This window comes from Pseudomonas sp. GD04015 (assembly GCF_029837675.1).
Taxonomy (GTDB): Bacteria; Pseudomonadota; Gammaproteobacteria; order Pseudomonadales; family Pseudomonadaceae; genus Aquipseudomonas; species Aquipseudomonas paralcaligenes.
The window spans coordinates 1-56,269 of the sequence record NZ_JAOEEE010000031.1 but is presented as its reverse complement, the minus strand read 5'-3'; the positions used below and the strand labels follow the sequence as shown (position 1 = coordinate 56,269).

Annotated in this window: 53 protein-coding genes, 1 other RNA gene and 1 pseudogene (1 of these 55 cut by a window edge); 38 read left to right on the top strand and 17 right to left on the bottom strand. The window is 66.7% G+C overall.

The features are described from left to right. The 4 genes from N7640_RS20595 to N7640_RS20580 all read left to right on the top strand — a co-directional run. Positions 1-392, top strand: the 3' end of a protein-coding gene (locus N7640_RS20595) for a cytochrome bc complex cytochrome b subunit (RefSeq protein ID WP_220813972.1). The gene continues 820 nt to the left of window position 1, outside the view; only the last 392 of its 1,212 coding nucleotides appear in the window; its start codon lies off the left edge, out of view; the stop codon is at positions 390-392. Then, positions 392-1,174 (top strand): cytochrome c1, encoded by a 783-nt coding sequence (locus tag N7640_RS20590; RefSeq protein ID WP_220813918.1) that lies wholly within the window; start codon positions 392-394, stop codon positions 1,172-1,174. The genes N7640_RS20595 and N7640_RS20590 overlap by 1 nt, the downstream gene beginning before the upstream one ends. 89 nt (positions 1,175-1,263) lie before the next feature. Beyond that, positions 1,264-1,881: a glutathione S-transferase N-terminal domain-containing protein gene (locus tag N7640_RS20585; protein ID WP_220813919.1), complete on the top strand. Its 618-nt coding sequence runs from the start codon at positions 1,264-1,266 to the stop codon at positions 1,879-1,881. Positions 1,882-1,897: 16 nt separating this feature from the next. Next, entirely contained in the window at positions 1,898-2,317 is a 420-nt protein-coding gene (locus tag N7640_RS20580; protein ID WP_220813920.1) for a ClpXP protease specificity-enhancing factor, read from the top strand. A gap of 246 nt (positions 2,318-2,563) precedes the next feature. On the opposite strand, the gene N7640_RS20575 is transcribed toward N7640_RS20580, so the two are convergent. From N7640_RS20575 to N7640_RS20560, 4 genes are all read right to left on the bottom strand, one after another. Beyond that, on the bottom strand, positions 2,564-3,097 hold the full coding sequence (locus N7640_RS20575; RefSeq protein WP_279904711.1) for a BON domain-containing protein: 534 nt from the start codon (positions 3,095-3,097) through the stop codon (positions 2,564-2,566). After that, a complete protein-coding gene (locus N7640_RS20570; RefSeq protein ID WP_220813922.1) occupies positions 3,094-3,687 on the bottom strand; it encodes a phosphoheptose isomerase in 594 nt (197 codons plus the stop codon). The genes N7640_RS20575 and N7640_RS20570 overlap by 4 nt, the downstream gene beginning before the upstream one ends. A gap of 124 nt (positions 3,688-3,811) precedes the next feature. Further along, positions 3,812-4,177, bottom strand: a complete 366-nt coding sequence (locus N7640_RS20565) for a YraN family protein (protein ID WP_279904750.1) — start codon at positions 4,175-4,177, stop codon at positions 3,812-3,814. After that, the gene (locus N7640_RS20560; RefSeq protein WP_220813923.1) at positions 4,164-5,975 is read right to left on the bottom strand and encodes a penicillin-binding protein activator; all 1,812 of its coding nucleotides are present in this window, start codon (positions 5,973-5,975) and stop codon (positions 4,164-4,166) included. The genes N7640_RS20565 and N7640_RS20560 overlap by 14 nt, the downstream gene beginning before the upstream one ends. Positions 5,976-6,067: 92 nt before the next feature. On the opposite strand from N7640_RS20560, the gene rsmI reads away from it, so the two are divergent. From rsmI to lpxC, 18 genes are all read left to right on the top strand, one after another. Further along, positions 6,068-6,964 carry a 16S rRNA (cytidine(1402)-2'-O)-methyltransferase gene (gene rsmI, locus N7640_RS20555; RefSeq protein WP_220813924.1) on the top strand — a complete coding sequence of 299 codons (897 nt, stop codon included), beginning with the start codon at positions 6,068-6,070 and terminating at the stop codon, positions 6,962-6,964. A 40-nt stretch (positions 6,965-7,004) separates the two neighbouring features. Next, positions 7,005-7,352: RNase P RNA component class A (gene rnpB, locus N7640_RS20550), an RNA gene on the top strand. A gap of 297 nt (positions 7,353-7,649) precedes the next feature. After that, positions 7,650-8,105 (top strand): division/cell wall cluster transcriptional repressor MraZ, encoded by a 456-nt coding sequence (gene mraZ / locus N7640_RS20545; protein WP_220813925.1) that lies wholly within the window; start codon positions 7,650-7,652, stop codon positions 8,103-8,105. A 2-nt stretch (positions 8,106-8,107) separates the two neighbouring features. Beyond that, positions 8,108-9,049: a 16S rRNA (cytosine(1402)-N(4))-methyltransferase RsmH gene (rsmH, locus tag N7640_RS20540; RefSeq protein ID WP_279904712.1), complete on the top strand. Its 942-nt coding sequence runs from the start codon at positions 8,108-8,110 to the stop codon at positions 9,047-9,049. Continuing rightward, complete coding sequence (gene ftsL, locus N7640_RS20535; protein WP_220813927.1) at positions 9,046-9,339, top strand: cell division protein FtsL; 294 nt, start codon at positions 9,046-9,048, stop codon at positions 9,337-9,339. Before rsmH ends, ftsL begins: the two co-directional genes overlap by 4 nt. Next, positions 9,336-11,093 (top strand): penicillin-binding transpeptidase domain-containing protein, encoded by a 1,758-nt coding sequence (locus N7640_RS20530; protein WP_279904713.1) that lies wholly within the window; start codon positions 9,336-9,338, stop codon positions 11,091-11,093. The genes ftsL and N7640_RS20530 overlap by 4 nt, the downstream gene beginning before the upstream one ends. Next, positions 11,093-12,556: a UDP-N-acetylmuramoyl-L-alanyl-D-glutamate--2,6-diaminopimelate ligase gene (murE, locus tag N7640_RS20525; RefSeq protein ID WP_279904714.1), complete on the top strand. Its 1,464-nt coding sequence runs from the start codon at positions 11,093-11,095 to the stop codon at positions 12,554-12,556. The genes N7640_RS20530 and murE overlap by 1 nt, the downstream gene beginning before the upstream one ends. Then, positions 12,549-13,922, top strand: coding sequence for a UDP-N-acetylmuramoyl-tripeptide--D-alanyl-D-alanine ligase (gene murF, locus N7640_RS20520; protein ID WP_279904717.1), 1,374 nt, complete (start codon positions 12,549-12,551; stop codon positions 13,920-13,922). Before murE ends, murF begins: the two co-directional genes overlap by 8 nt. 2 nt (positions 13,923-13,924) lie before the next feature. Further along, positions 13,925-15,007 (top strand): phospho-N-acetylmuramoyl-pentapeptide-transferase, encoded by a 1,083-nt coding sequence (gene mraY, locus N7640_RS20515; RefSeq protein WP_220813931.1) that lies wholly within the window; start codon positions 13,925-13,927, stop codon positions 15,005-15,007. A 6-nt stretch (positions 15,008-15,013) separates the two neighbouring features. Next, a complete protein-coding gene (gene murD / locus N7640_RS20510; protein ID WP_279904719.1) occupies positions 15,014-16,360 on the top strand; it encodes a UDP-N-acetylmuramoyl-L-alanine--D-glutamate ligase in 1,347 nt (448 codons plus the stop codon). 2 nt (positions 16,361-16,362) lie between these two features. Next, positions 16,363-17,580, top strand: coding sequence for a putative lipid II flippase FtsW (ftsW, locus tag N7640_RS20505; RefSeq protein WP_279904751.1), 1,218 nt, complete (start codon positions 16,363-16,365; stop codon positions 17,578-17,580). After that, a complete protein-coding gene (gene murG / locus N7640_RS20500) occupies positions 17,570-18,640 on the top strand; it encodes an undecaprenyldiphospho-muramoylpentapeptide beta-N-acetylglucosaminyltransferase (protein ID WP_279904720.1) in 1,071 nt (356 codons plus the stop codon). Before ftsW ends, murG begins: the two co-directional genes overlap by 11 nt. Before the next feature lie 34 nt (positions 18,641-18,674). Beyond that, positions 18,675-20,081, top strand: coding sequence for a UDP-N-acetylmuramate--L-alanine ligase (gene murC, locus N7640_RS20495; protein ID WP_279904752.1), 1,407 nt, complete (start codon positions 18,675-18,677; stop codon positions 20,079-20,081). After that, the gene (locus tag N7640_RS20490) at positions 20,078-21,019 is read left to right on the top strand and encodes a D-alanine--D-alanine ligase (protein WP_279904721.1); all 942 of its coding nucleotides are present in this window, start codon (positions 20,078-20,080) and stop codon (positions 21,017-21,019) included. The genes murC and N7640_RS20490 overlap by 4 nt, the downstream gene beginning before the upstream one ends. A gap of 36 nt (positions 21,020-21,055) precedes the next feature. After that, entirely contained in the window at positions 21,056-21,898 is an 843-nt protein-coding gene (locus N7640_RS20485) for a cell division protein FtsQ/DivIB (protein WP_279904753.1), read from the top strand. A 22-nt stretch (positions 21,899-21,920) separates the two neighbouring features. Continuing rightward, positions 21,921-23,165: a cell division protein FtsA gene (gene ftsA / locus N7640_RS20480; protein WP_220813936.1), complete on the top strand. Its 1,245-nt coding sequence runs from the start codon at positions 21,921-21,923 to the stop codon at positions 23,163-23,165. A 53-nt stretch (positions 23,166-23,218) separates the two neighbouring features. After that, positions 23,219-24,415, top strand: coding sequence for a cell division protein FtsZ (gene ftsZ / locus N7640_RS20475; protein WP_220813937.1), 1,197 nt, complete (start codon positions 23,219-23,221; stop codon positions 24,413-24,415). Positions 24,416-24,521: 106 nt separating this feature from the next. Continuing rightward, the gene (gene lpxC, locus N7640_RS20470) at positions 24,522-25,433 is read left to right on the top strand and encodes a UDP-3-O-acyl-N-acetylglucosamine deacetylase (RefSeq protein ID WP_220813938.1); all 912 of its coding nucleotides are present in this window, start codon (positions 24,522-24,524) and stop codon (positions 25,431-25,433) included. A 63-nt stretch (positions 25,434-25,496) separates the two neighbouring features. On the opposite strand, the gene N7640_RS20465 is transcribed toward lpxC, so the two are convergent. After that, on the bottom strand, positions 25,497-25,949 hold the full coding sequence (locus N7640_RS20465; protein WP_279904723.1) for a DciA family protein: 453 nt from the start codon (positions 25,947-25,949) through the stop codon (positions 25,497-25,499). A gap of 247 nt (positions 25,950-26,196) precedes the next feature. Here N7640_RS20465 and secA point away from each other — a divergent pair, with 247 nt between their 5' ends. The 4 genes from secA to N7640_RS20445 all read left to right on the top strand — a co-directional run bounded on the left by secA (position 26,197) and on the right by N7640_RS20445 (position 31,948). Beyond that, positions 26,197-28,938, top strand: a complete 2,742-nt coding sequence (gene secA / locus N7640_RS20460; protein WP_220813940.1) for a preprotein translocase subunit SecA — start codon at positions 26,197-26,199, stop codon at positions 28,936-28,938. 98 nt (positions 28,939-29,036) lie between these two features. Beyond that, positions 29,037-30,254: a bifunctional glutamate N-acetyltransferase/amino-acid acetyltransferase ArgJ gene (argJ, locus tag N7640_RS20455; RefSeq protein WP_220813941.1), complete on the top strand. Its 1,218-nt coding sequence runs from the start codon at positions 29,037-29,039 to the stop codon at positions 30,252-30,254. A 123-nt stretch (positions 30,255-30,377) separates the two neighbouring features. After that, positions 30,378-31,010: a glutathione S-transferase family protein gene (locus N7640_RS20450; RefSeq protein WP_279904725.1), complete on the top strand. Its 633-nt coding sequence runs from the start codon at positions 30,378-30,380 to the stop codon at positions 31,008-31,010. Further along, positions 31,007-31,948, top strand: coding sequence for a Nudix family hydrolase (locus N7640_RS20445; protein ID WP_279904726.1), 942 nt, complete (start codon positions 31,007-31,009; stop codon positions 31,946-31,948). The genes N7640_RS20450 and N7640_RS20445 overlap by 4 nt, the downstream gene beginning before the upstream one ends. Positions 31,949-32,004: 56 nt before the next feature. Here the strand turns inward: N7640_RS20445 and N7640_RS20440 are convergent, their stop codons facing one another. The 4 genes and pseudogenes from N7640_RS20440 to N7640_RS20425 form a co-directional block, all read right to left on the bottom strand. Beyond that, positions 32,005-32,586 carry a cob(I)yrinic acid a,c-diamide adenosyltransferase gene (locus N7640_RS20440; RefSeq protein ID WP_279904728.1) on the bottom strand — a complete coding sequence of 194 codons (582 nt, stop codon included), beginning with the start codon at positions 32,584-32,586 and terminating at the stop codon, positions 32,005-32,007. Beyond that, complete coding sequence (locus N7640_RS20435; protein ID WP_279904729.1) at positions 32,586-34,607, bottom strand: ATP-binding protein; 2,022 nt, start codon at positions 34,605-34,607, stop codon at positions 32,586-32,588. Before N7640_RS20435 ends, N7640_RS20440 begins: the two co-directional genes overlap by 1 nt. 43 nt (positions 34,608-34,650) lie before the next feature. Next, complete coding sequence (locus tag N7640_RS20430) at positions 34,651-35,562, bottom strand: putative 2-dehydropantoate 2-reductase (protein ID WP_279904730.1); 912 nt, start codon at positions 35,560-35,562, stop codon at positions 34,651-34,653. Further along, positions 35,559-36,536: pseudogene (locus N7640_RS20425) on the bottom strand (response regulator); the annotation flags it as partial. The gene N7640_RS20430 and the pseudogene N7640_RS20425, both read right to left, overlap by 4 nt. A gap of 139 nt (positions 36,537-36,675) precedes the next feature. Here N7640_RS20425 and N7640_RS20420 point away from each other — a divergent pair. Together N7640_RS20420 and N7640_RS20415 are read left to right on the top strand one after the other, a co-directional pair. Then, on the top strand, positions 36,676-37,155 hold the full coding sequence (locus N7640_RS20420) for a YajQ family cyclic di-GMP-binding protein (RefSeq protein ID WP_220813949.1): 480 nt from the start codon (positions 36,676-36,678) through the stop codon (positions 37,153-37,155). Positions 37,156-37,277: 122 nt separating this feature from the next. After that, entirely contained in the window at positions 37,278-38,123 is an 846-nt protein-coding gene (locus tag N7640_RS20415; RefSeq protein ID WP_220813950.1) for a mechanosensitive ion channel family protein, read from the top strand. Here the strand turns inward: N7640_RS20415 and N7640_RS20410 are convergent, their stop codons facing one another. Both N7640_RS20410 and N7640_RS20405 read right to left on the bottom strand, forming a co-directional pair. Next, the gene (locus N7640_RS20410; protein WP_220813951.1) at positions 38,124-39,740 is read right to left on the bottom strand and encodes an AmpG family muropeptide MFS transporter; all 1,617 of its coding nucleotides are present in this window, start codon (positions 39,738-39,740) and stop codon (positions 38,124-38,126) included. A gap of 140 nt (positions 39,741-39,880) precedes the next feature. Continuing rightward, entirely contained in the window at positions 39,881-40,252 is a 372-nt protein-coding gene (locus N7640_RS20405; protein ID WP_220813952.1) for an MGMT family protein, read from the bottom strand. A 196-nt stretch (positions 40,253-40,448) separates the two neighbouring features. Between N7640_RS20405 and N7640_RS20400 the strand changes: the two genes are divergently transcribed. Next, complete coding sequence (locus N7640_RS20400) at positions 40,449-41,456, top strand: DUF481 domain-containing protein (RefSeq protein WP_279904733.1); 1,008 nt, start codon at positions 40,449-40,451, stop codon at positions 41,454-41,456. Between the two features lie 491 nt (positions 41,457-41,947). Here the strand turns inward: N7640_RS20400 and N7640_RS20395 are convergent, their stop codons facing one another. The 5 genes from N7640_RS20395 to N7640_RS20375 all read right to left on the bottom strand — a co-directional run bounded on the left by N7640_RS20395 (position 41,948) and on the right by N7640_RS20375 (position 45,887). After that, on the bottom strand, positions 41,948-42,748 hold the full coding sequence (locus tag N7640_RS20395; protein WP_279904734.1) for a cyclic nucleotide-binding domain-containing protein: 801 nt from the start codon (positions 42,746-42,748) through the stop codon (positions 41,948-41,950). A 105-nt stretch (positions 42,749-42,853) separates the two neighbouring features. Beyond that, on the bottom strand, positions 42,854-43,126 hold the full coding sequence (locus N7640_RS20390) for a TfoX/Sxy family protein (protein WP_220813954.1): 273 nt from the start codon (positions 43,124-43,126) through the stop codon (positions 42,854-42,856). Positions 43,127-43,151: 25 nt separating this feature from the next. Then, positions 43,152-43,913 (bottom strand): class I SAM-dependent methyltransferase, encoded by a 762-nt coding sequence (locus N7640_RS20385; RefSeq protein WP_279904735.1) that lies wholly within the window; start codon positions 43,911-43,913, stop codon positions 43,152-43,154. An 11-nt stretch (positions 43,914-43,924) separates the two neighbouring features. Beyond that, entirely contained in the window at positions 43,925-44,269 is a 345-nt protein-coding gene (locus tag N7640_RS20380) for a pentapeptide repeat-containing protein (RefSeq protein WP_279904736.1), read from the bottom strand. A gap of 55 nt (positions 44,270-44,324) precedes the next feature. Next, on the bottom strand, positions 44,325-45,887 hold the full coding sequence (locus tag N7640_RS20375) for a bifunctional aminoglycoside phosphotransferase/ATP-binding protein (protein WP_279904737.1): 1,563 nt from the start codon (positions 45,885-45,887) through the stop codon (positions 44,325-44,327). Between the two features lie 118 nt (positions 45,888-46,005). Here N7640_RS20375 and mrcB point away from each other — a divergent pair, with 118 nt between their 5' ends. From mrcB to N7640_RS20360, 3 genes are read left to right on the top strand one after another with little or no spacing between them, the layout of a single operon-like run. After that, positions 46,006-48,324, top strand: coding sequence for a penicillin-binding protein 1B (gene mrcB, locus N7640_RS20370; RefSeq protein WP_279904738.1), 2,319 nt, complete (start codon positions 46,006-46,008; stop codon positions 48,322-48,324). Positions 48,325-48,346: 22 nt separating this feature from the next. Further along, complete coding sequence (locus tag N7640_RS20365; RefSeq protein ID WP_279904740.1) at positions 48,347-49,072, top strand: tetratricopeptide repeat protein; 726 nt, start codon at positions 48,347-48,349, stop codon at positions 49,070-49,072. Beyond that, entirely contained in the window at positions 49,072-49,401 is a 330-nt protein-coding gene (locus N7640_RS20360) for a YqcC family protein (protein ID WP_279904741.1), read from the top strand. Before N7640_RS20365 ends, N7640_RS20360 begins: the two co-directional genes overlap by 1 nt. Before the next feature lie 20 nt (positions 49,402-49,421). On the opposite strand, the gene N7640_RS20355 is transcribed toward N7640_RS20360, so the two are convergent. Further along, entirely contained in the window at positions 49,422-49,862 is a 441-nt protein-coding gene (locus N7640_RS20355) for a DUF4124 domain-containing protein (protein WP_279904742.1), read from the bottom strand. A gap of 409 nt (positions 49,863-50,271) precedes the next feature. Between N7640_RS20355 and N7640_RS20350 the strand changes: the two genes are divergently transcribed. The 6 genes from N7640_RS20350 to msrQ all read left to right on the top strand — a co-directional run bounded on the left by N7640_RS20350 (position 50,272) and on the right by msrQ (position 56,236). Then, a complete protein-coding gene (locus N7640_RS20350) occupies positions 50,272-52,002 on the top strand; it encodes an acetolactate synthase 3 large subunit (RefSeq protein ID WP_220813962.1) in 1,731 nt (576 codons plus the stop codon). Positions 52,003-52,004: 2 nt separating this feature from the next. Further along, positions 52,005-52,496, top strand: coding sequence for an acetolactate synthase small subunit (gene ilvN / locus N7640_RS20345; protein ID WP_220813963.1), 492 nt, complete (start codon positions 52,005-52,007; stop codon positions 52,494-52,496). A 48-nt stretch (positions 52,497-52,544) separates the two neighbouring features. Continuing rightward, positions 52,545-53,561 (top strand): ketol-acid reductoisomerase, encoded by a 1,017-nt coding sequence (gene ilvC, locus N7640_RS20340; protein WP_279904743.1) that lies wholly within the window; start codon positions 52,545-52,547, stop codon positions 53,559-53,561. A 159-nt stretch (positions 53,562-53,720) separates the two neighbouring features. After that, the gene (gene pssA, locus N7640_RS20335) at positions 53,721-54,536 is read left to right on the top strand and encodes a CDP-diacylglycerol--serine O-phosphatidyltransferase (protein WP_220813965.1); all 816 of its coding nucleotides are present in this window, start codon (positions 53,721-53,723) and stop codon (positions 54,534-54,536) included. A 63-nt stretch (positions 54,537-54,599) separates the two neighbouring features. Further along, entirely contained in the window at positions 54,600-55,601 is a 1,002-nt protein-coding gene (gene msrP, locus N7640_RS20330; RefSeq protein ID WP_279904744.1) for a protein-methionine-sulfoxide reductase catalytic subunit MsrP, read from the top strand. Then, positions 55,601-56,236, top strand: a complete 636-nt coding sequence (gene msrQ / locus N7640_RS20325; RefSeq protein ID WP_279906230.1) for a protein-methionine-sulfoxide reductase heme-binding subunit MsrQ — start codon at positions 55,601-55,603, stop codon at positions 56,234-56,236. The genes msrP and msrQ overlap by 1 nt, the downstream gene beginning before the upstream one ends. Positions 56,237-56,269: the final 33 nt, after the last annotated feature.

Below are 56,269 nucleotides of genomic sequence, written 5' to 3'. Positions count from 1 at the left end.
ACTTCGAGCAGGCGAACCCGTTCAAGACCCCCGAGCACATTGCTCCGGTGTGGTACTTCACCCCGTTCTACGCCATCCTGCGCGCCGTTCCGGACAAGCTGCTGGGCGTGATCGCCATGGGCGCCGCCATCGCCGTGCTGTTCGTCCTGCCGTGGCTCGACCGTAGCCCGGTCAAGTCCATGCGCTACAAGGGCTGGCTGAGCAAGATCTGGCTGCTGGTGTTCTGCGTGTCCTTCGTGATCCTCGGCGTGCTGGGCGTACTGGCACCGACTCCGGGCCGTACCCTGCTGTCGCAGATCTGCACCGCGCTGTATTTCGCCTACTTCATCCTGATGCCGTTCTACACCCGGATGGAGAAGACTAAACCGGTTCCGGAAAGGGTGACTGGCTGATGAAAAAGCTATTTGCTGCATTTGTTTTCGCTGTTCTGCCGGCCTTCTCCTTTGCTGCCGGCGGCCACGGCGTCGAGCTGGACAAGGTCGACATCGACCTGACCGACAAGGCCGCCCTGCAGGACGGCGCGCGTACCTTCGCCAACTACTGCATGGGCTGCCACAGCGCCAAGTTCCAGCGTTACGAGCGCGTTGCCGATGACATCGGCATCCCGCACGAGCTGATGCTGGAGAACCTGGTGTTCACCGGTGCCAAGATCGGCGACCACATGAAGATTGGCATGAAGCCGGAAGACGCCAAGGCCTGGTTCGGCGCCGCGCCGCCCGACCTGACCCTGGTCGCCCGCGTGCGTGGCACCGACTGGCTGTACACCTACCTGCGCACCTTCTACGAGGACCCGACCCGTCCGCTGGGCGCCAATAACAAGGTGTTCCCGAACGTCGGCATGCCCAACGTGCTGGTCGGCCTGCAGGGCCGCCAGGTGGTCGGTTGCAAGCAGGTGCAGGTGGTCGAGAACGGCAAGAAGCAGTACGACCCGCTGACCGGCGCGCCGATCACTCATGAAGCCTGCGACCAGCTGACCATCGTGCCGAACACCGGCAAGCTGACCGAGGCCGAGTTCGACGAGAAGGTGCACAACCTGGTGACCTTCCTGGCTTACTCCGCCAACCCGGTCAAGCTGGAGAGCCAGCGCATCGGTACCTACGTCCTGCTGTACCTGGCCTTCTTCTTCGTGTTCGCCTATCTGCTGAAGCGCGAATACTGGAAGGACGTGCACTGATACACTGCGTCACCGCTGTCAACGCACGCGCCCCTCAAGGGCGCGTGCGTTTTTCTGCTTCTGCCATTTCGAAAAACGAGGAGGGCGCTATGGCCGCGACCAATAAGCTGGCCTGTTATTCCGACCCTGCCGACCACTATTCCCATCGCGTGCGTCTCGTGCTGGCCGAGAAGGGCGTCAATGCCGAGATCATCGACGTTCAGGCCGGGCGCTGCCCGCCCAGGCTGGCCGAGGCCAACCCCTACGGCGGCGTGCCGACCCTGGTCGACCGTGACCTGGCCCTGTACGAGTCGACCGTGGTGATGGAGTATCTCGACGAGCGCTACCCCCATCCGCCGCTGCTGCCGGTGTATCCGGTCGACCGCGCCAAGAGCCGCCTGCTGATGCACCGCATCCAGCGCGACTGGTGCAAGCTGGTCGACCTGATCCTCGATCCGCGCACCAAGGAGGCGGACAAGGCCGTGGCGCGCAAGGAGCTGCGCGAGAGCCTGACCGGCGTGTCGCCGCTGTTCGCCGACAAGTCCTTTTTCCTCAGCGACGATATGAGCCTGGTGGATTGCTGCCTGCTGCCGATCCTCTGGCGCCTGCCGAAGCTGGGCATCGAACTGCCACGCCCGGCCAAGCCGCTGCTGGACTATATGGATAGGGCGTTCGCCCGCGAGGCCTTCCAGGCCAGTCTGTCCACCGTCGAGCGCGATATGCGCTGAGCCGAAGGAGGCCAAGATGAATTCCAGCCGTCCCTACTTGGTACGCGCCCTGTACGAGTGGATCGTCGACAACGACTGCACGCCGCACCTGCTGGTCAATGCCGAGTTCGCCGGTGTGCGCGTGCCGCCCGGCTACGCCAACGACGGGCAGATCGTCCTCAACGTCTCGCCCGGTGCCGTGCGCAACCTGCACATGGACAACGAGGCGGTGAGCTTCGAGGGCCGCTTCGGCGGGGTCGCCCACGTCCTGTACATCCCGACCGGCGCCATGCTGGCGATCTACGCCCGGGAGAACGGCCAGGGCATGGTCTTCGAGCTGGAGCCGCCGGTGGACGACGAAGAAGCCGATGCCGGCCCGGAAGACGATGGCCCAGATGGTGGTGGCGACGAGCCGCCGCGACCGAGCGGGCGGCCGAGCCTGAAGGTGGTCAAGTAGGACCAGCTATGGGCGGGCGGAGCGGCGGCTTACGCCCACTCCGCTCCCCGTCGTCCCCGCGAAGGCGGGGACCCAGGAATGCGATGTTCTGACCGGCTCATGGATTCCCGCCTGCGCGGGAATGACGGGTTTTCCCTATGGGGTCTTCACCCGATCGCCCCGGTCATGAGCGTCAGGTCACGAGTAACGGCAACAACAAAAACGGGCGCCCTTGGGCGCCCGTTTTTTCTTGCGGCTCGCGACGCTTCAGTTGGTGTACTGGTACAGCGTCACGATCTTCTGTACGCCGGACACGCTCGACACCAGGCTGGTGGCCGCGGCGCCCTCGGCGCGGCTGACCAGGCCCAGCAGGTAGACGATGCCGTTCTCCGTCACCACCTTGATCTTGGCGCTGGGCACATTGCTGTCGGCCAGCATCAGCGTCTTGATCTTGCTGGTGATCAGCGCGTCGTTGCTGCGCGCCAGGGCGCTGGTGGGTTTCATCACCTGGATTTCGTTGTGCAGCTTCTTCACGCCCTGCACGCCGTTGGCCACCTGGCCGGCCTGCTCCTTCAGATCGGCGCGCGGAGTCTGCCCGGCCAGCAGGATCACGCCGTTGTAGGCGGTGACCACGATGTGCGAGGTGGGGCCGGTCAGGTCCGCGTGCGCGCGGGATACGGCGCTGGACACATTCGGCTCGAGGAACTGGTCATCGATCTTGTTGCCGATGCTGCGGTTGCTGCAGCCGCCCAGAACCAGGCTCAGGGCGAGGGTGGCGAGGATCAGTGGATTGCGGGTCATTCTTCACTCCCGAACAGTTGACGATCAATCAGGTCGCACAGGCAGTGGATGGCGAGCAGGTGCACTTCCTGGATGCGCGCGGTGACCTTGGATGGCACGCGGATCTCCACGTCTTCCGGCAGCAGCAGCGAGGCCATGCCGCCGCCGTCGCGGCCGGTCAGGGCGACCACCACCATCTCGCGGTCGTGGGCGGCCTGGATGGCCTGGATCACGTTGGCCGAGTTGCCGCTGGTGGAGATCGCCAGCAGCACGTCGCCGGGCTGGCCGAGGGCGCGAATCTGCTTGGAGAACACCTCGTTGTAGCTGTAGTCGTTGGCGATCGAGGTGATGGTCGAGCTGTCGGTGGTCAGGGCGACGGCCGGCAGGCTGGGGCGCTCGCGCTCGAAGCGGTTGAGCAGCTCGGAGGAGAAGTGCTGGGCGTCGCCGGCCGAGCCGCCGTTGCCGCAGGTGAGGATCTTGCCCTCGTTCAGCAGCGAATGGACCATCACCTGGCTGGCGTGCTCGATGAAGGGAACCAGCACTTCCATGGCTTGCTGCTTGGTATCGATGCTGGCCTGGAACATCTGGCGAATGCGGGACTGCATATCCATGGGACGAAACCTTAGGTGTGCTGGCTGAGACAGCCGGAAATGTCGAAAGTCGCCGAAGCGCGGTGAGCGGGGTTGTACATGACGGGGCGCTGGAGGTCGACTGGAAATACTTGATCGGGCCTATTCACGTTTCGAAAGCGTTGCGCAGCCAGTTCAGGCCGGTGTCGCCGGGACCTATCGCGACCACGTCGAAGCGGCAGGGCTGCCCGCCCCAGCGGCTCTCGCGCTGCAGGAACAGCTCGGCGGCGAGAACCAGGCGCTGGCGCTTGCGCCCGTCGACGCTTTCCAGCGCGCCGCCCCAGGCGGCGTGCTTGCGATAGCGGACTTCGACGAATACTACTGTATCGCCGTCCAGCATGACCAGATCGAGCTCGCCGCCGCGGCAGGTCCAGTTCTGCGCCAGCAGGCGCAGGCCGTGTTGCTGCAGGTGGTTGCGCGCCAGGTGTTCGGCGGCGCGGCCACTGTCGCGGCTGCTCTTAATTGAAGGTATCCGGCAGGCGCTGGACCTGGCCGTTGCGGAACTCGGCCCAGGGCAGCTGGCGCTCGATGCGCTGGGACTGGTTGAGGGTCAGGTTGCCGGACAGGCCCTCGACCTGGCTGTCCGGCAACGCCTGCAGCTGGCCCAGGCGCGGGGCCAGGCGGAAGGCGTCCACGCCCATGGCGTAGAGCCGGCCGAGGCTGCCCGCGGCCTGCGGCCACTGCTGGTCGACCTGCTGGCGCAGCGGGTCGTTGGCTTCCAGCAGCCAGGGGGTCTCGCAGAAGCGGATGCCTTCCAGATCGCGATACTGCGCCGGGTTCTGGCCGCCGGTGTAGAGGTGCGAAGTCGCGTACACCGGCAGGTCGCCGGCGTACTGGAAGGCCAGGGTCGGCTTGATCTGCTGGGCCTGCTGCGGGGTGGCGGCGAGGAAGATGAAGTCGATGTCCTGGCGGCGCGCCGGCAGGGCGGCCAGCTGGGTACCCAGGGTGCTCTGCAGGCGCTTGGCGCGGGCTTCGCTCTGGCGCAGTTGCAGCAGGTCGGCGATCTGCCGGGCCAGTTCAACCGGCTGGTCGACATGCTCGGCGGCGATCAGGTTGCCACCGGCCGCCTGCCAGCTCTGCTGGAAGGCGGCCAGCACGCGGTTGCCCCATTCGCCGCTCGGCACCAGCGCCACGGCGCTGCGCATGCCGTCGGCCCAGGCACGGCGGGCCACCTCACGGGCCTCGTCCTCGGCGGCCAGGCCGAACTGGAACAGCTGGGCGGGCGCCTCGCGGCCGGCGTCGCTGTAGTTCAGGGCGAGGGTGGTCAGCGGCAGTTGCGGGCGCTCGCTGAGCTGCTTGACCAGCGGCTTCTCCAGCGGGCCGACCACCAGCTGCGCGCCATCGGCCTGGGCCTGGCGGTAGAAGTCGTCCAGCGAGGACAGGCGCGAGCTGTCGTACAGCAGGATTTCCGGCGGATTCTCTCCCGCCTGCTGCGCTTGGTAGTGGGCGGCCAGGAAGCCGTCGCGCAGGGCGCGGGCCACCGATGCCAGCTGGCCTTCGTGGGGCAGCAGCAGGGCGATCTTCTGCAGCGGCTGGCCGGCCAGTTCCTTCAGCTTGCTCAACGGCTGAGGCAGCTGCTCGGCGGCGGGGTGCTGGGGGTGCTGGCTTTTCCACTGTTCGATGGCGGCCAGCTGCTGGTCGGGCGTGCCGGCACTCTTGCTGGCCAGGGCCAGGCTAATCCAGCCATCCAGGTCGCTGTCGCCGGAGCCGACCAGCTGGCTCTTCGGCAGGCTGGAGACCAGGCTCCAGATGGCCTCGTGGTTGGCGGTGGCGGCATCGCCGCTGAGCAGCGGAGCGATGAATACCCGCTCGCGGGCGGCGGCCAGGGCCTGGCCGTCGGCCTCCAGCGCGCGGGCGCGGACCAGTTGGGTGCGGATCTGCTGCTCCACCGGCAGCTCGCCCAGGCGCTCCAGGCTGGGGTGTTGCAGGGCCTTGAGGGCGCTCTTCGGTTTGTTGCGGGCCATGGCCAGTTCCGCCTCCAGGGTGGCGGCGAACACCTGCTGGGCGGGCTTCAGGCTATCCCGGGGGATTTCGCCGAGGATGCGTGTGGCGCGGCCGAAGTCCTGCTGGCGGTACGCCTGCTCGGCGGCCGAAAGGCGCAGCACCGCAGCCTGTTCCGGCTTGCTCTGGCTGGCCTGCTGCAGCAGTTGGTCGATGCTGGCCTGGGGCGTGCGGGGCAGTTCGCCGAGGCTGTTCGAAGGCGTGCTGCCGCAAGCGACGAGCAGGCCGGCGAGGCAGAGTGCGGAGAGCGGGCGCAGGCAGGCGATCATCTGAGGCGTTCCTGATACGGGTCACGAAAGAAGCCGGGATTGTACCCAAGGCCCGCGGCAGGCGCGATGCCGCTGCCCTGAAACGGGCTACAATGCGCGTTTTCCGCAACCGAGGTGCGACCGTGAGCGCTTCCGCTGTTCCCTCCGCCGGCACGCTGTACGTGGTCGCCACGCCGATCGGCAACCTGGACGACATCAGTGCCCGGGCGTTGCGCATCCTGGGCGAGGTGGCGTTGATCGCCGCCGAGGACACCCGTCACTCCGCGCGCCTGCTGCAGCACTTCGGCATCGCCACGCCGCTGGCTGCCTGCCACGAACACAACGAGCGCGAGCAGGGCGGGCGCTTCCTCACGCGCCTGCAGGCGGGCGAGGACGTGGCACTGATTTCTGATGCCGGTACGCCGCTGATCTCCGACCCGGGCTTTCATCTGGTGCGGGCTGCGCGTGCCGCCGGCATTCGCGTGGTGCCGGTGCCTGGAGCGTGCGCACTGATTGCCGCGTTGTCGGCGGCGGGGTTGCCGTCGGATCGCTTCGGTTTCGAAGGATTCCTTCCTGCCAAGACGGTTGGGCGCCGCTCGCGCCTGGAGCAGGTCAGGGAAGATGGTCGCACCCTTATCTATTACGAGGCGCCGCATCGCCTGCTCGAATCCCTCGCCGATATGCGCGACATCTTCGGTGCGGACCGGCTGGCGGTGCTGGGGCGCGAACTGACCAAGACCTTCGAGACGCTCAAGGGGCTGCCGCTGGGCGAGCTGCACGACTGGGTGGCCGCCGACAGCAACCAGCAGCGGGGCGAGTGCGTGATCCTGGTCGCCGGCTGGCAGGCGCCCGAAGGCGACGAGGCGGTGAGTGGCGAGGCGCTGCGCGTGCTCGACCTGCTGCTGGCCGAACTGCCGCTCAAGCGCGCGGCGGCGCTGGCGGCCGAGATCACCGGCGTGCGCAAGAATCTGTTGTACCAGGCCGCGCTGGACCGACAGAAATCGTCCTGAGCTTGTTCTTGATCGCGCGCCTCGCTACCCTTGCCGGCGGAGAGTCGATCGGACAGTCGCTGCCTTCGCAAGAAGGGGGAGGAAAGTCCGGGCTCCATAGGGCGGAGTGCCAGGTAACGCCTGGGAGGCGCGAGCCTACGGAAAGTGCCACAGAAAACAACCGCCTAAGCACGCAAGTGCCGGTAAGGGTGAAAAGGTGCGGTAAGAGCGCACCGCACGGCTGGTAACAGTCCGTGGCTAGGCAAACCCCACTCGGAGCAAGACCAAATAGGGTTCCATCGGCGTGGCCCGCGCTGGAACCGGGTAGGTTGCTAGAGGCGTGCAGCGATGTACGTCGTAGAGGAATGACTGTCCTCGACAGAACCCGGCTTACAGATCGACTCTCCTCTTTTCCCTTCTATACGCCTCGCTTTCCAATACCGAAAAAATCTTACTCTTGAGAAATTACTTTAAGTTCGAGGCTTAGCCTTCTGAGCTTGAAGAAATTCGCCCCCGAAAAGCCTTCATTTTTCCCTCCTCGAAGCCCCTCTTAGTTCGCTAAATCTCCGTCCCATAAGGATTTTTCCCCATTTCCGCGCCTTGACGCTGGGCTATGCGCATTCCTATAGTGTGCCGAAGTGGCACAAAGTGGAAAAAAGTGGGTCAAAGGGGCACGGAAAGCTAATAACAGTGGGGAAACGCAGCCTTGTTTCGCGGAGCTAACGCCATCAGTCTCGACGCCAAAGGGCGACTCGCGATGCCGAGCCGGTATCGTGACGAGCTCGTTTCGCGTTGCGAAGGCCAGCTCATCGTGACCATCGATGCCGTGGACCCCTGCCTGTGCGTCTACCCCCTGCCGGAGTGGGAGCTGATCGAAGCCAAGCTCCGCGACCTGCCTTCCCTGCGTGAAGAGACCCGCCGCCTGCAGCGCCTGCTGATCGGTAATGCCGTGGATATCGAGCTGGACGGCAGTGGCCGCTTCCTCGTGCCGCCGCGCCTGCGCGCGCATGCGGGCCTGGACAAGCACGCGATGCTGGTTGGCCAGCTGAACAAATTCCAACTGTGGAACGAAGATGCCTGGAACGCGCTGGCCGATGCGGACCTGGCGGCCATCAAACAACCCGGCGCACTGCCGGACGACCTGCGCGACCTGATCCTGTGACCATGACCAGCAGCTATCGCCATATCACCGTGCTGCTCGACGAGGCCGTCGAGGCCCTCGCCGTGCGCGCGGGCGGCTGCTACCTGGACGGCACCTTCGGGAGGGGTGGGCACAGCCGGCTGATCCTCGAAAGGCTCGGGCCAGACGGTCGGCTGCTCGGGTTCGACAAGGACCCACAGGCGATCACGACGGGGAACGCACTGGCGGCCGAAGACGGCCGCTTCGTCGTTGTGCAGCGCAGCTTCGCCGAACTGGGCGAAGAGGCGGCTGCGCGCGGGCTGGCCGGCAAGGTCGATGGCGTGCTGCTCGACCTCGGCGTGTCCTCGCCGCAGCTGGACGATGCCGAGCGCGGTTTCAGCTTCCTCAACGACGGCCCCCTGGACATGCGCATGAACCCGGGCGCCGGCACCAGTGCCGCGCAGTTCATCGCCACCGCCAGCGCCGACGAGATCGCCCGGGTATTCAAGGAATACGGCGAAGAGCGCTTCGCCAAGCGTATGGCGCGTGCGGTGGTCGAGCGGCGCGAGCAGAAACCGTTCGAGCGCACCGCCGACCTGGCCGCCGTGCTGACCGAGGCCAATCCGGCCTGGGAGAAGGGCAAGAACCCGGCGACCCGAGCCTTCCAGGGGCTGCGTATCCACGTCAATAACGAGCTGGGCGATCTGGAGCGCGGTCTCGATGCCGCGCTGGAGACCCTGGCCGTCGGCGGCCGCCTGGTGGTGATCAGCTTCCACTCCCTGGAAGACCGCATCGTCAAGCAGTTCATGAAGCGTCAGGCCAAGGGCGAGGCGGACAAGCTGCCGCGCGACCTGCCGATCATCCCCAAGGCCTTCGAACCGCGCCTGAAACTGCTGGGCAAGCCGATCTATGCCGGCGACGCCGAGCTCAAGGCCAACCCGCGCTCGCGCAGCGCGGTGATGCGCGTGGCGGAGAAACTGCGATGAGCCGCCAGTACGCCAAGCCCCTGCCGCCCGGCAGCCTGTTGCTGGCGCTGTTGTTCGGCGGCGTGCTGCTGTCGGCCATCGCCGTGTCCTACAGCGCCCACTGGAACCGGCAATTGCTCAACGCGCTGTACACCGAGTTGAGCGTACGCGACAAGATCCAGGCCGAATGGGGGCGCCTGGTGCTGGAGCAGAGCACCTGGACCGCCCACAGCCGCATCGAGACCCTGGCCGCCGGCCAGTTGAAGATGCGCATTCCCGAGCCGACCGAAGTCCGGATGGTGGCGCCATGATCGGCCTCGAAGGCGCGCTCTATCCCTGGCGCTTCCGCCTGGTGCTGGCCCTGCTCGCCCTGATGGTCGGCGCCATCGCCTGGCGCATCGTCGACCTGCACGTGATCGACCATGATTTCCTCAAGGCCCACGGCGACGCGCGCAGCGTGCGACATATCCCGATTCCGGCGCACCGTGGCCTGATCACCGACCGCAACGGCGAGCCGCTGGCCGTCAGTACCCCGGTGACCACCCTGTGGGCCAACGGCAAGGAGCTGTTCCGGGCCCAGGACCGCTGGGCCGATCTCGCCGCCGCCCTAGGCCAGGAGCCCAAGTCCTTCGCCCAGCGTCTGAGCCAGGCCCAGGAGCGCGAGTTCATGTACCTGGTGCGCGGCCTGACGCCCGAGCAGGGTCAGCGCATCCTCGACCTCAAGGTGCCGGGCGTGTATGGCCTGGAAGAATTCCGCCGCTTCTACCCGGCCGGCGAAGTGACCGCCCACGTGGTCGGCTTCACCGATGTCGATGACCGTGGCCGCGAAGGCGTGGAGCTGGCGTTCGAGGAATGGCTGGCGGGCGTGCCGGGCAAGCGCCAGGTGCTCAAGGACCGCCGTGGCCGCCTGATCAAGGACGTGCAGGTGGCGCAGAACGCCAAGGCCGGCAAGACCCTCGCCCTGTCCATCGACCTGCGCCTGCAGTACCTGGCCCACCGCGAGCTGCGCAACGCGCTGATCGAGCAGGGTGCCAAGGCCGGCAGCCTGGTGATGATCGATGTGAAGACCGGCGAGATCCTCGCCATGGTCAACCAGCCGTCCTACAACCCGAACAACCGCCGCAGCCTGCAGCCGGCCGCCATGCGCAACCGCGCCATGATCGACGTGTTCGAGCCGGGCTCGACGATCAAGCCGATCTCCATGGCCGCCGCCCTGCAGAGCGGGCGCTGGAAGCCCGAGGACAAGGTCGAGGTCGGCGGCGGTTCGCTGCAGATCGGCCGCTACACCATCAAGGATGTGTCCCGGACCCAGGGTCCGATCCTCGACCTGACCGGCATCCTGATCAACTCCAGCAACGTCGGCATGAGCAAGATCGCCTTCGACATCGGCGGCGAGTCGATCCACGACATGATGGGCAAGCTCGGCTTCGGCCAGGACACCGGCCTGGGCTTCCCTGGCGAGCGCGTCGGCGAGCTGCCTAACCACCGCGAGTGGCGCAAGGCCGAGACCGCGACCCTGTCCTATGGCTACGGCGTGTCGGTAACCGCCATCCAGCTGGCCCACGCCTACGCCACCCTGGCCAACAACGGCCAGGTGCTGCCGCTGTCCATGACCCGCGTCGACCGCAAGCCGGTCGGCGCCCAGGTGGTGCCGGAAGACGTGGCCAAGACCCTGCAGGGCATGTTGCAGCAGGTGGTCGAGGCGCCGCGTGGCGTATTCCGCGCCCAGGTGCCGGGTTACCACGTGTCCGGCAAGAGCGGCACGGCGCGCAAGGCCAGTGTCGGCACCAAGGGCTACACCGCCAACGCCTATCGCTCGATGTTCGCCGGCTTCGCGCCGAGCGCGAACCCGCGCATCGCCCTGATGGTGGTGATCGACGAACCGAGCAAGGGCGGCTACTACGGCGGCCTGGTGTCTGCGCCGGTGTTCAGCAAGGTGATGGCCGGTTCTCTGCGTCTGATGAACATCACCCCGGACAACCTGCCGCCGGTCGATCCGGCCGCAGCGCCGCAGTCGCAGCCGCAGACCGCCGACGCCGCGGCCAACCCGGGAGGGCGCATCTGATGCCCATGCCCCTCAATCAACTGCTGCCGCAGGCAAGCGGCGCCACGCTGATCCGCGAACTGACCCTGGACAGCCGCAAGGTGCGCCCGGGCGACCTGTTCCTCGCCGTGCCGGGCCTGGCTCAGGACGGCCGCGCGCATATCGCCGACGCCATCGCCCGTGGTGCCGCCGCCGTGGCCTACGAGGCCGAAGGCGCCGCCGCGATGAGCGCGCAGAGCGCCGAACTGGTGCCGATCAAGGGGCTGGCCGGCCAGCTGTCCGCCATCGCCGGGCGCTTCTATGGCGAGCCCAGCCGTGGCCTGCGCCTGGTCGGCGTCACCGGTACCAACGGCAAGACCAGTGTCAGCCAACTGGTGGCCCAGGCGCTGGACCTGCTGGGCGAGCGCTGCGGCATCGTCGGCACGCTGGGCACCGGTTTCTTCGACGCGCTGCAGAGCGGCCGCCACACCACGCCGGACCCGGTCGCCGTGCAGGCCACCCTGGCCGATCTGAAGCAGGCGGGCGCCCGCGCCGTGGCGATGGAGGTTTCTTCCCACGGCCTGGACCAGGGCCGCGTGGCGGGCCTGGACTTCGACGTGGCGGTGTACACCAACCTGTCCCGCGACCACCTGGACTATCACGGCTCGATGGAGGCCTACGGCGCGGCCAAGGCCCGCCTGTTCGCCTGGCCGGAGTTGAAATGCCGGGTGATCAACCTGGACGACGACTTCGGTCGTCAGCTGGCTACCCAGTCCCAGGAATCCCGTCTGATCGGCTACAGCCTCAGCGATTCGTCCGCCTACCTGTTCTGCCGCGAAGCCCGTTTCGACGACCATGGCGTGCAGGCCCAACTGGTCACGCCCCAGGGCGAAGGCCTGCTGCGCAGCCCGCTGCTCGGGCGTTTCAACCTGAGCAACCTGCTGGCCGTGGTCGGCGCGCTGCTCGGTCTCGGCTACCCGCTGGATGAAGTGCTGCAGGTGCTGCCGCGCCTGCACGGGCCGGTCGGGCGCATGCAGCGCTTCGGCGGCGAGCGCCTGCCGCTGGTGGTGGTCGATTACGCGCATACCCCGGATGCTCTGGAGAAGGTGCTGGAGGCGCTGCGTCCGCACGTCACCGGCCGCCTGCTGTGCCTATTCGGCTGTGGCGGCGACCGCGACCGCGGCAAGCGCCCGCTGATGGCCCAGGTGGCCGAGCGCCTGGCCGATGCGGTGCTGGTCACCGACGACAATCCGCGCAGCGAAGACCCGGCGCAGATCCTGGCCGATATCCGTGCTGGTTTCGCCAGCCCGGAGGCCGCCGAGTTCGTCCACGGCCGTGGCGAGGCCATTGCCCGCCTGATCGCCTCCGCCCAACTCGGCGACGTGGTGTTGCTGGCCGGCAAGGGGCATGAGGATTACCAGGAGATCGGCGGCGTGCGCCATCCGTTCTCCGACCTGGACGAGACCACGAAGGCCCTGCAGGCCTGGGAGGTCGCCCATGCTTAAGCCGTGGCTGCTGAGCGAGGTGGTCCAGGCGCTGGAGGGCCGCGTGGTGGGTGCCGACGTGGCGTTCTCGGCTGTCTCCACCGACAGCCGCAGGATCGAGGCCGGCCAGCTGTTCATCGCCCTGGTCGGGCCGAACTTCGACGGCCACGACTACCTGGCCGACGTCGCCGCCAAGGGCGCCGTCGCCGCCCTGGTGCAGCGCGAGGTGCCGGGCGCGCCTCTGCCGCAGCTGGTGGTGGCCGACACCCGCATCGCTCTCGGTCAGCTCGGCGCGTTGAATCGCGCTGCCTTCGCCAAGCCGCTGGTCGCCGTTACCGGCTCCAGCGGCAAGACCACGGTCAAGGAGATGCTCGCCAGCATCCTGCGTGCCGGCCTCGGCGGCCCGGTACTGGCCACCCGTGGCAACCTGAACAACGACCTCGGCGCGCCGCTGACCCTGCTGGAGCTGGCGCCCGAGCATGTCGGCGCGGTGATCGAGCTGGGCGCCAACCACATCGGCGAGATCGCCTACACCGTCGGTCTGACCCGCCCGGACGTGGCCATCATCAACAATGCCGGATTGGCCCATGTGGGCGAGTTCGGTGGCCCGGAGAAGATCGTCGAGGCCAAGGGCGAAATCCTCGAAGGCCTGGGTGAGCAGGGCATCGCCGTGCTCAACCGCGACGACAAGGCCTTCGCCACTTGGCAGGCCCGTGCCAAGGGGCGTCAGGTGCTGAGCTTCGCCCTGCGCGACCAGGCCGCCGACCTGCATGCCAGCGAACTGTGGCGCGACGCCCGTGGCTGCGCCGGCTTCGCCCTGGCCGGCAGCGCCGGTGAGGCGCGCATCCAGCTCAACCTGCTCGGCGAGCACAGCGTGGCTAATGCGCTGGCCGCCGCCGCCGCGGCGCATGCCCTCGGCGTGCCGCTGGTCGGGATCAAGGCCGGCCTGGAAAACCTGCAACCGGTCAAGGGCCGCGCCGTGGCTGAGCTGGCGCCGAACGGGATGCGGGTGATCGACGACAGCTACAACGCCAACCCGCTGTCCATGTGCGCGGCAGTGGATATACTCGCCGCCTTCTCCGGCCGCACCGTCCTGGTGCTGGGAGACATGGGCGAACTGGGCGAATGGGCCGAGCAGGGCCATCGCGCCGTCGGCGTCCATGCCGCCGGCAAGGTCGATGCGCTCTATGCCGTGGGCCCGCTGATGGCGCATGCCGTGGCGGCTTTCGGTGCCAATGGTCGTCATTTCGCCGATCAAGCCAGCCTGATCGAAGCGCTTCGCGCCGAATCGGGCGACACCACCATTCTGATCAAAGGCTCGCGCAGCGCGGCGATGGACAAGGTCGTCGACGCGCTGCTGAATCGGGCATCCGGGGAGGCTCACTAATCATGCTGCTGCTGCTGGCCGAGTACCTGCAACAGTTCCACACCGGCTTCGGGGTCTTCCAGTACCTGACCCTGCGCGGCATCCTCGGCGTGCTCACCGCCCTGGCCCTGTCGCTGTGGCTCGGGCCGTGGATGATCCGCACCCTGCAGATCCGCCAGATCGGCCAGGCCGTGCGCAACGATGGCCCGCAGTCGCACCTGTCGAAGAAGGGCACGCCGACCATGGGTGGCGCGCTGATCATCACCGCCATCGCCGTCAGCACCCTGCTCTGGGCCGACCTGACCAACCGCTACGTGTGGACCGTGCTGGCCGTGACCCTGCTGTTCGGCGCCATCGGCTGGGTCGACGACTACCGCAAGGTGATCGAGAAGAACTCGCGTGGCCTGCCGAGCCGCTGGAAATATTTCTGGCAGTCCGTGTTCGGCCTGGCCGCCGCCATCTTCCTTTATATGACCGCGCAGAGCCCGGTGGAGACCACCCTGATCGTGCCGGTGCTCAAGGACGTGGCGATTCCCCTGGGCGTGGGCTTCGTGGTGCTGACCTACTTCGTCATCGTCGGCACCAGCAACGCGGTGAACCTGACCGACGGCCTGGACGGCCTGGCGATCCTGCCCACCGTGATGGTGGCCGGCGCGCTGGCGATCTTCTGCTACCTGTCGGGCAACATCAAATTCGCCGAATACCTGCTGATCCCCTATGTGCCGGGCGCCGGCGAGCTGATCGTGTTCTGCGCCGCGCTGGTCGGCGCCGGCCTCGGCTTCCTCTGGTTCAACACCTACCCGGCTCAGGTCTTCATGGGCGACGTCGGCGCGCTGGCGCTGGGCGCCGCGCTGGGCACCATCGCCGTGATCGTCCGCCAGGAGATCGTGCTGTTCATCATGGGTGGCGTGTTCGTCATGGAAACCCTGTCGGTGATGATCCAGGTCGCGAGCTTCAAGCTGACCGGCAAGCGCGTGTTCCGCATGGCGCCGATCCACCACCACTTCGAACTCAAGGGCTGGCCGGAGCCGCGCGTGATCGTGCGCTTCTGGATCATCACGGTGATCCTCGTGCTGGTCGGCCTTGCCACCCTGAAACTGAGGTAACAGAGCGTGTCGCTGATCGCTTCCGACCAGTTCCGCATCGTTGTCGGCCTCGGCAAGAGCGGCATGTCCCTGGTGCGCTTCCTCGCGCAGCAGGGCGTGCGCTTCGCCGTGGCCGACACGCGCGCGAACCCGCCGGAGCTGGCGACCCTGCAACGCGACTATCCTGAAGTGGAAGTACGCTGCGGCGAACTGGACGTGGACTTCCTGTGCCGCGCCTCGGAGCTGTACGTGAGTCCCGGCCTGGCCCTGGCCACCCCGGCGCTGCGCGAAGCGGCCGAGCGCGGAGTGAAGATGTCCGGCGACATCGACCTGTTCACTCGCCATGCCAAGGTGCCGATCATCGCCATCACTGGCTCCAACGCCAAGAGCACCGTCACCACCCTGGTGGGCGAGATGGTGGCAGCGGCCGGTCGTCGCGTGGCCGTCGGTGGCAATATCGGCACCCCGGCGCTGGACCTGCTGGCCGACGACGTCGAGCTGTACGTGCTGGAGCTGTCCAGCTTCCAGCTGGAGACCACCGAGCGTCTGAATGCCGAAGTCGCCACCTGCCTGAACGTCAGCGAAGACCACATGGACCGCTACGCCGGCATGCAGCACTACCACCTGGCCAAGCACCGCATCTTCCGCGGCGCCCGGCAGGTGGTGGTCAACCGTGACGACGCCCTGTCGCGGCCGCTGATCGCCGACCAGGTACCGTGCTGGTCGTTCGGCCTGGGCAAGCCCGACTTCAAGTGCTTCGGCCTGGTCGAAGAGAACGGCGAGAAGTACCTGGCCTTCCAGTTCGAGACGCTGATGCCGACCGCCGAACTGAAGATCCGTGGCGCGCACAACCAGTCCAACGCGCTGGCAGCTTTGACTCTCGGCCATGCCGTCGGCCTGCCGTTCGAGGCCATGCTCGACACCCTGCGCCGTTTCGCCGGCCTGCCGCACCGCTGCCAGTGGGTGCGCGAGCTGCGTGGCGTGGGCTACTACGACGACTCCAAGGCGACCAACGTCGGCGCCGCCCTGGCCGCCATCGAGGGCCTGGGCGCGGACATCGCCGGCAAGCTGGTGCTGATCGCCGGTGGTGACGGCAAGGGCGCCGACTTCTCCGCCCTGAAGACGCCGGTGGCCAGGTTCTGCCGCGCCGTGGTGCTGCTCGGCCGCGATGCCGAGTTGCTTGCCTCCGCTCTGGGCGACGCCGCGCCGCTGGTGCGGGTGGCGACCCTGGATGAGGCCGTGCGCTGCAGCGCCGAGCTGGCCCAACCGGGCGACGCGGTGCTGCTGTCGCCGGCCTGCGCCAGCCTCGACATGTTCAAGAACTTCGAAGAGCGCGGACGCCTGTTCGCCCAGGCAGCGGAGGCACTGGCATGAGCCTGCTCGCCCGACTGCTCGCCGCCCCGTCGCCGCTGCGCACCCGTCGCGGCATCGACCTCGACTTCCCGCTGCTGGCCGGTTGCCTGGCCCTGCTCGGCCTGGGCCTGGTGATGATCACCTCGGCCAGTTCGGAGGTGGCCGCGGCCATGTCCGGCAACCCGCTGTACCACATGATCCGCCACCTGATCTATCTCGGCCTGGGTATCTCCGCCGCGCTGCTCACCCTGCTGATCCCCATGGCCATGTGGCAGCGCTTCGGCGCCACCCTGCTGCTGGTCGCCTTCGTCCTGCTGATCCTGGTGCTGCTGCCGGGCATCGGCCGCGAAGTGAACGGCGCCAAGCGCTGGATCGGCTTCGGCATGTTCAACGTGCAGCCGTCCGAACTGGCAAAGCTGTTCACCGTGGTGTTCATCGCCGGCTACCTGGTGCGCCGCCAGGAAGAGGTGCGCGAGAAGCTCTCCGGCTTCCTCAAGCCGATGCTGGTGCTGGCGCCCATGGCCGCTCTGCTGCTGGCCGAACCGGACTTCGGCGCCACCGTGGTGCTGGTCGGCTCCTGCATCGCCATGCTGTTCCTCGGCGGTATCAACCTGGTGCGCTTCATCCCGCTGGCCGCCGCCGTGCTCGGCGCCGGGGTGCTGGTGATGACCGCGCAGAGCTACCGGATGGAGCGCCTGACCAACTTCGTCGATCCCTGGGCCGACCAGTTCGGCGCCGGCTACCAGCTGAGCCAGGCGCTGATCGCCTTCGGCCGTGGCGAGTGGTTCGGCGTGGGCCTGGGCAACAGCGTGCAGAAGCAGTTCTACCTGCCGGAGGCGCATACCGACTTCGTGTTCGCCGTGCTGGCCGAGGAACTGGGCATGGTCGGTGCGCTGGTCACCGTCGGCCTGTTCGTCTTCGTCGCCGTGCGCGCCCTGTACATCGGCCTGTGGGCGGAGAAGGCCAAGCAGCTGTTCTCGGCCTACGTGGCCTACGGCATCGCCATGCAGTGGATCGGCCAGGTGCTGATCAACATCGGCGTGAACGTCGGCCTGCTGCCGACCAAGGGCCTGACCCTGCCGTTCCTCAGCTACGGCGGCAGCTCGCTGATCATCTGCTGCGTCAGCCTGGCCATGCTCCTGCGCATCGAATGGGAACGGCGCACCTCGCTGGGCAGCGAGGAGGTCGAGTTCAGCGAAGCGGACTTCTTCGACAACGAGGAGGTCAAGCATGCGCGGTAACGTCCTGATCATGGCCGGCGGCACCGGCGGCCACGTATTCCCGGCCCTGGCCTGCGCCCGCGAGTTCAAGGCCCGCGGCTACAGCGTGCACTGGCTGGGCACGCCGCGCGGCATCGAGAACGAACTGGTGCCGGCCGCCGAGCTGCCGTTGCACCTGATCCAGGTCAGCGGCCTGCGTGGTAAGAGCAGGCTGTCCCTGCTCAAGGCGCCGTTCCAGCTGGTCCGCGCCCTGTTCCAGGCGCGCAAGGTGATGCGTGAGCTGCAGCCGGTCTGCGTGCTGGGCATGGGTGGCTACGTCACCGGCCCGGGCGGCCTGGCAGCCAGGCTCGACGGCGCGCCGCTGATCATCCAGGAGCAGAACGCCGTGGCCGGCACTGCCAACCGCAGCCTGGTGCCCTTCGCCCAGCGCGTGTGCGAAGGCTTCCCCAACACCTTCGGCGACAGCGCCAAGCGCCGTACCACCGGCAACCCGGTGCGCGAGGAGCTGTTCCTGGAAACCCCGCGCGACACCCTCGCGGGCCGCAAGCCGCGCCTGCTGGTGCTGGGCGGCAGCCTGGGCGCCGAGCCGCTGAACAAACTGCTGCCCGCGGCCCTGGCCAAAGTGCCGGCCGAACTGCGCCCGCAGGTGTTCCACCAGGCCGGCAAGCAGCACGATCACGTCACAGCGGAGCGTTATCGCGAAGTCGCGGTCGAAGCCGAGGTCGCGCCCTTCATCAAGGACATGGCCCGGGCCTATGCCTGGGCCGATCTGGTGATCTGCCGCGCCGGCGCGCTGACCGTCAGCGAGCTGGCCGCCGCTGGCCTGCCGTCGTTCCTCGTGCCGCTGCCGCACGCGATCGACGACCACCAGACCCGCAATGCCGAATATCTGGCGAAGGAGGGCGCCGCCATCCTTCTGCCGCAACATGCAACCGACGCGGACAAGCTCGCCGCGCAGTTGACCGAGGTTCTGATGCACCCTGAAAAACTCGAGGCCATGGGCCGCACCGCGCGCAGCCTGGCCAGGCCGGACGCCACCCGCACGGTGGTCGACATCTGTCTGGAGGTGGCCCGTGGCTAAGTCTCCCGCCGCCGCCCGTTCGGAAATCCGCCGCATGCGCCGCATCCGTCGCATCCACTTCGTCGGTATCGGCGGCGCCGGCATGTGCGGCATCGCCGAGGTGCTGCTGAACCTGGGCTACGAAGTCTCCGGTTCCGACCTCAAGGCCTCGGCCGTGACCGAGCGCCTGGAAAGCTTCGGCGCCATCGTCTACATCGGCCACCGCGCCGAGAACGCCGAGCAGGCCGACGTGCTGGTGGTCTCCAGCGCGATCAACACCTCCAACCCGGAAGTCGCCACCGCCCTGGAGCGACGCATTCCGGTGGTGCCGCGCGCCGAGATGCTCGCCGAGCTGATGCGCTACCGCCACGGCATCGCCGTGGCCGGCACCCATGGCAAGACCACCACCACCAGCCTGCTGGCCTCGGTATTCGCCGCCGGCGGCCTGGACCCGACCTTCGTCATCGGCGGCCGCCTCAATGCCGCCGGCACCAACGCCCAACTCGGCGGCAGCCGCTACCTGATCGCCGAGGCGGACGAGAGCGACGCCAGCTTCCTGCACCTGCAGCCGATGGTCTCGGTGGTCACCAACATCGACGCCGACCACATGAGCACCTACGGCGGCGACTTCAACGTCCTCAAGAAGACCTTCATCGAGTTCCTCCACAACCTGCCGTTCTACGGCCTGGCCGTGCTCTGCGTGGATGACCCGGTGGTGCGCGAGCTGCTGCCCCAGGTGGCCCGCCCGACCGTGACCTACGGCTTTGCCGAGGACGCCGACGTGCGCGCCATCAACGTGCGCCAGGACAGCATGCGTACCTACTTCACCGCTCTGCGCCCGGGCCGCGAGCCGCTGGATGTCTCGGTCAACATGCCGGGCAACCACAACGTGCTGAACGCACTGGCGACCATCGCCATCGCCACCGACGAGGGCATCGAGGACGCCGCCATCGTGCAGGGCCTGTCCGGCTTCCAGGGCGTCGGCCGGCGCTTCCAGGTCTACGGTGAACTGCCGGTGGGCGACGGCAGCGTGATGCTGGTGGACGACTACGGCCACCACCCGCGCGAAGTGGCCGCGGTGATCAAGGCCGTGCGCGGTGGCTGGCCGGAGCGCCGCCTGGTGATCCTGTACCAGCCGCACCGCTACAGCCGTACCCGCGACCTGTACGAAGACTTCGTCCAGGTGCTCGGCGACGCCAACGTGCTGCTGCTGATGGAGGTCTACCCGGCCGGCGAAGAGCCGGTGCCCGGCGCCGACAGCCGTCACCTGTGCCACAGCATCCGCCAGCGCGGCCAGCTCGACCCGATCTACGTCGAGCGCGGCGCCGACCTGGCACCGATCATCAAGCCGCTGCTGCGCGCCGGCGACATCCTGCTGTGCCAGGGCGCCGGCGATATCGGCGGGGTGGCCCCGCAACTGATCAAGCACCCGCTGTTTGCTGTTCAAGGTGAGTCGAAATGAGCCTGCATTCCACCCTCGATCCCAAGGCCTTCGGTCGCGTGGCCGTGCTGTTCGGCGGCAAGAGCGCCGAGCGCGAGGTGTCGCTGAAGTCCGGCGCCGCCGTGCTCGAGGCCCTGCGGAGTGCCGGCGTGGACGCCTTCGGCATCGACGTGGGTGACGATTTCCTGCAGCGCCTGACCAGCGAGAAGATCGATCGCGCCTTCATCGTGCTGCACGGTCGTGGCGGCGAGGACGGCTCCATGCAGGGCCTGCTGGAGTGCGCCGGCATCCCCTACACCGGCAGCGGCATCCTCGCCTCGGCCCTGGCCATGGACAAGCTGCGCACCAAGCGCGTGTGGTTGAGCCTGGGCCTGCCGACGCCGAACCACGCGGTGCTGGCCAGCGAGGCGGACTGCCGCGCGGCCGCCGATGAGCTGGGCTTCCCACTGTTCGTCAAACCGGCCCACGAGGGCTCCAGCATCGGCATGGCCAAGGTCGCCGATGTGGATGCACTGATTGCTGCCTGGAAGGATGCCGGTCGCTACGACTCGCAGGTGCTGGTCGAGCAGATGATCGACGGCCCCGAGTTCACCATCGCCATGCTGCGCGGCCAGGTGCTGCCGCCCATCGGCCTGGGCACTCCGCACACCTTCTACGACTACGACGCCAAGTACCTGGCCAATGACACCCAGTACCGCATCCCCTGCGGCCTGTCGGCCGAGAAAGAGGCGGAGCTGAAGGATCTCACCGCGCGTGCCTGCGAGGCCGTGGGCACCCAGGGCTGGGCGCGCGCCGACGTGATGCAGGATGCCAGCGGCAAGTTCTGGCTGCTGGAAGTGAACACCGTGCCGGGCATGACCGATCACAGCCTGGTACCGATGGCCGCGCGCGCCGCCGGTCTGGATTTCCAGCAGCTGGTGCTGGCGATCCTGGCCGACAGCGTCGAGGCGAGGGGCTAAGCCATGGTCGCCACTATCCGTCACCCCGCACAGCCGATGGGAGGCGCTAGCCGGCGTCAGCCTATCGCTGCGCGCGGCGCGAGCCGGATGGTGGCCAGGGAACCGCTGGCGGCGCGCCTGCCGAAGCCGGATTTCAGCGGCCTGGCGCGCGCCATCAAGCGCCTGGGCTGGCCGCTGATGCTGATCGCCCTCGGCCTGGGCACCTACGAGGGCGCTCAGCGCCTGCTGCCCTACGCCGACCGGCCGATCGCCCGGGTCAGCGTGCAGGGCGAGCTGAGCTACATCAGCCAGCAGGCGGTGCAGGAGCGCATCGCGCCCTACGTCTCGGCCAGCTTCTTCACCATCGACCTGGCCAGCCTGCGCGCCGAGCTGGAGCACATGCCCTGGATCGCCCATGCGGAAGTACGCCGGGTATGGCCGGACCAGGTCTCCATCACCCTGGAGGAGCAACTGCCGGTGGCCCGCTGGGGCGACGGCGCGCTGCTCAACAACCAGGGCGAGGCCTTCGCCCCGCGCGAGGCGGCCAATTACGAACACCTGCCGCTGCTGTCCGGGCCGAAGCGCGCCCAGCAGCAGGTGATGCAGCAGTACCAGGTGCTCAGCCAGCTGCTGCGGCCGATGGGCTTCACCATCAGCAGCCTGGAGCTGCGCGAACACGGCAGCTGGTTCATCAGCAGTGCCCAGGGCGTGGAAATCCTCCTGGGCAGGGATCACCTGGTCGACAAGATGCGCCGGTTCGCCAGCATCCACGACAAGGTGCTCAAGCAGCAGATCGCGAATATCGCGCGCATCGACCTGCGCTACGCCAACGGCCTGGCCGTGGCCTGGCGCGAGCCGGTGGCGCCGGCGGCGACCGAAACGACGGTCGCCGTCCAGTGAATCGAGGAGAACAGTAGAGACCATGGCAAGCGTGCAGAGCGGCAAGATGATCGTCGGCCTGGATATCGGCACCGCCAAGGTGGTGGCGCTGGTGGGCGAGGTGACCGCCGATGGCGAGCTGGAGATCGTCGGGATCGGCACCAGCCCGTCGCGTGGCCTGAAGAAGGGCGTGGTGGTGAACATCGAGTCCACCGTGCAGTCGATCCAGCGTGCCATCGAGGAGGCGCAGCTGATGGCCGGCTGCCGCATCCACTCGGCCTTCGTCGGCATCGCCGGCAACCACATCCGCAGCCTGAACAGCCACGGCATCGTCGCCATCCGCGACCGCGAAGTGAGCCCGGCCGATCTGGAGCGCGTGCTCGACGCCGCCCAGGCGGTGGCCATCCCGGCCGACCAGCGGGTGCTGCACACCCTCGCCCAGGACTACGTGATCGACAATCAGGAGGGCGTGCGCGAGCCGCTGGGCATGTCCGGCGTGCGCCTGGAGGCCAAGGTGCATGTGGTCACCTGTGCCACCAACGCCGCGCAGAACATCGAGAAATGCGTGCGCCGCTGCGGCCTGGAAGTGGACGACATCATTCTGGAACAGCTGGCTTCCGCCTACTCGGTGCTGACCGAGGACGAGAAGGAGCTGGGCGTGTGCCTGGTCGACATCGGTGGCGGCACCACCGATATCGCCATCTTCACGGAGGGTGCGATCCGTCACACGGCGGTGATTCCGATCGCCGGCGACCAGGTCACCAATGATATTGCAATGGCATTACGCACCCCGACCCAGTATGCCGAGGAAATCAAGATTCGATATGCTTGCGCCCTAGCCAAACTGGCCGGTCCCGGGGAAACCATCAAGGTTCCCAGCGTGGGCGACCGGCCACCGCGGGAGCTGTCCCGCCAGGCGCTGGCCGAGGTCGTGGAGCCCCGTTACGACGAGCTCTTCACGTTGATCCAGGCCGAGCTGCGGCGCAGCGGCTACGAGGACATGATCCCGGCCGGGATCGTCCTCACCGGCGGCACCTCCAAGATGGAAGGCGCTGTCGAGCTGGCCGAAGAGATCTTTCACATGCCGGTGCGGCTGGGCGTGCCCCACAGCGTCAAGGGACTGACCGACGTCGTGCGTAATCCGATCTATTCCACGGGCGTGGGCCTGCTGATGTATGGGCTGCGCAAGCAGTCCGACGGCTACCACGCGCCTGGAATCCAATATGGCGATGAGCCCCGAACACCGGTACTGGAACGGCTGAAACGCTGGGTCCAGGGCAATTTCTGATGTGAAACCCGCGGTAGCTGTAGGCGATAACTAAAAAAGGAAGGAGAGGGGAAATGTTCGAACTGGTAGATAACGTCCCGCAAAGTGCAGTCATCAAGGTGATCGGCGTGGGTGGCGGCGGTGGCAACGCCGTGAACCACATGATCAAGAACAACATCGAAGGCGTGGAATTCATCTGCGCCAACACCGACGCGCAGGCGCTGAAGAACATCGGCGCGCGCACCGTGCTGCAGCTCGGCCCGGGCGTGACCAAGGGCCTGGGCGCCGGCACCAATCCGGAAATCGGCCGTCAGGCCGCCATGGAAGACCGCGAGCGCATCGCCGAGGTGCTGAACGGCGCCGACATGGTCTTCATCACCACCGGCATGGGTGGTGGCACCGGTACCGGTGCGGCGCCGATCATCGCCGAAGTGGCGAAGGAAATGGGCATCCTCACCGTTGCCGTGGTGACCCGTCCGTTCCCGTTCGAGGGCCGCAAGCGCATGCAGGTCGCCGACGACGGCATCCGTGCACTGTCCGAGTGCGTCGACTCGCTGATCACCATCCCCAACGAGAAGCTGCTGACCATCCTCGGCAAGGACGCCAGCCTGCTGTCCGCCTTCGCCAAGGCCGACGACGTGCTGTCCGGCGCCGTGCGCGGCATCTCCGACATCATGCAGCGTCCGGGCCTGATGAACGTCGACTTCGCCGACGTGAAGACCGTGATGGGCGAAATGGGCATGGCGATGATGGGTACCGGCTGCGCCAGCGGTCCGAACCGTGCCCGCGAGGCTACCGAGGCGGCCATCCGCAACCCGCTGCTGGAAGACGTCAACCTGCAGGGCGCGCGCGGCATCCTGGTCAACATCACCGCTGGTCTGGACCTGTCGCTGGGCGAGTACGCCGCCGTGGGCGAGATCATCGAGGCCTTCGCCTCCGAGGCGGCCACCGTCAAGGTGGGCGCGGTAATCGACGCCGACATGCGCGACGAGCTGCACGTGACCGTGGTCGCTACCGGCCTGGGCGCGCGCATCGAGAAGCCGGTCAAGGTGATCGACAACACCGTGCCGACCGCCGTGGCCACGCCGTCCACCACCGTCAGCGCCGCGCCGCGCGCCGCCGAGCAGCCGGCCGTCAACTACAAGGACTACGAGCGCCCGACCGTTCAGCGCCAGAGCCTCGCCGGCAGTGCCGCCGCGGCCAAGCTGAACACCCAGGACGACCTGGATTATCTGGATATCCCGGCCTTCCTGCGTCGTCAGGCTGATTGAGGCAATTTATCAGGAGTATGAAGGTGATTGGTGTTCAGCAAAGGGCGGTTCTGCTAACATTGCCGCCCATTGTTGAAAACAGTTCGCAACAAGCGCAGCCAAAACCATGATCAGACAACGCACCCTGAAGAACATCATCCGAGCCACCGGCGTTGGCCTGCACTCGGGGGAGAAGGTTTACCTGACCCTCAAGCCGGCCCCGGTGGATACGGGTATCGTGTTCCGTCGCACCGATCTGGATCCGGTCGTGGAAATCCCCGCCCGCGCCGAGAATGTCGGTGAGACCACCATGTCGACCACCCTGGTCAATGGTGACGTCAAGGTGGACACCGTCGAGCACTTGCTTTCGGCCATGGCAGGCCTGGGCATCGACAACGCCTACGTCGAGCTGTCGGCGTCCGAAGTCCCGATCATGGATGGCAGCGCTGGTCCCTTCGTGTTCCTGATTCAATCTGCTGGCCTGGAAGAGCAGGAAGCACCCAAGCAGTTCATCCGCGTACTGCGCGAAGTGACGGTGGAGGAGGGCGACAAGCGCGCCACCTTCCTGCCCTTCGACGGTTTCAAAGTGAGCTTCGAGATCGATTTCGATCACCCGGTGTTCCGTGGTCGCACCCAGACCGCCAGCGTCGACTTCTCCAGCACTTCCTTCGTCAAGGAAGTGAGCCGCGCACGGACCTTCGGGTTCATGCGCGACATCGAGTTCCTGCGTTCGCAGAACCTGGCACTCGGCGGCAGCGTGGAAAACGCCATCGTGGTGGACGAGTTCCGCGTGCTCAACGAAGACGGCCTCCGTTACGAGGACGAGTTCGTCAAGCACAAGATCCTCGATGCCATCGGCGATCTCTACCTGCTGGGCAACAGCCTGATCGGCGAGTTCCGTGGCTTCAAGTCGGGCCACGCGCTGAACAATCGTCTGCTGCGCACCCTGATCGAGCAGAAAGATGCTTGGGAAGTGGTGGTCTTCGACGATGCCAGCACCGCGCCGATCTCCTACATGCGCCCGGTCGCGGCCGTGTAAGCAATAACCCTTCCTTCTGTTGTATTCAGGCCACCCTCGGGTGGCCTGTTTTTTTCTGCCTATCTATTCGCGTCGGGCATTGCGTGCCAGGCGTTCCAGGGCGGCGCGCAGCTTCGGGTCGCCGATGCCTTCGGCGGCGCTGCACAGGCTGTCGGCGGCGGCCTCCGACAGCTCGACCTGGTTCGCCTCATAAGCCACCTGGCCGCTGGGTGGGCGTACCTTGATCTGGATCTTCTCCAGCCCGGCGAACTCCGGCAGCACCTGCAGCAGGCGCTGCAGGCGACGCTGCTGGTAGTGCAGCCGGGTTGCCCAATGGCCGTTGCTGGTCACCAGCAGCAGGCGGCCCTCGCTCCAGCTCGCCACCTGGCAGTGCTCGCGGGCGGCCGGCTCCAGCTGCGCCTCCACCAGCGCCTGCAGTCTGCCCAGGCGCTGTGCCGCGCTGAACAGCGCCTGCAGAGGCTTGTGCTCGCGCAGCAAGGCGTTGGGGGTCTTGGCGAAGGGGGGGCGGAAGCTCATGGGAAAGGATTCGTGCGGCTGTGCGCAGCATGTTAGCAAAGGGCCTTGCAGCTGTCGGCGGTCGTCCCCATATAGGGGCGAGCGGTCTGTGGATGCGTGTGTCAGGCACATCCGGCCGGTACGCGGGAGTTCGCCCTTTTCTCGCCTACGTTTCCGAGTAGAATGCCCCCTTTGCATGCAGCCGAGTGGCTGCCGGGCTGGCCTTCTGCGCTGCCCCCCATCCCCCAGAGTGGAAGAATCTGCCGATATGTTTGCGCCACTGTTGAAGAAAATCTTTGGAAGCAAGAACGAGCGTGACGTCAAGCGCATGCTCAAGACAGTGAGCGCGATCAACGCCCTGGAAGAGCAGATGCTCGCCCTTTCCGACGAGCAACTGCGGGGCAAGACGGAAGAGTTCAAGTCCCGGGTGGCCAAGGGCGAGACGCTCGACCAGCTTCTTCCCGAAGCCTTCGCCGTGGCCCGCGAGGCCGGCAAGCGGGTGATGGGCATGCGTCACTTCGACGTGCAGCTGATCGGCGGTATGACCCTCCACGAAGGCAAGATCGCCGAGATGCGCACCGGCGAGGGCAAGACCCTGGTGGGCACCCTGGCGGTGTACCTCAACGCGCTGTCCGGCAAGGGCGTGCACGTGGTCACGGTGAACGACTACCTGGCCCGCCGCGATGCCAACTGGATGCGCCCGCTGTACGAATTCCTCGGCCTTTCGGTCGGCGTGGTGATCCCGTTCATGGGCCCGGAAGACAAGCGCGCCGCCTATGCCGCCGACATCACCTACGGCACCAACAACGAGTTCGGCTTCGACTACCTGCGCGACAACATGGCCTTCGCCCAGGAAGAGAAGTTCCAGCGCGAACTGAATTTCGCCGTGATCGACGAAGTGGACTCCATCCTCATCGACGAAGCCCGTACCCCGCTGATCATCTCCGGCCAGGCCGAAGACAGCTCCAAGCTGTACAAGCAGATCAACCAGCTGATCCCGCGCCTCAAGCAGCACATCGAGGAAGAGGAAGGCGTGGTCACCCAGGAAGGCCACTACAAGGTCGACGAGAAGACCCGCCAGGTCGAACTCAACGAGGCCGGCCACCAGTACGTCGAGGAAATGCTCGCCGCCGCCGGCCTGCTGGCCGAGAACGAGAGCCTCTACGCCGCGCACAACCTGGGCCTGCTGACCCACGTCTACGCCGGCCTGCGCGCGCACAAGCTGTTCCACCGCAACGTCGAATACATCGTGCAGAACGATCAGGTCATCCTGATCGACGAGCACACTGGCCGTACCATGCAGGGCCGCCGCCTGTCCGAGGGCCTGCACCAGGCCATCGAGGCCAAGGAGGGCGTGAACATCCAGGCCGAGAGCCAGACCCTCGCCTCGACCACCTTCCAGAACTACTTCCGCCTGTACAAGAAGCTCTCCGGCATGACCGGCACCGCCGACACCGAGGCCTTCGAGTTCCGCCAGATCTACGGCCTAGACGTGGTAGTGATCCCCACCCACCGCCCGGTCGCGCGAAAGGACTACAACGACCTGGTCTACCTGACCCAGGAAGAGAAGTACCAGGCGATCATCACTGATATCCGCGAGTGCCAGGCCCAGGGACGGCCGATCCTGGTCGGCACCGCCTCCATCGAGACCTCCGAATACGTCTCCAGGCTGCTCGAGGAAGCCGGCATCGAGCACAAGGTGCTCAACGCCAAGTACCACGAGAAGGAAGCCGAGATCATCGCCCAGGCCGGTCGCCCGGGCGCCGTGACCCTGGCCACCAACATGGCCGGTCGTGGTACCGACATCCTCCTGGGCGGCAACTGGGAGGCCGAGGTGGCTGCCCTGGAAGCGCCCAGCGAAGAACAGATCGCCCAGATCAAGGCCGACTGGCAGAAGCGCCACCAGCAGGTGATCGAGTCCGGCGGCCTGCATGTGATCGCCTCCGAGCGCCACGAATCCCGCCGTATCGACAACCAGCTGCGCGGCCGTGCCGGCCGTCAGGGCGACCCGGGCTCCAGCCGCTTCTACCTGTCGCTGGAAGACAGCCTGATGCGCATCTTCGCCTCAGACCGGGTGAAGAACTTCATGAAGGCCCTCGGCATGCAGGCCGGCGAGGCCATCGAGCATCGCATGGTGACCAACGCCATCGAGAAGGCTCAGCGCAAGGTCGAAGGCCGCAACTTCGACATGCGCAAGCAACTGCTCGAGTACGACGACGTGGCCAACGAGCAGCGCAAGGTGATCTACCACATGCGCAACAGCCTGCTGGCCGCCGACAACATCGGCGACACCATCGTCGAGTTCCGCGAGGAAATGCTCAACGCCACCATCAATACCCACCTGCCGCCGCAGTCGCTGCCCGAGCAGTGGGACATCGCCGGCCTGGAGGCCGCGCTGCACAGCGACTTCGGTCTGCGCCTGCCGATCCAGCAGTGGCTCGACGAAGACGAGAAGCTGTACGAGGAAACCCTGCGCGAGAAGATCCTGGCCGAACTGACCGCGGCCTATGCCGAGAAGGAAGAGCTGGCCGGCGCCGAGGCCCTGCGTACCTTCGAGAAGCAGATGCTGCTGCGCGTGCTGGACGACCTGTGGAAAGACCACCTGGCGACCATGGACCACCTGCGCCACGGCATCCACCTGCGTGGTTACGCGCAGAAGAACCCGAAACAGGAATACAAGCGCGAGTCCTTCACCCTGTTCCAGGAGCTGCTCGACTCGATCAAGCGCGACACCATCCGCGTGCTGTCCCACGTTCAGGTGCGCCGCGAGGACCCGGCCGAAGAAGAGGCCCGCCAGCGCCGCGAGGCCGAGGCCATGGCCCAGCGCATGCAGTTCCAGCATGCCGAGGCCTCCGCCATGCCGACCGCCGAGGCGGAGGGCGAGGGTGCCGAAGGCGACCTGGCGATGGTGGCTGCACCGGTGCGCAGCGAGCCGAAGATCGGCCGTAACGAGCCGTGCCCCTGCGGGTCCGGCAAGAAGTACAAGCATTGCCATGGCCAGGTGAGCTGACCCGCTTCCGGCCTGCTATAGAGACGACGCCGCGACCGGTCCTGCCGCTCGTGGCGTTTTTCCAATCTTCGCTTCACTGCCCAACAAGGAGCGTTCCCATGGCCGTCGGTCTTGGTCCCCTGTCCAAGCTGCACCCTGTTCCCGGTTTCGAACTCGGCATCGCTTCCGCCGGCATCAAGCGCCCGGGGCGCAAGGATGTGGTGGTGATGCGCTGCGCCGAGGGCTCGCGCATCGCCGGCGTGACCACCACCAACGCCTTCTGCGCGGCCCCGGTAGTCGTCACCCGCGAGCGCGTGACCGGCGACGTGCGCTACCTGCTGACCAACACCGGCAACGCCAACGCCGGCACCGGCCCGGATGGCCTGGCCAACGCCCGCCGCACCTGCGCCGCCCTGGCCGCGCTGACCGGCGTGGCCGAGACGGCCGTGCTGCCGTTCTCCACCGGGGTGATCGGCGAGCCGCTGCCCGTCGAGAAGATCGAGGGCGCCCTGCAGGCCGCGCTGGACGATCTCGACGAAGACCATTGGGCCGAAGCCGCCACCGGCATCATGACCACCGACACCCTGCCCAAGGGCGCCAGCCGCCAGTTCCAGCACGATGGCGTGACCGTCACCGTGACCGGCATCAGCAAGGGCGCCGGCATGATCCGGCCGAACATGGCGACCATGCTCGGCTACATCGCCACTGACGCCAAGGTGGCGCGTGGCGTGCTGCAGGACTTGGTGCGCGACGCGGCCAACAAGTCGTTCAACCGCATCACCATCGACGGCGATACCTCGACCAACGACTGCTGCATGCTGATCGCCACCGGCCAGGCTGCCCTGCCGGAGATCACCGGGGCTTCCGGCGAGCTGTTCGCCAAGCTGCGCCAGGCGGTATTCGAGGTGTTCATGGAAGTGGCCCAGGCCATCGTCCGCGACGGCGAGGGCGCCACCAAGTTCGTTACCGTCCAGGTCAACGGCGGCGGTACTCACCAGGAGTGCCTGGACGTGGCCTACGCCGTGGCCCACTCGCCGCTGATCAAGACCGCGCTGTTCGCCTCCGACCCCAACTGGGGCCGCATCCTCGCCGCCGTCGGCTACGCCGGCGTGCCGAACCTGGACGTCAGCAGGATCGACGTGTTCCTCGGCGAAGTCTGCATCGCCAGCAAGGGCGCCCGCGCCGCCAGCTACACCGAGGCCCAGGGCGCGGCGGTGATGGCCCGCGAGGAGATCACCATCCGCATCGAACTGGGTCGCGGCGGCTGCAGCGAAACCATCTGGACCACCGACCTGTCCCACGACTACGTGAAGATCAACGCCGAATACCGCACTTAAGCGGGTCCCCCTCACCCCTTGGGAGAGGGGTGAGGGGCTTCCAGAAGGTTCGTGGCTGCCAATGGCTCCCTCATCCCGGCCCTCTTCCTGAGGGTGTCAAAGCAACGCCACAAGGAGACTGCCATGCCCCTCAAACTGGTGATCGGCGACAAGAACTATTCCTCCTGGTCGCTGCGCGGGGCGCTGGCCTTGGATCTGACCGGCGCGCCCTATGAAGAGATCGCGGTGCGCCTGTTCCAGCCGGACAGCCGCAGCCAGCTGCTGGCCCATTCGCCGGCCGGCAAGGTGCCGGTGCTGCTGACCGAGGAAGGGCCGGTGTGGGATTCGCTGGCCATTGCCGAATATCTCGCCGAGCGCTTCCCCGAGGCGCACCTGTGGCCGCGCGGCCAGTACGCCCGCGCCCTGGCGCGCAGCGTCTGCGCGGAGATGCACAGCGGCTTCGTCGCCCTGCGCAGCCACATGTCCATGGACCTGGCGCGCGACCAGGCGCTGGCCGGGATTCCCGCCGAGGCCCAGGCCGATATCGACCGGGTGAGCCGCCTGTGGGCCGACTGTCGCCAGCGCTTCGGCCAGGACGGCCCCTTCCTGTTCGGCCACGCCAGCATCGCCGATGCCTTCTTCGCCCCGGTGGCGGCGCGCCTGCGCAGCTACCGGGTGGCCCTGCCGGACGAGGCCGCCGCCTACGTCGAGACCATCTACCAGTGGCCGGCCTTCCAGCGCTGGTACCAGGCCGCGTTGCAGGAGGTCGGTGCGTGAAGCGCATTCATGTAGCCGCCGCGGTGATCCGTGGTGCCGATGGCCGGGTGCTGATCGCCAAGCGACCGCAGGACAAGCACCAGGGCGGTCTGTGGGAGTTTCCCGGGGGCAAGGTGGAGGAGGGGGAGGCCGTCGAGCTGGCCCTGGCCCGCGAGCTGGAAGAGGAACTGGGTATCCGCGTCGGTGCCGCCCGGCCGTTGATCCAGGTGCACCACGACTATCCGGACAAGCAGGTGCTGCTGGATGTCTGGGAAGTCTCCGCCTTTACCGGCGAGCCCCATGGCGCCGAAGGCCAGGCGCTGGCCTGGGTCACAGATCGCGAGCTGCTCGACTACGAATTCCCGGCGGCCAACCAGCCGATCGTCGCGGCGGCGCGCCTGCCCGACACCTACCTGATCACCCCCGAAGGCCTGGAGCCCGGCGAGCTGCTGCGCGGGGTGCGGGTCGCTCTGGCCAGCGGCGCCAGGCTGATCCAGCTGCGTGCGCCGAACATGTTCGACCCCCAGTATCGCGACCTGGCGGTAGACATCCTGGGCCTCTGCGCCGGCAAGGCGCAGGTGATGCTCAAGGGCCCGCTGGAGTGGCTGGGCGACTTCCCGGCCGCTGGCTGGCACCTGAGCGCCGAGCAACTGCGCAAATACGCCGCCAATGGCCGGCCCTTCCCCGGCCAGCGCTGGCTGGCGGCTTCCTGCCATGACGCCGAGGAGCTGGCCCTGGCCGTGCGCATGGGGGTGGATTTCGTCACCCTGTCGCCGGTGCAGGCCACCCAGACCCACCCGGACGCCGCGCCGCTGGGCTGGGAGGCCGCGACCGACCTGCTGCGTACCCTCAACCTGCCGGCCTTCCTGCTCGGCGGCGTCGGCCCGCAGGACCGCGAGCGTGCCTGGCAGGCCGGCGCTCAGGGCGTGGCCGGCATCCGCGCGTTCTGGCCGGTGTGACCGCGTAGGGTGCGCCGTGCGCACCGGAAGACTCGCAGCGGTGCGCGTGGCGCACCCTACGGGGCAGGCTTCTCCGCCGCCTGCCAGAGCACTTCGCTGATCTGCGTGCGGCGGGCGATCAGGCGGGCGGCGACGAACAGCAGGTCGGACAGCCGGTTGACGTAGGCCATGCCCACTGGGCGGACCGGTTCCTCGGCGTTGAGCTGCTGGCAGCGACGTTCGGCAGTGCGGGCCAGGCTCCGGCAGACGTGGGCCTGGGCTACCAGGCGGGAGCCGCCGGGCAGGATGAAGTTCTCCAGCGGCCCCACTTCCTCGTTCCAGCGGTCGATGGCCGCTTCCAGGCGCTCCACTTCGCCTTCCTGCAGGGCCTGGTAGGCCGGCATCGCCAGTTCTCCGCCGAGGTCGAACAGGCGGTGCTGGCAGGGCGCCAGGACCTCGATGACCTCATTCAGGCCCGGCCACCGGGTCGCCTGCTCGGCGAGGTCCGCCAGCAGCAGGCCGAGCTGACTGTTGAGGGTGTCCAGCTCGCCCATGGCCTCCACCCGCGGATGGTTCTTGGCCACCCGGCGGCCGTCGGCCAGGCCGGTTTCGCCTTTGTCGCCGGTCTTCGTGTAGATCTTGCTCAGTCGGTAGCCCATCAGTTGCTCGTGTTCTCGCCGGGGGCGGTCAGTGGCAGGCGCAGGGTGAAGCAGGTGCCCTGCCCCTGGGTGGACTGCACTTCCATCTGCCCCTTGTGGTTGTTGGTGACGATGAAATAGGAGACGGACAGGCCCAAGCCGGTGCCCTGGCCGACTTCCTTGGTGGTGAAGAAGGGCTCGAAGATGCGCTTGCGCACCAGTTCGGGCATGCCGATGCCGTTGTCTTCCACCTGGATTTCCGCCCACGGCGGGTTGAGCCGGGTGCGCAGGATGATGCGCCCAGGCTCGCTGTCGTCGTCGCGCAGGTGGATGGCCTGGGCGGCGTTCTTCAGCAGGTTGAGCAGCACCTGTTCCATCTCGTTGGCGGTGGCCGGGATGGGGCCCAGGTTCGGGTCGAAGTCGCGCTCGATGGCGATGGCCTTGAAGTCGAAGCTCTCGGTCAGGTCGAAGTCGTTGCCGGCGATCTCCAGCGCCTGGTCGATCAGCACCGGCAGCTGGCAGGGCGCCAGTTGGCGGTTGCTGCGCCGGCTGAAGGCGAGCATGTGGCTGACGATCTTGGCCGCCCGCGAGCCGGCCTGGGCGATGCCTTCGAGCAGCTGGGGGATTTCCCGGGCGTCCAGGTATGCGCTGACGTCGTCCAGCGCGATGCCCACTTCCACGGCAATATCCTGGTTCTTCGCCAGCTCCGGCGACAGGCGCCGGCGGATGTTCTGCACGTTGTGCAGGATGGCGCCCAGCGGGTTGTTGATCTCGTGCGCCATGCCGGCGGCCAGGCCGCCCACCGAGAGCATCTTCTCCGACTGCACCATCATTTCCTCCAGCGACAGGCGCTGGGTGATGTCGTCGATGCGGATCACCACGCCGCGGCCGCCGGCGCCCATCAGCGGGTAGAAGGTCAGCGCGTAGTGGTGGGCCTCCTCGCCCTTGCGCCAGGTCACCCGCTCGATCTTCTCCACCCGGTGGTGGTCGGCGGTGCGCTTGAGCTGGGCGAGGAACGGCTTGAGCGGCGGGAAGGCGAGGAATACCGGCTGGTTCAGCGCCTCGTCCAGCAGCGTGCCGGAGAGGGCGCTGGCCTCCTGGTTCCACTGGGTGACGTAGAGCTGGTCGTCGAGGGCGATCAGCGCCGAGGGCATGGAGTCGATGATGTTGTTCAGGTAGTTCTGGAAGCCGGTGAGCTTCTTCTCGATCTTGCTGCGCACCTGCACTTCCAGCTCCAGCTTGCGGTTGGAGTGGCGGGTCTCCTCGGCCAGGCTCTGGGCCTGGGAGAAGGCGCTCTCGGCGTCGTCGCGGGCGCGCTTGAGCTGCTGCTCGCGGGCCTCGATGCGGCTGAGCATGGTGTTGAAGGCGTCGGCCAGGCTGCCGATCTCGTCGCGGTTGCCGCGGGCGGCGCGCAGCGAGTAGTTTTCCTCGCGGGTGACCTGGCGCGACAGCTCTTCCAGGCGGCGGATCGGCCGGGTGATCAGGCGCCGCACCTGGCGCGCGATCAGCGCCCAGAGCACCACGCTGAAGGCGAGGATCACCGCGCTGGCGGTGAGGGTACCGGTATAGAACGCGCCAGGCAGCTCGCTGGAGGCGACCAGCAGCAGCCGCCCAGGCGCCTTGCCCGGTTGCGGCAGGTCGATCAGCTGGGTGGCGCGGAATTCGGCCAGGCGCCAGTGGGCCAGTTCGTCGCTGCGCGAGGGCAGGTTCAGCGGCTGGCCCAGCTGCAGTTCGGCCAGGCGTACCCCGGTGCTGTTGTAGAGTGCGGCGGCGCGCAGCGGCGCATAGCCTTCCAGGCGCTCCAGCACCTTGCGCGCGGCCTCGGGGGATGACAGCGCGTGGCGGCTCAGTTCGGGAGTGGCGATCAGCTTGCCGAGGGTCTGCAGGGCCTGGGGGGCGACGCTTTCCTGGGAGATCCAGTAGGCGGCGCTGATGAAGGCCAGGTTGGCCACCAGCATCACGGTCGCCAGCAGTATCAGCAGCGCGGCGAGCAGCTTGCGGCCCACGGGCAGGTTGTCTAGGCGCTGGCGCAGGCTGGTCAAGGAGGGGATTCCGTTCGGGACGAGAGGGCAGGGTAGCGCTCGTTCAGGTCACGGGCAATCCGCGCGCGGTCAGGTGCTCGCGCAGCTGTTGCAGCAGGTCGTCCAGCCCGGGCAGCGTCAGGCCCAGGCGTTCGGCCTGGGCGCAGGCATGGCCGAGCAGGTAGGTGATCTCGGTGCGCCGGCCCCGTGCCACGTCCTGGTGCATGGACGAGTAGTTCGCCGCGGTACCGTCGATCACCCGCAGCACGTCCCCGTGCAGGTCTTCGGCGGCTTCGGCCTGGCCGGCATGCTCCAGCAGCGCCGCCAGTTCCTCGCAGAGGCTGGCGACTTCCGCGGGCCAGGCGCGCAGGCCGCCGTTGCGGCAGTCGTGCAGGACGGTCAGCGGGTTGATCGCGCAGTTCAGGGCCAGCTTGCGCCACAACTTGGCGAGGATGTCCGCCGTCCACTGGTGGGGAATGCCGGCGGCGCGCAGGTCGTCCAGCCAGGCCGGCACTTGCTCTTCGCCCTGAATGCCGAGCCAGGTGTGGCCGCGGCCGGCGTAGACCACGCGGAAGTCGGCCTCGCGGAACGCGCCTTCGGTGCTGGAGGCGAAGATGCAGCGAGCGCGGGGCAGGCGTGCGGCGACCGTATCCTGGCTGCCCAGGCCGTTCTGCAGCAGGACGATCTCGGCGCCCGGGGCCAGGCGCGGCGCCAGGGTGGCGGCGGCCGCCTCCGCGTCGTAGGCCTTGCAGGCCAGCAGAAGGCGCTGGATCGGCGTATCGGTGGCATGGGGCTCCGCGGGGATCGGGTAGAGGTGGCTGTCGCCGTCCTCCACCAGGGTCAGCCCGCCCAGGGCGTGGTAGCGGGCCAGGGCGGCCGGGTCACGCAACACCAGCCGGACCGGTACGCCGGCCCGGGCCAGGCGTGCCGCCCACAGGCCGCCGAGGCTGCCGGCGCCGAGGATGTGCCAGGTCACTGCGACAGCGGCAGACGCACCGCGCTGACCCGGCCACTGGCATAGGACTCCGGCAGTACCCGCGCCGCCTCGGCGAACAGGTACTGCGGCTCGACCGGCAGTGCCTTGCTGTCCAGGCCGACCAGGGCGATGCCGGCCTTGAGGCTGATGAAGCCCTCGCTGGTCTTGAACGCCTTGAGATTGAGCCCGTCATGCACCCGTTTGAAACTGCTGGGCGAGCATTCCTGCAGGTCTTCGAGCATGGCGATCATGCCGAAGTGGGTGTCGTCCACCCGGGTCAGCACGTCGAGGGGGCGTACCAGCTGCTGCAGGCGGCGGGCCACGCCGTGCAGCACTTCGTTCCAGAAGGCGCTGCCGTACTGGCGGCTGAGTGCCTGGCCTTCCTGCAGGCCGATCAGCAGGTAGCACACGGCGCCGCCGCGGGACTCCACTTGGCGCAGGCAGTCGTGCATCTTCTGCTGCAGGTAGCGCGGATTGCCCAGGCCGGTCAGCGGGTCGACCAGGTTGCGCTGCTCCAGGCTGGCGATGTTCTGGGTCAGCATGCGGTTTTCGTTGAGCAGGCGGTGGAGGGTGTTGCACAGGCGATCGGCGGCGTAAACGCGTGGCACCAGCTGTTCGTTCATCGCGGCCTTGCTGATGAAGTCGTCGACGCCGCGGTCGAAGGCCTCCACCAGCACGTTCTCGCCTTCCTTGCCGGTGAGCAGGATGACGTAGGTGTAGTGTTCGGCCGTCTCGTCCAGCTGGCGTACCCGGGCGGTCAGTTCGAGACCGTCCATCTCCGGCATCAGCCAGTCGGCCAGCAGCACGCTGGCGGGGCGTTTTTCCAGTTGCTGCAGGGCCTCGGCGGCGCTGCTGGCAAAACGCACGTCCTGGTAGCCGGCCTGGCTCAGGGCACGGCCGATCATGGCGCTGGAGAATTTGGCGTCGTCCACCACCAGGATGCTGAGATGGGGGTTGGGCATTGAGGGGCTCGCTGGCAGAGGAAGGAGGGGACGCCGCAGCTTGGCCGAGCGGCGTGTATCAGACTGGTTATAATGAGCGCGCCATTTTTATCGTCAAGTCAGGCGCGTTCAGTCCGTGAGGGGGATCGCGCCGTCCATCAGGAGCAAGCCCATGCCTTCGTTCGACGTGGTGTCGGAACTGGACAAGCACGAACTCACCAACGCGGTCGACAACGCCATCAAGGAACTCGACCGCCGCTTCGATCTGCGCGGCAAGTGCAGCATCGAGAGCAAGGACAAGACCATCACCCTGACCGCCGAGGCCGAGTTCATGCTCGAGCAGGTGCTCGACATCGTTCGCGCCAGCCTGATCAAGCGCAAGATCGACAGCCAGTGCATGGAGGCCAAGGACCCCTACGCCTCCGGCAAGGTGATGAAGCAGGAAGTGACCTTCCGCGAAGGCATCGACAAGGAGCTGGCGAAGAAGATCGTCGCCCTGATCAAGGACGCCAAGCTCAAGGTGCAGGCCGCCATCCAGGGCGAGCAGGTGCGCATCACCGGCAAGAAGCGCGACGACCTGCAGGAGGCCATCGCCCTGCTGCGCGGCCAGGACCTGGGCATGCCGCTGCAGTACAACAACTTCCGCGACTGAGCGAACGCGCCCGAGCCGGAGGAGGAACCTCCCCGGCCTTTTTCCCGTCGCACAAGAAGCACCATCGTGACGCCATGGCCTGCCATGGCGTTGTTGTTTCCGGCGAGAAGAGGAGTGCGGGCATGGACCTGACCGATATCAACATGAATCAGCTGGTGACGGCTTCGGAGGCCTGGTTCCCGGTCGTCATCGCGTATGGCAGCCGGCTGCTGCTGGCCTTCGTCACGCTGCTGATCGGCTGGTGGCTGATCAACCGGCTGACCGCGCGGGTCGGCGCCCTGATCGCCATGCGCCATACCGACAAGGCCCTGCAGGGCTTCATCGAGAACCTGGCGAACATCGTGCTCAAGGTGCTGCTGGTGATCAGCGTGGCCTCCATGGTCGGCATCGAGACCACCTCGTTCATCGCCGCGATCGGCGCCGCCGGCCTGGCCATCGGCCTGGCGCTGCAGGGTAGCCTGGCGAATTTCGCCGGCGGCGTGCTGATCCTGCTGTTCCGCCCGTTCCGCATCGGCGACTGGATCGAGGCCCAGGGCGTCAGCGGCACCGTCGACAGCATCCAGATCTTCCATACCGTGCTGCGCACCGGCGACAACAGGACGGTGATCGTGCCCAACGGCGCGCTGTCCAACGGCACCATCACCAACACTTCGCGCCAGGCCACGCGCCAGGTGGTGTTCGACGTCAAGGTCGACTACGACAGCGATCTGCAGAAGGCGCAGCAGGTGCTGCGCGAGATGGCCGAGGACCCGCGGGTGCTCAAGAACCCCGCGCCGGCGGTGGTGGTGGCGGGCCTCGGCGAGACCGCCATCACCCTGTCGCTGCGGGTGTGGACGGCCAACTCGGACTACTGGCCGGTGACCTTCAGGTTCAACGAGGAAATCCGCGACCGCCTGCGCCAGGTGGGCGTCGACATCGCCACGCCCGGGCTGCTGGCGCGGGGCCTGAAGGTGCCCGAGCCGAGCTGATCAGGGCTCGCTGCGCGGCACCGCGGCGGCTGGCTCTGGTGCCGGCAGCGGCTGGCGCCCCTGGCGGCTCCACTGCACGACGATCAGGATCAGCGTGGGCACGCCCAGCAGCGCGGTGGCGATGAAGAACTGGGCGTAGCCGGCATTTTCCACCATCACCCCCGAATAGCCGCCGACCAGGCGTGGCAGCAGCAGCATGATGGAGCTGAGCAGGGCGTACTGGGTGGCGGAGAACTGCAGGTTGGTCAGGCTCGACAAATAGGCCACGAAGGCGGCGGTGGCCAGGCCCGAACTCAGGTTGTCGAGGGCGATGGTCACCACCAGCATCAGCATGTGCGGGTCCAGCGCCCACAGCAGGTGGCTCACCGTCTGCTCGGCGTAGAGCGCGGGCTGGGTGACCGCGCCGAACCCGGACAGGGTGGCGAACAGCAGGTTGGTGCCTGCCGAGGCCACGCCGCCGAGGAGCAGTATCGGCAGGATGCCGAAGCGCACGATGAGCAGGCCGCCGAGGGCCGCGCCGAGCAGTGTCATGATCAGGCCGAACAGCTTGCTGACGCTGGCGATCTGGCTCTTGGCGAAGCCCATGTCGATGTAGAAGACGTTGGCCATCACGCCCATCACCGTGTCCGACATGCGATAGGTAGCGATCAGGCCGAGCAGCAGCAGCGCCTGCCAGCGGTAGCGCAGGATGAAGTCGTTGACCGGGGTCAGCACCGGTGCCAGGCCCCGTCGGCCCATGCGCGACAGGCACACGGCGGTGAGGATGGCGTAGAGGCCGAAGCGCATGAACGCGCGATCCTCGCGGGCCAGCTCGGCGAAGCTGATCTCGCCGCTCAGCATCAGGAATACGTCGCTGCGGAAGAACTGGGTGAACATCGCCGGCATGGACACCAGCAGCACGATCAGCACCAGCACCGAGGCCAGCTGGCGGTACAGGCCGTAGCGCGCGGCGGCGATCTGGGTGCGCAGCGGCACCGGCGGCTCGCGCATCCACAGGGTGGTGATCAGCCCGGGCAGCATCAGCATGGCGAACAGCAGGTAGGTGCTGGCCCAGGCGCCATGCTGGTAGCCGGCGCCGGGAGTCCCGAACCAGCCGGCGAAATACAGGGCGCCGGCGGTGGCCAGCAGCGCGGCGACCCGGTAGCCGGCCATGTAGCTGGCAGCCAGGGCGGCCTGGCGGGTGTCGTCGACGATCTCCAGGCGGTAGGCGTCCACCGCGATGTCCTGGGTGGCGGAGGCGAAGGCCACCACCACGGCCACGCCGATCAGCCAGGACAGGTGTTGCTGCGGGTCGCACAGGGCCATGCCGATCAGGCCGAGGGCTACCAGTCCTTGGGACAGCACCAGCCAGGAACGGCGCCGGCCGAGGCGGCCGAGCAGGGGCAGGCGCCACTGATCGAGCATCGGCGCCCACACCCATTTGAAGGCATAGGCCAGGCCGATCAGGCTGGCGTAGCCGATCGTCTGGTGGGTCACCCCCGCCTCGCGCAGCCACACCGAGAGGGTGGAGAACACCAGCATGTACGGCAGCCCGGCGGCGAAACCCAGCAGGAGCAGGGCCAGTGCGGCCGGGTGGGCATAGGTGGCGAGGGCTGCGCGCCAGGTTTTACGGGGCATGTGTGGTGTTTTCGGCTGCTAGCACGGGCAAAGGGCGCACTCTAGGGGCTGTTGCCGTTCCGGCGCAAGCCGCGTTCGGCGGCATGTCGTGGGAAGGACGGTATTTCCGCCCGTGTCAGACGCGGATCGCGGCCGTCCGTTCACTCCGACGGGTGCCAGGCGTGGCGACGCATGTCGACGCGATCGTTGCGGACGGTCAGCCCTTCGGCGCGCAGGCGCGCGCGCTGCTCTTCGCCGGAAGGCGTTCCCGCCGCCAGGCTGAGGCGGCCGCCCGCGCCGAGCACGCGATGCCAGGGGAGGCGGGTGTCCGGCGGCAACTGGCTGAGGGTGCGGCCCACCCAGCGCGCCGCCCGGCCCAGGCCGGCCAGCGCCGCCAGCTCGCCGTAGCTGACCACCTTGCCCTCTGGGATCGCCGCCAGCACCAGGTAGAGCGCGGCGCGGCGTGCTTCGGCGCTGTCCGTGGCCTCCAGGGTTGGCGTGGGGGCTGGCGCCTTCTTCGGTGCTCTGGCCATGTGCTGGTGTCCCTTCGGGCTGACTCCGGTCGAGGAGAGCATATCGGCACCCCTGGCGGCGAGTCGATGGCCGCGAGAGGCCCCGATAGAGCACTGCGGCTGAACTTCGAGGGGGATTATCGGGTCTGTGCTTGCTCAACGGGTGTGCATCCGGATAATGCGCGCCATTCCATGAGTCAGCCTGTCGTCGATACCCATGAAGCCCTCCCGTTCCCTGCTCTGCCTGGCGCTCGCCGCCACTCCCATGCCGCTGCTGGCCGATACCGTCTGGCTCAAGAATGGTGACAAGCTCACCGGCACCATCCAGCTGTTCGACGGTGGCAAGCTGCTGCTGAAGACCGAGTACGCCGGCAGCATCACCCTCGACATGAAGAAGGTCGCCACCCTGGAGACCGACCGCGAGTTGCTGGTGAAGCAGGACGACTTCACCGGCGAGCACGCCAAGGCGCTGCGGCCGGCAGGGCAGGGCCAGGTCGAGCTGGTCAACGGCGAGACCCCGCGCGTGGTGGAACTGGCCTCGATCAGCCAGATGATGCCGCCCAAGCCGGTGGTGCAGGACCTGACCTGGACCGGCACCCTGGACTTCTCGGCCGACTACAAGAAGGCCGAGAACGACATCAAGGACTACGACATCGACCTCGACACCAAGGCCCGCCACGGCGCCTGGCGTCACAGCATCTCGGCCGAGTACGACCACGAGACCAAGGACGACGAGCGCAAGACCGACCGGATCGAGTTCGACTACGACCTGGATCGCTTCTTCACCCAGCATTTCTTCTGGCAGGGCCAGCTCAAGTACACCCACGACCGCATCGAAGAGCTCGAGACCCAGCGCACCATCGGTACCGGCCCCGGTTACCAGTTCTGGGACAACGAGCTGGGCGCCTTCTCCGTGGCCGGCCTGCTCAACCGCAACGACTACGTCTTCGCCGATGGCACCAGCGAGCACTTCAACTCCGGCTCGCTGGAGTGGGACTACAAGCGCTACCTGTACGGCAAGAACCTGGAGCTTTACACCCAGGGCGAGCTGGGCGCGCCCTTCGTCGATGCCATCGAGTACGTCATCGATACCGAGGCCGGCCTGCGCTACAAGCTCAACAGCTGGGCGGCGCTGAGCCTGAAGGCCGAGTGGGACAAGGTCACCAGCGAGCACGGCGACACCAACGAGCGCCGCTACATGATCGGCCTGGGCGTGGGCTGGTAACGCCTCGATCGTTCGGCATGATCGCCCGGCAACCCTTGCTGGCGCGGTCGTGCAGGCTCCCAGCACTCTAATCCTCATTTCTTGATCGAAGGGCGTCGATGACGTCGCAGCCTGCGCACCTTCGACCCCCTCGTGCAACAGGACGAACCATTGCCGGTGAATAGTCTGCCGATGATGTGCGGTGGGCTCGTGCACGGCTGGCAGGAGCCGAGCCCCAGGCGATAGGGCGGCGATCCAAGAAATCGCGGGCAAAAAAAGACCCGGCAAAGTGCCGGGTCAATAACCGTGATTAGCCTGATGAGGAGATAATCTGAAGAGTCCGACTGCGTGGTCTCTTGAGCTTATCGGCTGATCTCGCGACCAGTTGGGGTAATAATAACAATTCTCATTTTCTAGTCAACACCTGGATGAGAATTATTTTCGACTGGTTGGCAAAACCCCTGAAAAGCAAACCCCGGCCTGGGCCGGGGTCCTGTTCCACTCCAGGCCGTTCAGACCGGCTGTGGCTGGCTGCGCAACTGGGTGACCTCCTTGTTCAGCAGGTCGATGCGCCGGGCCATGCTCTCGATCAGGCTGTGAGCGATGCGCGGGTTGCTCTGCATCAGGCTGAGGAACTGGTCCTTGGGGATCACCATCACCGTGCAGGGCTCGCTGGCGATCACCGTGGCGCTGCGCTTCTCGCGAGTGAACACGGCCATGGCGCCGAAGATCTCGTCCTTCTGCACGTCACCGACCTTCAGACCGTCCACGTGGGCTTCGGCGTGGCCTTCGATGATCACGAACACGTGGTCGGCGTCGTCGCCCTGCTGGATCAGCTCCTCGCCGGCGGCGAAGTGCTGGAAACCGGTGGCGGGGCGGATTTCCGGCTGCTTGAGGCGGGCCAGGGCGTCGGACAGCAGGGCGGTGTGGCCGATCAGGTACTGGATGAACAGCTCCTGCCGCTGCTCGCTGGCGTAGATGTGCTTGAACACGTCGCTGCGCGCATAGGGCACCAGGGTCAGGTGCTCCTCGCTGCTGTAGCGGCAGCTGGGCAGGTCGATGCCCTGGCGCAGGCCCACCAGGTCGCCTTCCTGCAGGTAGAACAACGGGCGGTTGTCCACCAGCGCATGCAGCAGGCCGTGCTCGATGACGTACAGCTGATTGCCGGGCAGGAGCTGCGCCAGATCGTCGACCTGCTCCAGGCGCAGGGGGGCACCGCTGGGCTGCAGCCCTTCCAGCAACTGCGTGGGAATGCTCTGCAGGCGTTGGATCAACTGATCGGCGTAGGCCGGTTGCTCCCCGAGTAGGTACATGACGGTAATTCCTTGGACTGGCTGGCTGACGATAAGGCACGCAGGTACTGGCAACAATAGGTGGCGGCGCTGCCCAGGTAAATGCCGCCGCTCGGAGGTTGTGAGCTAGCTCTTGTTGCTCGTTCCGTGTTCGTCCAACTGGACGTTGAGGCTGTCCTTCAGGCCGGGGGGCAGATCGTTCCAGTGGACGTCGAGCAGCGCGCCCTCGATGGCGTAGAGCAGGACCTTGGAGGCACGGAAGCCGCGGGCGCGCACCGCCCGGTAGGCATCCACCGAGCCGAGGCGACGCAGGTCGCTGGCGTTGTGGATGCCCACGGCGTGCAGCCACTGTGCGGAGGTCTTGCCCAGGTTCTTCATGTGTTGCAGTTCGTCGTTCATGGCGCCTCCTTGCCTTGCTGCGCGGTCACGGTCGGGGCGGTGTCGGGAAGCCTGCGAGGAAGTGTAGCGGCCAGCGCACAAAACGCTTCCGCTGCCTGTCGCCCCAGGCCTGGCGCAGCCGTGGCAGAAGTTCCGGCAGCGGGTCGCGGCCGCTGGCCTGTTCGAGCTTCTGCACGGCGGACCAGGTGCCGAGGTAGCCCAGCAGCTGCTCCAGGTACCACTCCTGCTCGATGGCGAAGGCGGGCACTTCGATCCGGGCGAAGGGTGGCTGGATGTCCTGGTAGCCGGCGTCGACGCTGGCGCGCCCTGGTGGCCAGTAGCCATCCAGGGTGTTGCGGTAGAAGTTGCCGATCACCGCGTCCAGGGCCTCGTCGATGCTGAGCAGGCTGTAGCACCAGGCACAGAACAGCCCACCCGGCCTGAGCAGGCGGCCCGTTTCGGCGAAGAAGGCGGGGGTGGCGAACCAGTGTAGCGCCTGGGCCACGACGATCAGGTCGAGACTGGCGTCCGCCAGCGGCTGTGCGCTGGCATCCGACGCGAAGCAGTCGATGCCCTGCAGGTCGGGCGCGGCCCGCAGTTGCTCCGGGCTGGCGTCGCAGGCGAGAACCTGGCGGAAATGCTTGAGCAGGGAACGGCTGGCCTGGCCGTTGCCGCAGGCGATGTCCAGCGCCCGGTCTTGCCCCGGGCTGTTGGCGGCCAGCCAGTCGAACAGCGCCTGTGGATACTGAGGGCGAAAGCTGGCATAGGCGCCGGCGCGGTTGCCGAACAGGCGGGCGATCTCGCTCATGCAGCCTCGGATCAGGTGGGACGGTAGCGCATGCGCGTGCCGAACTGCATGGACAGCAGGATTTCGTCGGCGCACAGCTCGGTCGGGAAATAGGCGCCTGATATCTGGGCGTGAGCGATGCTGGCGCCTGCCAGGTCGGCCTCGCGCAGGTCGACGCCGCGCAAGTCGGCACCGCGGAAATAGGCGTCGGTGAAGTCGACGCCCCCGGCATCCAGGTGACGCAGGTCGAGCCCGCGCAGGTCGGCGCCGCGCAGGTCGATGCGGCCTTCCTTGGGCTTCTGCTTGTTGAACTCGCTGATCTTCTCGTCGCGCAGCAGGCGGTAGAGAGGGCTATCCAGTTGGCGGGGTTGGCTCATGGCTGCCTCCGTTCAGGGCCTGTCCGCAGTATAGACAGGCCCTGGGCGGGGCGGGCTACAGGCCGGGCAGGCGCTGGCGGATGCTGCCGATCAGGCCGTCCAGGCTGGCGGCCTGGTGGGTGTCGATGCGCCGGCTGTGGGCCTGCTCGTCGGCATCCAGCTCGTCGCGGCCGGCCTGCTGGGCCTGGATCACTTCCAGGGTTGCATCGGACGGATCGCTGCCTTCGGCCTGGCGTTGCTGCAGCCAGGCGGCGATCACTTCCTCGGGGGCCTGGCAGTCGAGAATCAGGAACGGCGCGCCGTTCTGCTCGGCGACCTGCCACGCCGCGCTGCGCTGGTCGCGCTTGAGGTAGGCGGCGTCCAGCACCACCGGGAAGCCGGCGTGCAGGGCGCTTTCCGCCAGTTGGTGCAGACGTTCGTAAGTGGCGGCGCTGGCCTCGGCGCTGTAGATGCCGCCATCGAGCGTGCCCTTGGCGTCGTCCGGCTGTTCACCGAACAGGCGCTTGCGCTCCACGTCCGAGCGCAGGCGGATGGCGCCGAGGGATTCCACCAGGCGCAGGGCGACCTGGCTCTTGCCCACGGCGGAGACGCCGCTGGTGATGGCCAGGAAGGGCGTCGGGATGGCGCTGTAGCTTTCCGCCAGGTTGGCGTAGTTGCGGTACTGGCGCAGGGTAGCGGCCTTCTGCACGGCATCGTTCTGATGGGCCAGGCTGAACAGGGCGATCTTGGCCCGCACCAGGGCGCGGTAGGCCTTGTAGAAGTTGAACAACTCCAGCGACGCATAGTCGCCGCAGTGTTCGAGCCAGGCGCTGAGGAAGCGGCGGGCCAGCGACTTGAGGCCGCGGTCCTCGAGGTCCATGGCGAGGAAGGCGGAGTCCGAGGCGATGTCGATCAGGCGGAAGGGTTCGTTGAACTCGATGCAGTCGAACAGCACCACCTGGCCGTCCAGCAGGGTGGCGTTACCCAGGTGGATGTCGCCATGGCATTCGCGGATCGAACCGCTGGCGGCGCGCTGGGCCAGCAGGGGTTCCAGGCGGCTGATGTTGGCCTCGGTCCAGGCCTCCAGGGCTTCCAGCTGCTGCAGGTCGGCGGCGTCCGACAGCAGTGGGCGGATCTGCTCGAAGTTCTGCCGCATCGGCGCGACGATGGCTTGCGGCGAGCACAGCGGGTGTTCCACGGGCACGGCGGGCGTGCGGCCGTGGAAGTCGGCGATCTGCCGGGCCAGCGCGTCGATGTGCGCCGGGGTCAGCTCGCCGCGCGCCTGGACGGTGCTGAGCAGCTGGCTCTGCGGGAACTGGCGCATCTTCAGCACGTATTCGATGGCCGGGCCTTCGCCGGCGAGCTGCGGCGCGCTCTCGCTGCCGGTGACAGGCAGCACTTCCAGGTACAGGCCATCGGTCAGGCGTGCGTTGAGCCGCAGCTCCTCGGCGCAGAAGTGCCGACGTTGCTCCAGGTCGGTGAAGTCGAGGAAGCCGAAGTTCACCGGTTTCTTGATCTTGTAGGCGAAGGGGCCGGTGAGCAGCACCCAGGAGATGTGTGTCTCGATGACCTGGAAACCTTCCACCGGGTGAGGGTAGAGGTCCGGGTTCTGCAGGGCGGCGATCAGGGCTTGGCTCACGGTCTTTCCTTGCGTTCTGGTCTTGAAGAAGAGGCGGCATTATGGCGGCTGTGGCGTGCTCTGCAAACCGCCGGCGTGCGCCTGTTGGGCCTTGGCAAAGTGCGTATAATGCCGCGCCATGACTCGTTCCCGTACTCCCCGCAAAGGCGCCAGGCGCCGCGCCGGCAGCCGTTCCTGGCTGGGCTGGCTGCTCAAGCTGTCGCTGGTCGGCCTGGTGATCCTGGCTGGCTTCGCCGTGTATCTCGATGCCGTGGTGCAGGAGAAATTCTCCGGCAAGCGCTGGACGGTGCCGGCCAAGGTCTATGCCCGGCCGCTGGAGCTGTTCGTCGGCCAGAAGCTGAGCCGGGACGACTTTCTCACCGAGCTGGATGCCCTCGGCTATCGCCGCGAAGGTGCCGCCAACGGCCCGGGCGCGGCGGCGGTGAACGGCAATCTGGTCGACCTGCACACCCGTGGTTTCCAGTTCTACGAAGGCAACGAGCCTGCCCAGCGGGTGCGAGTCAAGTTCTCCGGCGACTACGTGGCCGGTCTGACCCAGGGCAACGGCGTCGCGCTGGCGGTGGCCCGCATGGAGCCACTGCTGATCGGCGGGCTGTACCCGGCGCACCATGAGGACCGCATCCTGATCAAGCTGGATCAGGTGCCGCCGTATCTGGTCGAGACTTTGGTGGCGGTGGAGGACCGCGAGTTCTTCAACCACTTCGGCGTCTCGCCCAAGGGCATCGCCCGCGCCGTGTGGATCAACGCCACCGCTGGCCAGCTGCGCCAGGGCGGCAGCACCCTGACCCAGCAGTTGGTGAAGAACTTCTACCTCACCAGCGAGCGCAGCCTGACCCGCAAGCTCACCGAAGCCATGATGGCGGTGCTGCTGGAGCTGCACTACGACAAGAACGAGATTCTCGAGGCCTACCTCAACGAGGTGTTCCTCGGCCAGGACGGCCAGCGCGCGGTGCACGGCTTCGGCCTGGCCAGCCAGTACTTCTTCAGCCAGCCGCTGGGCGAGCTGAAGCTGGAGCAGGTGGCGCTGCTGGTCGGCATGGTCAAGGGGCCGACCTACTACAACCCGCGGCGCAACCCCGAGCGTGCCCTGGAGCGGCGCAACCTGGTGCTGGACCTGCTGGTCGAGCAGGGCGTGGTCACCGCCGAAGTCGCCGAGGCGGCGAAGAGCAAGCCGCTGGGCGTGACCAAGCGCGGCAGCCTGGCCGACAGTTCCTTCCCCGCCTTCCTTGACCTGGTCAAGCGCCAGTTGCGCGAGGACTACCGCGAGGAAGACCTGACCGAGGAAGGCCTGCGCATCTTCACCAGCTTCGATCCGATCCTCCAGCTCAAGGCCGAGTCCGCCCTGAGCGAGACCTTCAAGCGCCTTTCCGGCCGGCAGGGGGTGGACGAGGTGGAGGCGGCGATGGTGGTGACCAACCCGGAGACGGGCGAGGTCCAGGCGCTGATCGGCAGTCGCCAGCCGCGCTTCGCCGGTTTCAATCGCTCGCTGGATGCCAATCGTCCGATCGGTTCGCTGATCAAACCCGCCATCTATCTCACCGCGCTGGAGCGGCCGAGCCAGTACACGCTGACCAGTTGGCTGGAGGACACGCCGTTCTCGGTCAAAGGGCAGGATGGCCAGATCTGGCGTCCGCAGAACTATGATCGCAAGGCCCACGGCACCATCTACCTCTATCAGGGGCTGGCCAACTCCTACAACTTGTCGACCGCCAAGCTCGGTCTGGAACTGGGCGTGCCCAATGTGCTCAAAACCCTCGAACGCCTGGGGGTGGATCGCAAATGGCCGGCCTACCCCTCGATGCTGCTGGGCGCTGGGGCGTTGAGCCCGATAGAAGTGGCGACCATGTACCAGACCCTGGCCAACGGCGGCTTCAACACGCCGCTGCGCGGCATCCGCAGCGTACTGGCTGCCGGCGGCGAGCCGCTCAAGCGCTATCCCTTCAAGATCCAGCAGCGCTTCGATCCGGGGGCCATCTACCTGGTGCAGAACGCCATGCAGCGGGTGATGCGCGAAGGCACCGGGCGCTCGGTTTACAGTCAGCTGCCGGCGTCCCTGACGCTGGCGGGCAAGACCGGCACCAGCAACGATTCACGGGACAGCTGGTTCGCCGGCTTCAGCCAGGACCTGCTGGCGGTGGTCTGGATGGGCCGCGACGATAACGGCAAGACGCCCCTGACCGGCGCCACCGGTGCGTTGCAGGTCTGGGCGGGATTCATGAAGAAGGCCGATCCGCTGCCGCTGGACATGCCCATGCCGGACAACGTCGCGCCGGCCTGGGTGGATGCGGGGAGCGGCCAGGGTTCCGCGGCGGGTTGCCCCAACGCCGTGGAAATACCCTACATCCGCGGCAGCGAGCCGGCACCCGGGCAGGCCTGCGGAGTGCTGGAGGCTCCGGCGGAAAACGTGATGGACTGGGTGCGCGGCTGGCTCAACTGATTCGCTTCGAGTGAGGATATGAATGGCTAAGTGGTGGGTTTCCGTGATGCTGGCGTCGGCGGTTCTGTCCGGCTGTACCAGCGTGCCTAGGGGTTCCATTCCGGTGCAGGATTCGTCCGGTCGCCTGATGGAAGACGAGCAGGGTGCTTTCGCCGGTCGTGGCGGGGTGGCCACGCCGTCCCAGCCGCAGGCGCAGAGCCAGAGCCTGCCCGAGGATTCCGGCGTGGTGGTGATGGTGCCGGGGGGCGTGTCTTCCGCGCCGCTGGAGTCCTATCCGGACGGCAGCAACGCCACCCCCTCCACCTACGACCCCGCGCCGCTGAGCACGGGGCCGATCTCCAGCCAGGGCTCGTATTCGCAGCCGAGCGCACCGAGCATGCCCAGTGGCATTCCTTCAGGTGGCAGCCTGGCCGGTGACGAGCAACTGGACGGTCCGGTGCTGGCGCTGCTGACCAGTGCCCAGCAACAGCAGGGCAGTGGCGATCTGGATGGTGCCTCTTCCAGCCTGGAGCGGGCCCAGCGCATCGCGCCGCGGGAGCCGCAGGTGCTCTATCGCCTGGCCGAGGTGCGTCTGGCGCAAGGCGACGCTGCTCAGGCGGAGCAGCTGGCTCGCCGTGGACTGACCTATGCCAGCGGCCGTCCGGCCTTGCAGGCCAGCCTCTGGGGGCTCATCGCACAGGCGCGGGAGCGCCAGGGCGATCCGTCCGGCGCCGCTCAGGCCCGCGAGAAGGCCCGGGTCAACATCTGATGGATGCCCGTTTCTCCGCGCTGGCGGATCAGTTGCTGCAGGTGGAGCGGGAGTTGCGCATGCTCGGCCTGTGGGCGGCCGAGTCGCCTTCGGCGGAGGCGCTCGCCAGCCAGCAACCGTTCTGCGTCGATACGCTGGATTTTGAGGCCTGGCTGCAGTGGATCTTCCTGCCCCGGATGAAGCAGCTGCTGGAGGCGGGTGGACCATTGCCGACGGCGTCAGGCATCCGGCCCATGGCGGAAGAGCGTTTTCGTGGTCGAGAGACTGAGATGAGGGCGCTGCTGGCAGCGCTTGAGGACTTTGACCGGTTGATCGTCGAGGCAGGCTGAGCGCCTGCCTCTTCATCCTGCTATTTCTTGCAGGTGGTCTCGATAGCCTTTTCGCTTTCCGCGATGCGGCTCTGACGCTCTTCTTCGGTCAGGCGACGCGTCTGGCCATTCTCTTCCGTGAGCACGCGAGGGTTGTTCTTCAACTGGGCGAGGTTGTTGCGTACGGTCTCGCAGTACTTCTTGCGCTCGGCTTCCTGCTTGGCGACGTCCTTCTTCACCTTCTCGTCGATGGCCTTCTGCTCGGCGTCTTCCGCACCTTCTTCCACCGCGGTCGGGGCCGGTGCCGGAGGCGTCTTGGGATGTGAGATGTTCGGATTCACCTGTGTGCTGTTCTGCCCCTCCGGTGGCTGCGAACCGAAGTGGACATTCCCCTGGTCATCTACCCATTTGTAAATCTGGCCGGCGGTGGCACCGGTGCTCAGGGCGAGCAGCACACTGCAAGCGAGAATCATGCGACGCATGTCGTTTCCTTTTTATCGGCAGCAAAACCTGCCCGTTACTATAACCAAAACCAGCGAATCTTCATCCTGCACCGCGTCACAAGCCGGCGGCGCAAGATTCTGCAATGAACGGCTTGACTTGGCGTTCGGTAATCCGAACAATCGGCAGCTCCTACTGCTGTGAGGTCCGCCGCAAGCGTCCCTCAGCTCAGTGGAAAAAGGCGCTACCCGTGCCGACCCCCGTTACACCCGCAACGCGTTACCTCGCGCTGGGAAGGAAAGGCTCCGCAAGATTGGGCTCTTCCGCTACTCGTCAGGCAGACCCCTGCATCATCAGCGACCACAGTCGCGCTTGTCCGCTGACCGGTAAGACCTACTCAAAGGACCACTCGTTGTCGGGTGGTGATCTGGCGTTCTAGAGGTGAACAACGTGGAGCTTTTATCCGGCGCTGAAATGGTCGTCCGCTCGCTGCGTGACGAAGGCGTTAAGTATATCTACGGGTACCCGGGCGGTGCCCTCCTGCATATCTACGATGCCCTGTTCAAAGAACCGGAAGTTACCCACATCCTGGTTCGTCACGAGCAGGCCGCCACTCACATGGCCGACGGCTACGCCCGCGCCACCGGCAAGGCCGGTGTCGTGCTGGTGACTTCCGGCCCGGGGGCGACCAATGCCATCACCGGCATTGCCACCGCCTACATGGACTCGATCCCGATGGTGATCATCTCCGGCCAGGTGCCCAGCACCGTGGTCGGTACCGACGCCTTCCAGGAAACCGACATGGTCGGCATCTCGCGTCCGATCGTGAAGCACAGCTTCATCATCAAGCATCCTTCGGAAATCCCCGAAGTGATCAAGAAGGCTTTCTACCTGGCGGAATCCGGCCGTCCCGGCCCTGTGGTCGTGGATATTCCCAAGGACATGGGCGATCCGTCCCAGAAGTACGAGTACAGCTACCCGAAGAAGGTCAAGCTGCGCTCCTACAGCCCTGCTGCCCGTGGTCATTCCGGGCAGATCCGCAAGGCCGTCGAGACCCTGCTGGCAGCCAAGCGTCCGATCGTCTACTCCGGTGGCGGCGTGGTCATGGGTGGTGCTTCCGAGCCGCTGACCGAGCTGGCCCGGATGCTCAACGTTCCGGTGACCAATACCCTGATGGGCTTGGGCGCCTACCCGGGTACCGACCGTCAGTTCGTCGGCATGCTCGGCATGCACGGCAGCTACACCGCCAACCTGGCGATGCACCACGCCGATGTCATCCTGGCCGTCGGCGCGCGCTTCGACGACCGCGTCATTAATGGCGAGACCGCGGCGAAGTTCTGCCCGAACGCCAAGATCATCCACATCGACATCGACCCGGCCTCGATCTCCAAGACCGTCAAGGCCGACATCCCGATCGTCGGCCCGGTCGACAGCGTGCTGACCGAGATGGTCGCCATCCTCCGCGAAATCGGCGAGACCCCGAACAAGGAAACCGTCGCCAACTGGTGGAAGCAGATCGACGAGTGGCGCGGCGGTGGCCGCCTGTTCCCCTATAACGAGGGCGACGGCAGCATCATCAAGCCGCAGACCGTGATCGAGACCCTCAGCGAAGTGACCAAGGGCGACGCCTACATCACCTCCGACGTGGGCCAGCACCAGATGTTCGCGGCCCAGTACTACCGCTTCAACAAGCCCAATCGCTGGATCAACTCCGGCGGCCTGGGCACCATGGGCTTCGGCTTCCCGGCGGCCATGGGCGTCAAGCTGAACTTCCCGGAAGCCGACGTGGCCTGCGTGACCGGCGAAGGCAGCATCCAGATGAACATCCAGGAGCTGTCGACCTGCCTGCAGTACGACCTGCCGGTGAAGATCGTCAACCTGAACAACGGTGCGCTGGGCATGGTTCGCCAGTGGCAGGACATGCAGTACAGCAGCCGTTACTCGCATTCGTACATGGAATCGCTGCCTGACTTCGTCAAGCTGGCCGAGGCCTATGGTCACGTGGGCATCCGCATCACCGACCTGAAGGATCTCAAGCCGAAGATGGAAGAGGCCTTCGCCATGAAGAACCGCCTGGTGTTCCTCGACATCGCCGTGGATACCAGCGAACACGTATACCCGATGCAGATTCGCGGCGGTGCCATGCGTGACATGTGGCTGAGCAAGACGGAGCGGACCTGAACATGCGCCATATCATCTCCCTGCTGCTGGAAAACGAGCCCGGCGCCCTGTCCCGCGTGGTCGGCCTGTTCTCCCAGCGCAACTACAACATCGAAAGCCTGACCGTGGCGGCGACCGAGGACCCGACCCTGTCGCGTCTGACCCTCACCACCGTCGGACATGACGACGTGATCGAGCAGATCACCAAGAACCTCAACAAGCTGATCGAAGTGGTCAAGCTGGTGAACCTGTCGGAAAGCGCCCACATCGAGCGCGAGCTGATGCTGGTGAAGGTCAAGGCCACCGGCGCCCAGCGCGCCGAGGTCAAGCGCACCACCGACATCTTCCGCGGGCAGATCGTCGACGTGACCAGCAGCGTCTACACCATCCAGCTCGCCGGCACCAGCGACAAGCTGGACAGCTTCATCCAGGCCATCGGCACCGCGTCGATCCTGGAGACCGTACGCAGCGGCGTCACCGGCATAGCCCGTGGCGACAAAGTGCTCAGCATCTAACTCTTTAGCGAAACGGCCCATAAGGCCAGACAAACCAGGGGAATTCCCATGAAAGTGTTCTACGACAAAGACTGTGACCTCTCGATCATCCAGGGCAAGAAAGTCGCCATCATCGGCTACGGCTCCCAGGGCCATGCCCAGGCGTGCAACCTGAAGGATTCCGGTGTGGACGTCACCGTCGGTCTGCGCAAGGGCTCGGCCACCGTCGCCAAGGCCGAGGCCCACGGCCTGAAAGTGGCCGACGTGGCCACTGCCGTCGCCGGTGCCGACCTGGTCATGGTGCTGACCCCCGACGAGTTCCAGGGCAAGCTGTACAAGGAAGAGCTGGAGCCGAACCTGAAGAAGGGCGCCACCCTGGCCTTCTCCCATGGTTTCGCCATCCACTACAACCAGGTCGTGCCGCGTGCCGACCTCGACGTGATCATGATCGCGCCGAAGGCCCCGGGCCACACCGTGCGCTCCGAGTTCGTCCGTGGCGGCGGTATTCCTGACCTGATCGCGATCTACCAGGACGCCTCCGGCAACGCCAAGAACGTCGCCCTGTCCTACGCCTGCGGTGTTGGCGGCGGCCGTACCGGCATCATCGAAACCACTTTCAAGGACGAGACCGAGACCGACCTGTTCGGTGAGCAGGCCGTTCTGTGCGGCGGTTGCGTCGAGCTGGTGAAAGCCGGTTTCGAAACCCTGGTCGAAGCCGGCTATGCCCCGGAAATGGCCTACTTCGAGTGCCTGCACGAACTGAAGCTGATCGTCGACCTGATGTTCGAAGGCGGCATCGCCAACATGAACTACTCGATCTCCAACAACGCCGAGTACGGCGAGTACGTGACCGGCCCGGAAGTGATCAACGCCGAGTCCCGTGCCGCCATGCGCAACGCCCTGAAGCGCATCCAGGATGGCGAATACGCCAAGATGTTCATCACCGAAGGCGCTGCCAACTATCCGTCCATGACCGCTTACCGCCGCAACAATGCCGCGCACGGCATCGAAGTGGTCGGTGAGAAGCTGCGCGCCATGATGCCGTGGATCGCTGCCAACAAGATCGTCGACAAGGCCAAGAATTAAGCTTCGTCGATGCTCGAAAGAAACGCGGCTCCGGCCGCGTTTTTTTATGCGCGTCCCGGGCTTCTGGTATAAAGCCCTCTCGTCTAGCCCGTGCTGCCGGCGAAACCCGCGCTGGCGCCAGGGGTCGAATTTCCAACCAATCGCTGCAAGGTGTTGTTCATGAACGAACGTCCCGAGGATTCCGGCAAGAGCCCCGAGCCCGAGAGCCTGTTGCCTATCGATGAGCACGTGGAGGAAGGCCGGGATGCCGAAGGCAGAAAGGTTCGCCACCGCGGCATCTACCTGCTGCCCAACCTGTTCACCACGGCGGCGTTGTTCTCCGGCTTCTACGCCATCATCAACGGTATGAGCGGCCAGTTCGACCACGCCGCTATCGCCATCTTCGTCGCCATGGTGTTGGACGGCCTCGATGGGCGCGTCGCTCGCCTGACCAATACCCAGAGCGCCTTCGGTGCCGAGTACGACTCCCTGTCCGACATGGTCGCCTTCGGCGTCGCGCCGGCTCTGGTCGCCTTCGAGTGGGCGCTGGGCAGCCTCGGCAAGGTCGGCTGGATGGTCGCCTTCATCTATGTGGCCGGCGCCGCGTTGCGTCTGGCGCGCTTCAACACCATGGTCGGAAAGGCCGACAAACGCTACTTCATCGGCCTGGCCAGCCCGGCCGCGGCGGCGGTGGTCGCCGGCACCGTGTGGGCCTTCAGCGACTTCGGCATCAAGGGCTCGAACATGGCCTTCGTGGTCGCGTTGCTGGTGGCTGCCGCCGGCACTCTGATGGTCAGCAACATCAAGTACCACAGCTTCAAGGACCTGGACCTCAAGGGGCGCGTGCCCTTCGTGGCCATCCTCATCGTGGTGCTGGTGTTCGCCGTGGTGTTCAGTGACCCGCCGCGCATCCTGCTGCTGATCTTCCTCGCCTACGCCGCCTCCGGTCCTGTGCAATATTTGTTGCAACTGCGCCGGCGTAAAGCGGCCGAGTGATGTAACGTCCTCGCGGCTCCGCAGTCTACTGGCGCATTCGATGTCCAGGCTGCGGAGCCCGCCATGCTGATCAAGATTCCTCCTGCATCCGCCTCGCGCGAATGCGAAGTCACTCCTGAAGCTGTCTACCTGTCTCGTCGCCTTTTCTTGGGCGCTGCGGGCGGCGCACTGGCGCTCGCCGGATTGCCGGTGCGCGCCGAGAGCGAGCGCTACGCCGGCGTCGAGCCTGGCGCCCAGCCTTCCTGGTTCACCGGGAAGCTGCCGGATGTGCGTTGGCAGGCGGTCACCGCCGGGGACGAAGCGCTGACGCCCTACGAGGACGTCACTCACTACAACAACTTCTATGAGTTTGGGACCGGCAAGGGCGATCCGGCGCGCCATGCCGGGCGACTGGAAGTGGAACCCTGGACCGTGATGATCGACGGCGAGGTGGCCAAGCCAGGGCCTGTGTCGCTCGAACAACTGGTGCAACCCCATCGGCTTGAGGAGCGCATCTACCGGCTGCGTTGCGTCGAGGCCTGGTCGATGGTCATTCCCTGGCTGGGCTTTCCCCTGGCGGACCTGCTCAAGCGCGCCGAGCCGACGGGCAATGCCAGGTACGTGCGCTTCGAGACCAAGGTCGCGCCTGAGCAGATGCCGGGCGTGCGCTCGGGATTCTCGCTGATCGACTGGCCTTATATAGAAGCGTTGCGGATGGACGAGGCCGTGCACCCCCTGACCCTGATGGCGGTCGGGCTCTATGGCCGGGTGCTGCCGAACCAGAACGGCGCGCCGCTGCGGCTGGTGGTGCCGTGGAAGTATGGCTTCAAGAGCATCAAGTCCATCGTGCGCATCAGCCTCGTCGCCGAGCAGCCCGGAACCACCTGGGAAAGGCTGGCGCCGGACGAGTATGGCTTCTATGCCAACGTCAATCCGCAGGTGGATCACCCGCGCTGGAGCCAGGCCACCGAGCGCCGGTTGCCGAACAGCTTGTTCAGTCCGAACGTGGTCGATACGCGCCTGTTCAACGGTTACGACGAAGTCGCCGGTCTCTACAGCGATCTCGATCTGCGGAAGCACTACTGATGCGCCATCCTTTATGGCGTGGCGCAGTGTTTCTGGTGGCGCTGGGATTCCTGTCCTGGTGGATCTACCAAGGAGTAATGGGATTGAGCGGGCCGGACCCGGGCAAGGTGCTGGTGGACAACTTGGGGCAGGGCGCGTTGATTCTGCTGCTCTGCACCCTGGCGATGACGCCGCTGCGCCGCCTCACCGGCTGGGGTGGTTGGATAGCGGTGCGCCGGCAGCTGGGGTTGTGGTGCTTCGCCTATGCTGTGCTCCATCTATGTGGCTATCTGCTGTTCATCCTCGGGCTGCGCTTCGACCGCTTGCTGGTCGATCTGCAGGAGCGGCCTTACATCATCGTTGGCGCCCTGGCCCTGTTGTGCCTCCTGCCGTTGGCACTGACCTCCAACCGCTACAGCCAGCGTCGCCTTGGTCGGAGCTGGCGCCAGTTGCACCGGATGAGCTATGCGGTACTGGGGTTGGCACTGCTGCACATGCTGTGGATCGTGCGCTCGGACATCGGCGAGTGGGCGCTCTATACCGCGCTGGGAGCACTGGTGATGCTGTTGCGCATCCCCTCGCTCGCAGGGGCTTTATCCGGTGTGCAGACGAAGATGACAAAAATCTTGCACAAGGGTGTTGACGGCCCGGATTAGGTCCTTATAATGCGCCCCACTTCCGGTGCGGAC

Coding starts and splice junctions, on each gene's coding strand:
- N7640_RS20590 (WP_220813918.1), top strand. CDS start 392: ATGAAAAAGCTATTTGCTGCATTTGTTTTCGCTGTTCTGCCGGCCTTC.
- N7640_RS20585 (WP_220813919.1), top strand. CDS start 1,264: ATGGCCGCGACCAATAAGCTGGCCTGTTATTCCGACCCTGCCGACCAC.
- N7640_RS20580 (WP_220813920.1), top strand. CDS start 1,898: ATGAATTCCAGCCGTCCCTACTTGGTACGCGCCCTGTACGAGTGGATC.
- N7640_RS20575 (WP_279904711.1), bottom strand. CDS start 3,097: ATGACCCGCAATCCACTGATCCTCGCCACCCTCGCCCTGAGCCTGGTT.
- N7640_RS20570 (WP_220813922.1), bottom strand. CDS start 3,687: ATGGATATGCAGTCCCGCATTCGCCAGATGTTCCAGGCCAGCATCGAT.
- N7640_RS20560 (WP_220813923.1), bottom strand. CDS start 5,975: ATGATCGCCTGCCTGCGCCCGCTCTCCGCACTCTGCCTCGCCGGCCTG.
- rsmI (WP_220813924.1), top strand. CDS start 6,068: ATGCGCGTTTTCCGCAACCGAGGTGCGACCGTGAGCGCTTCCGCTGTT.
- rsmH (WP_279904712.1), top strand. CDS start 8,108: ATGACCAGCAGCTATCGCCATATCACCGTGCTGCTCGACGAGGCCGTC.
- ftsL (WP_220813927.1), top strand. CDS start 9,046: ATGAGCCGCCAGTACGCCAAGCCCCTGCCGCCCGGCAGCCTGTTGCTG.
- N7640_RS20530 (WP_279904713.1), top strand. CDS start 9,336: ATGATCGGCCTCGAAGGCGCGCTCTATCCCTGGCGCTTCCGCCTGGTG.
- murE (WP_279904714.1), top strand. CDS start 11,093: ATGCCCATGCCCCTCAATCAACTGCTGCCGCAGGCAAGCGGCGCCACG.
- murF (WP_279904717.1), top strand. CDS start 12,549: ATGCTTAAGCCGTGGCTGCTGAGCGAGGTGGTCCAGGCGCTGGAGGGC.
- mraY (WP_220813931.1), top strand. CDS start 13,925: ATGCTGCTGCTGCTGGCCGAGTACCTGCAACAGTTCCACACCGGCTTC.
- murG (WP_279904720.1), top strand. CDS start 17,570: ATGCGCGGTAACGTCCTGATCATGGCCGGCGGCACCGGCGGCCACGTA.
- murC (WP_279904752.1), top strand. CDS start 18,675: ATGCGCCGCATCCGTCGCATCCACTTCGTCGGTATCGGCGGCGCCGGC.
- N7640_RS20490 (WP_279904721.1), top strand. CDS start 20,078: ATGAGCCTGCATTCCACCCTCGATCCCAAGGCCTTCGGTCGCGTGGCC.
- N7640_RS20485 (WP_279904753.1), top strand. CDS start 21,056: ATGGGAGGCGCTAGCCGGCGTCAGCCTATCGCTGCGCGCGGCGCGAGC.
- ftsA (WP_220813936.1), top strand. CDS start 21,921: ATGGCAAGCGTGCAGAGCGGCAAGATGATCGTCGGCCTGGATATCGGC.
- ftsZ (WP_220813937.1), top strand. CDS start 23,219: ATGTTCGAACTGGTAGATAACGTCCCGCAAAGTGCAGTCATCAAGGTG.
- lpxC (WP_220813938.1), top strand. CDS start 24,522: ATGATCAGACAACGCACCCTGAAGAACATCATCCGAGCCACCGGCGTT.
- N7640_RS20465 (WP_279904723.1), bottom strand. CDS start 25,949: ATGAGCTTCCGCCCCCCCTTCGCCAAGACCCCCAACGCCTTGCTGCGC.
- secA (WP_220813940.1), top strand. CDS start 26,197: ATGTTTGCGCCACTGTTGAAGAAAATCTTTGGAAGCAAGAACGAGCGT.
- argJ (WP_220813941.1), top strand. CDS start 29,037: ATGGCCGTCGGTCTTGGTCCCCTGTCCAAGCTGCACCCTGTTCCCGGT.
- N7640_RS20450 (WP_279904725.1), top strand. CDS start 30,378: ATGCCCCTCAAACTGGTGATCGGCGACAAGAACTATTCCTCCTGGTCG.
- N7640_RS20440 (WP_279904728.1), bottom strand. CDS start 32,586: ATGGGCTACCGACTGAGCAAGATCTACACGAAGACCGGCGACAAAGGC.
- N7640_RS20420 (WP_220813949.1), top strand. CDS start 36,676: ATGCCTTCGTTCGACGTGGTGTCGGAACTGGACAAGCACGAACTCACC.
- N7640_RS20415 (WP_220813950.1), top strand. CDS start 37,278: ATGGACCTGACCGATATCAACATGAATCAGCTGGTGACGGCTTCGGAG.
- N7640_RS20410 (WP_220813951.1), bottom strand. CDS start 39,740: ATGCCCCGTAAAACCTGGCGCGCAGCCCTCGCCACCTATGCCCACCCG.
- N7640_RS20405 (WP_220813952.1), bottom strand. CDS start 40,252: ATGGCCAGAGCACCGAAGAAGGCGCCAGCCCCCACGCCAACCCTGGAG.
- N7640_RS20400 (WP_279904733.1), top strand. CDS start 40,449: ATGAAGCCCTCCCGTTCCCTGCTCTGCCTGGCGCTCGCCGCCACTCCC.
- N7640_RS20395 (WP_279904734.1), bottom strand. CDS start 42,748: ATGTACCTACTCGGGGAGCAACCGGCCTACGCCGATCAGTTGATCCAA.
- N7640_RS20390 (WP_220813954.1), bottom strand. CDS start 43,126: ATGAACGACGAACTGCAACACATGAAGAACCTGGGCAAGACCTCCGCA.
- N7640_RS20385 (WP_279904735.1), bottom strand. CDS start 43,913: ATGAGCGAGATCGCCCGCCTGTTCGGCAACCGCGCCGGCGCCTATGCC.
- N7640_RS20380 (WP_279904736.1), bottom strand. CDS start 44,269: ATGAGCCAACCCCGCCAACTGGATAGCCCTCTCTACCGCCTGCTGCGC.
- mrcB (WP_279904738.1), top strand. CDS start 46,006: ATGACTCGTTCCCGTACTCCCCGCAAAGGCGCCAGGCGCCGCGCCGGC.
- N7640_RS20365 (WP_279904740.1), top strand. CDS start 48,347: ATGGCTAAGTGGTGGGTTTCCGTGATGCTGGCGTCGGCGGTTCTGTCC.
- N7640_RS20360 (WP_279904741.1), top strand. CDS start 49,072: ATGGATGCCCGTTTCTCCGCGCTGGCGGATCAGTTGCTGCAGGTGGAG.
- N7640_RS20355 (WP_279904742.1), bottom strand. CDS start 49,862: ATGCGTCGCATGATTCTCGCTTGCAGTGTGCTGCTCGCCCTGAGCACC.
- ilvN (WP_220813963.1), top strand. CDS start 52,005: ATGCGCCATATCATCTCCCTGCTGCTGGAAAACGAGCCCGGCGCCCTG.
- ilvC (WP_279904743.1), top strand. CDS start 52,545: ATGAAAGTGTTCTACGACAAAGACTGTGACCTCTCGATCATCCAGGGC.
- pssA (WP_220813965.1), top strand. CDS start 53,721: ATGAACGAACGTCCCGAGGATTCCGGCAAGAGCCCCGAGCCCGAGAGC.
- msrP (WP_279904744.1), top strand. CDS start 54,600: ATGCTGATCAAGATTCCTCCTGCATCCGCCTCGCGCGAATGCGAAGTC.
- msrQ (WP_279906230.1), top strand. CDS start 55,601: ATGCGCCATCCTTTATGGCGTGGCGCAGTGTTTCTGGTGGCGCTGGGA.